Origin of the sequence: Sanguibacter suaedae (assembly GCF_016342785.1) — a bacterium.
GTDB classification, from domain to species: domain Bacteria; phylum Actinomycetota; class Actinomycetes; order Actinomycetales; family Cellulomonadaceae; genus Sanguibacter; species Sanguibacter suaedae.
The window spans coordinates 57,672-113,988 of record NZ_JAEINH010000006.1 but is presented as its reverse complement, the minus strand read 5'-3'; the positions used below and the strand labels follow the sequence as shown (position 1 = coordinate 113,988).

Genomic DNA, 56,317 nt, shown 5'->3' with positions numbered 1-56,317 from the left:
CCGGTGGCGGCGAGGTGCCGCTCGGGAAGACCGGTGTCACCTTCATGTGGCCGGACACCGAGCCGGGCGAGGCCGACCACTGGATCCCGAACGGCCAGGTCGTGGACCTGGGCGACGAGGCCGCGTCGGGCATCTCCTTCCTGGGTCTCGCCACGAACGGCCCCTCGCGCGGGACGGCCGTGGTGAGCTACACGGACGGGTCCACGCAGGACGTCGACGTCCGCTTCAGCGACTGGGTGCCGGGGAGCCTCGAGCCCGGCAACGTCCGTCTCGTCGAGCTGACCAAGCGGAACACCGCGTCAGGTGGCTCGGACGCCGCGAAGCCCGTCGTGTTCGCGACGGCCGTCGTGCCGCTCGACCCCGACAAGCAGGTCACGTCCGTCCGCCTGCCCCGGGCGACGACCAAGGGGATCATGCACATCTTCGACGTCGCCCTGCGACCGGTCGTGGACGCCGAGCCCGGCGACCCCGACCAGCCCGCCCTCCCGACCCGGCCGGCACCGCAGGAGCCGACCGCTCCCGAGGTCCCGGCGAGCAACCCCGTGGACGGTGCGGTCCTCCTCGACGGGACCTCCACGTGGAGCTACCTCGACGACGGCACCGACCCGGCGGAGGGTCTCGCCGAGAGGACGGCGTGGACGCTCCCGGGCGTCGACGTCTCCGCGTGGAAGACGGGCACCGGCGGCTTCGGTGCCAAGAACGGGGTCCTCGGCGACCTCGGTGGTGGGTTCACTCCCACGACGCTCCTCCAGCAGAAGAAGGACGGCGGAACCTCCGGCGACAACATCGAGACGTACTTCTTCCGCACCACGTTCACCGTGGCCGAGGGCGACCTCGCGCAGATCTCCCAGCTGACGGGGTCCATCGCCTACGACGACGCGGCGCGCGTCTACGTCAACGGGATCCTCGTGGGCGGCTTCGCCGACGAGCGCATCGACGAGATCCCCTCGGGGAACCTCGGGTACGCGGGCGGCAACGGCTCCGCACCGATCACGGGCGGGTTCACCGTGCCTGCGGACGTGCTCGTCGCCGGGGAGAACGTCGTCGCCGTCCAGGTGCACAACACCAACGCGGGCAGCTCGGACGTCTACCTCGAGGTGCCGTCGCTGACGGTCGTGGCGGCGGCGAGCGCCGCGACGTACTCGGACGTCTCGCTCCACGTCGGTGCGGACGAGACGCAGCGGAACCTCGCGTTCTACACGGACCGCGAGATCACCGGGCAGGTTCAGGTGGCACCGGTGTCCGCACGGACCGGGGACGCGTTCCCCGTCGAGGCGGCCACCGTGGTCGACGCCACGTCGGAGCCCACCCAGGACGGGCGGTACTCGAACAAGGCCGTCATGGCGGGGCTCGCCGAGAACACGTCCTACCTGTACCGGGTGGGCAGCGACGCGTCGGGCTGGTCGCGGTCCTACGAGCTGTGGACGGGGACGTTCGACGAGACGCACAGCTTCGTCTTCACCGGCGACCCCCAGATCGGGGCGTCGGGGAACCAGCAGCGCGACCGTGAGTCGTGGGCGGCCGTCACCGAGCAGGTGGCGGCGCTGGAGCCGGACGCGTCGATGTGGCTCAACGCCGGCGACCAGGTGGAGCGGCACCGCGACGAGTTCGAGTACGAGTCGTTGTTCGCTCCCGCGATCATGCAGCAGCTGCCGTTCGTCTCGACCATCGGCAACCACGACAACCAGGGCCAGGCCTACATGACGCACTTCAACCGGCCCAACGTGTCGGAGGTCCACGGGTACGAGTCGACCCCGGACCGTGCGGGCGGCGACTACTGGTTCGAGTACAACGGGGTCCTGTACCTCAACATCAACTCCAACGCCCACGAGCTCGGCGACGAGGACCACATCGAGTTCATGCGCGAGGTCATCGAGGAGCACGGGGGCGACGCGTCGTGGGTCGTGGCGGTGTGGCACCACTCGATCTACTCGGCGGCCTTCCACTCCCTCGAGCAGGACGTCGTGGAGCGGCGTGCCGCGCTGGCGCCCGCGATGAGCGAGCTCGGGGTGGACCTGGTCCTGTCGGGTCACGACCACATCTACACGCGCAGCTACCTCATGGACGGCACCACGGCCGTCGGGGACAAGGCGGCGCAGGAGGAGTCGGGTGCCGTGCTCACCGCGGAGGAGGGGCAGGTGCTGTACGTCACCGGCAACTCGTCGAGCGGCAGCAAGTACTACGCCCTGGACGACCGGTCGCCCGACGCGGCGATCAAGATCCAGGCGAGGCAGCCGCAGTACACGGACGTGGACGTCTCGCCGACGGCCATCACGCTGACCACCACGCAGGTGTTCGACGGGACGGTCATCGACCAGGTGACGCTCACGCGGGCCGGCGGCGGTGACGGTGGTGCGGACACGACGGCCCCTGAGATCGGGGTGCCGGACGAGGACGAGGTCCCGCAGGGGCAGCCGTTCGACCCGCTCGCGGGCGTCACGGCCACGGACGACGTGGACGGTGACCTCACCGCCTCGGTGACCGTCGAGGGCACCGTCGACACGACGACGCCCGGGGACACGGTCCTCACCTATGCGGTGTCCGACGCCGCGGGCAACCGCACGACGGTGGAACGGACCGTGACGGTGGTCGCGGTCGCCCCGACCTTCGGTGGTGTGCAGCCGTCGCGGAACGTGGTGGTGGGCACGGTCGTCGACCCGCTCGTGGGTGTCACGGCGCTGGACGCGAACGGTGTGGACCTCACCGACCGCATCACCGTGAGCCTCGACGGTGCGAACCTCGCCGACGGCGCGGTGGACACCGGGACGCCGGGTGTCCGGACCCTCACGTACGAGGTGACGGACGACCACGGGACCGTCGGGACCGCGGAGACCGTCCTCACCGTGCGGGCCGAGGACGACCCCGAGCCCGTGCCGAGCGAGTCGCAGGACCCGGGTGACGGCTCCGGCCAGGGCACCGGCGGCGGTGCCGGCGGTACGGCTGGTCCGGACGGTGCGGGGGCAGCGGACGGTGCTCCTGGCAGGGGCGGCTTCCTCGCGGTGACCGGTGCCACGATCTGGGGCACGGTCCTGCTGAGCCTCCTGCTCGTCGGTGCGGGCACGGTGCTCGTGATCCGCAGGAGGTCGACCGACGGCTGACTTCTTCACGACGACGGGCCGGGCAGGAGCGATCGCTCCTGCCCGGCCCGTCGTCGTGCGGGGTGTTGCGTCAGGTGGTCCAGCGCTGGGCGCCGGTGCCGTTGCAGTCCCAGATCTGGACGCGCTGCCCGTCGTATGCGGGCAGGCCGCCGGACGCGTCGAGGCAGCGCCCGGACTGCGGGTTGCGGAGCGTCCCGGTGGAGGCGTTGTGCGTCCAGCGCTGCGCGCCGCTGCCGTTGCAGCTCCACAGCTGGACGGACGTGCCGCTGGCGGTGGCGCCACCGGCGACGTCGAGGCACTTGCCGAGGGCGCGCACCGTGCCGTCGTCGCCTCGCGTCCACGACTGTGCGGCGTTGCCGTTGCAGGTGGCGACCTGGACGGCGGTGCCGTCCTGGGTCTGCGCCCAGGGCACGTCGAGGCAGAAGCTGCCGCCGTCCACGCGGAGCGTGCTCGTCCCGGTGGAGCCGCCCGACCCCGGGGGAGTCCCGGGGATCACGTTCGCCCCGTTGTCGAGGACACGGACCCAGTCGACCTTCATCTCCTGCGGGAAGGTGGTGGTCCCGTCGGGGTAGCCGGGCCACTGGCCGCCCACCGCGAGGTTGAGGATGAGGAAGTACGGCTTGTCGAAGACCCACTGGTTGACACCGACGCTGGCGCGCGTGATCCGGTGGTACTGGCGGCCGTCCACGTACCAGGTGATCTCGCCCGGCTTCCAGTCGACGGCGAAGGTGTGGAAGTCGTCGGCGTACGACCATCCCTGCGGGTGCATGGCGCTGCCGCCGATGCCGGCACCGCCCGAGTACCCGGGCCCGTGGACGGTGCCGTGGACGATGTGTGGTTCCTTGCCGACGTTCTCCATGATGTCGATCTCGCCGGAGTTCGGCCACGAGTTGCCGGGGAAGTCGCCGCCGAGCATCCAGAACGCGGGCCAGATGCCCTGCCCGCGGGGGATCTGGATGCGGGCCTCGACGCGCCCGTACTGGACCTCGACCTTGTCGTTGGTGTGCAGGCGGGCCGACGTGTACCCGTTGCCCTCCTGGCGGGCGGTGAGGACGAGGTTGCCCTGCCCGTCGAGCGCGGAGTTGTTGCGGGACGTCGTGTAGTTCTGGAGCTCGGCGTTGCCCCAGCCGTGGGCCCCGACGTCGTAGTTCCACACGGACGCGTCGGGCGCGGTGCCGGCAGGACCGTTGAAGTCCTGGGACCACACGACGTCGCCGATGGCCGCGGGCATCGGGGCGGCCTGCACGTCTCCCTGGGCTGCGGCGGCCGTCGTGGCTCCGGCGGCGAGGACGAGGGTCGCCAGGGCGGCGGCGAGAGGGCGGGTGCCGGGTCGGTGGACGGATCTGGACATCAATCGCATATCAGTCTCCTTTGACGTAGACCGCCGACGGTAGCGGAGGGTGCTGACGTCGACAAGGGCGGCCGTCGGGGAGCGCGCGAGCGACCGTGGCGGCTCGAGGGGGCCGCCCGGATGATCCCGAGCGGGCCGGAGGTCTATTTCACCGACTTCGGGTATGTCATTGACGCATGGTCGGCGGAAGTTCCTGGAGGTGGTCCTGGTCTGTGGGGTTTGACCTGCGTGTATGATCGCCAAGCGCATTCTTCAGAGGGTTTCCCAGCCCTTTCTGTGAAGACATCGTGTGCACGCAATGGGGTGTGCGAATCCACCCCGGTAGTTCAGGTCACGGCTCGCTCACAAGGAATTGATGATGACGCGTCTCCAGTTCTTCTCATCGCCTCGACGACGGGTCACATCGACATTGACGGTCGCTGTGATCCTCTGCGCCGCCGGGTGCGCCGATGCGGTGCCGGACGGCGACCAGGTGTCCTCGGAGGAGCTCGCTGGGGCTGAGGCTCGTGGCGTCGTGCTCGACGCAGAGCTCGACGCGTCCAGCGGGGCTGTGGTCTATCCCGCCGAGCGCTTCTTCCCCACCGCCGAGGAGGAGAGCGTCATCACCGTGGCCGGGACGGTGCGACTCGCGGAGTGCGCAGCGAAGGAAGGGGTTGAGTTCACTGTCGTTGGCTCGCGGTTCGACCCCGTATACACCTCGGAGACCGAGTTCGGCCCCTGGACGGGCGCCCAGGCGGAGACTTTCGGCTTCGTCGGTCCCATGACGGACAGGGACATGCAGGCGAACGGTGTCGTCCGCGAAGATGCCGAGACATCGGCCGCGCCCCCTCGTGAGCCAGTCAACGAACACCTCACTGACGAGGACTGGGCCGTGATCGACGAGTGCGCCGAGTCGGCTGAGGTCAAGGCCGTCGACGCGCTCTACGGGTCCGGGGGGCCGTGGGAGGAACAGCTCGCGGCGGTCGAGACGACCTTCCTTGAGCATCCTGACGTCCAGTCAGCGGTCGACGAGCTCGGCACGTGCTTCGAGTCCGAAGGACTCACCCCGGACCCCGAGCTCATCGGCTTTCCCGAAGGCGCGGACACGGCCCTCATCTCGGAGGAGCAGGTCCGTATGGCACTGACGACGGTCGCGTGCAAGGACAAGACAGGCTTCACGGAGAAGGTCGCGCAGGTCAAGGCTGACCTGCAGGCCCCCGTGATCGTCACGTACCTCGACGAGCTCCTCGCGCAGCGGAAGGCGATCGACGACGGCCTCGCCGAGGCGCGGTCCCTCGCCGCCGAGGTCGGGCGCGACGACTCGTGACCCGCAGGTCCTCGACCACGGTCGAGGAGGGAGGAGAGGAGCTCGTCGGGCAGGCGGATGAAAAGACCCGCACCCGCTGGCTGTGGTGGTGGGCGCTCGCCTGCGTCGCGGCCGTCGTCGTCGCGTTCCTCGTCGGCACCCAGGTGCGCTCGCCCTGGGAGGCGGCGATCGCCAACTCGCGCGCTGTCGAGCAGGTGACGGCACCGGTCGCCCAGAGGACGCTTGCCGTCGACGGCGGCGAGGTCCAGGGGACCGTCGCCCTGGGCAGCTCCGTCGAGGTGGTGCCCCGAGGTGACGGGCCGTGGGTGGTCACTGCCACACCGCGGGCTCCCGGCGAAGCCGTGACAGGCGGGCAGGTGCTCGTCGAGATCTCCGGACGGCCCGTCCTCGGCCTCGACCTCCCGTTCGCCCTCTACCGAGACCTCGCCCCGGGAGACCAGGGGACCGACGTGAAAGCGCTCCAGACGGCGCTCGCCGCAGCGGGCCACTACTCGGGAACGGCCGACGGGGAGTACGGACCCGCGACGGCCGCCGCGGTCACCCGCCTCTACCAGCAGGCCGGTGCGACGCCCCCCGCCCCGTCCGACGACACGGTCGAGGCCGTCACCGAGGCGGAGGACGCCCTCACCGAAGCGCAGGACACCCTGGCCGGAATCGGGGCACCTGAAGGTGAGCCGGGCCAGGCGGGGAGTGGGGACGCTGCCACCGCGCCCGACGGGTCGGCCGCGACGCGCGGACGAGCGCAGGCCGACGTCGACGCCGCAGCCGCGGAGCTGCAGGCCGCCCGCACCGCAGCGCTCCAACCTCTACCCATGGCAGAGATCGTGCGTCTGCCGGGCGGGACCGCCCAGCTGGTCTCCGTGTCCCCGGTCGGGACCGAGGTCGCCGCCGACGGCGGACCGGTCCTGACCCTCCGCTCCGGCGCCCCGACCGTCACCGCCCGCGTGAGCATGTCCAACGCACCGGCCTTCGTCGCGGGAGCGTCCGTCACCGTCACCTCCGTGACCGACACGACGTCCACCACGACCGGGACCGTGACCGCCGTGGGGGAGTTCGTCGGCAGCGCCACCGACTCCGGCGCGCCACCCGGCTACGACGTGACGATCGCCCTCGCCGATCCCGCCGGGCTCGCCGAAGGAGCCGCCGTCACGGTCACCCCGGAGGACGCCCTCCCGGGGATCACCGGCACGTCCGTCCCCGTCCTCGCGCTGCGCGAGGACGCCACAGGTACCTACGTCCGGACGGTCGCCGAGGACGGACGCCTCGAACGGGTGGACGTCGAGCTCCTCGGGACGGCGGACGGCTACGCCGTCGTCCATGGCGAGCTCTCCGACGGCGACGACGTCGTCGTCACGGAGGGAGAGTGAACGAGAGCTTCATCGAGGTGCGGGACCTTCGCAAGACCTACGGCTCGACACCCCCCGTGACCGCACTCCGTGGCATCGACATGAGCGTCGCCCGCGGGGAACGGGTCGTCATCGTCGGCCGTTCCGGGGCCGGCAAGTCGACGCTCCTGAACATCCTCGGACTCCTCGACGCGCCCTCCACGGGGCAGTACCTCCTCCACGGCGTGGACACCGCCACGATGAGCATGCGCGAGCGGAACGCGCTGCGGTCGCGATCCCTCGGCTTCGTCTTCCAGGAGCACCACGTCCTCGGCCACCGCACCGTCGCCGAGAACGTCCAGATCAAGCTCGCGATCGCCGGGGCCCCGCGTGCTGCCCGCCCCCGTCAGATCTCGCGCGCACTCGACCAGGTGGGGTTGACGCACCGTCGCGGCTCCCTCGCCCGGCTCCTGTCAGGTGGGGAGAAGCAGCGCCTCGCCGTCGCACGCGCCATCGTCGACGAACCCCGCGTGCTCCTCGCGGACGAACCCACGGGAAACCTCGACGAGGACAACGCGGACAACGTCCTCGCGCTCTTCGACGAGCAGGCCGCATCCGGCGTCGCCGTCGTCGTCATCACGCACGACGCGCGCGTCTCCGCCTGGTCGGACCGCACCCTGCGGCTCGTCGACGGGCGCATCCAGGACGACGCAGGATGAGCGCCCGGACCGCGGCACTGATCCTCTCGGTCCGTGACGTCGTCGAGGACGTCGTGGTGGAGATCCACGCACGTCGCGCACGGACCGTCCTCCTGCTCGCCGCCGTCGCCCTGAGCACCGGCGCACTCATCTCCTCCCTCGGAATCTCGGCCGTCGCCGCGAGGCAGGTCGACGCAGGGCTCGCCGCCTCCACCATCGACCTCGTGACCGTGCAGTCCGCAGCGCGCACCGCGACACCAGCGGACGACACCGGCAGCACCGATGCCGAGGAACCCGCAGCGCGTCTCCTGCCCGACGACGCCCAGGAACGGGCCACGGCCCTCGACCTCGTCGCCGCCGCAGGGACACGACTGGACCTCACGGAGCTGAGGACCATGCCCGTCTCCCGCCACCAGCCAGGAACGCCAGGGGGTGAGACTGTCACCGGAGTGACCGTCTCCGGCATCTCCTCCGGATACCTGGACACGATCCGGACGGACTCGACCCCGCCCGCATCGTTCCTCCTGGACGAGCCGGAACGGATCGTGCTCCTGGGAGAGACAGCGGCGAAGACGCTCGGCATCCCTGTCTCGGCTACGCCGCTCGGTCTCACCCTGTGGCTCGACGGCTACCGCTACACCGTCGTCGGCTTCATCTCCTCCAGCACGGTCGACCTCTCGTCCACCATCGCGATCCCGTACCCGACCGCCGTCGCACTGGCCGGGAGCGACCGGACCGCACGCGTCCTCGTGCGGACCGCGCCGGGTGCCGGCGCCCCCGTGGTCGACGCCATCCGCACAGCCCTCAGGCCCGACGCCCCCGAACGACTCACCTCCTCACAGGTCTCAGGCGTCGCCGACCTGCGCGCAGGCGTGTCCACCCAGCTCGACAGGTACGCCGCCGGCATCGGCGCGTTCCTGCTCCTCATCACCACGCTGCTCATCGCCAACTCGATGATCGTCTCCGTCACCTCCAGGACCGCGGAGATCGGCGTCCGTCGAGCGATGGGCGCCGGCGCCGGCAACGTCGCCGCACTCGTCCTCACCGAAGGTGGCCTCGTCGGACTCCTCGGAGGACTCGCCGGGAGTGCCCTCGCCGCCGTGGCGATCGTCGTCGTCGGCCTCGTGAACGACTGGACCGTCCTCATCTCCGCGTCCAGCCTCGTCGCGGGGCCCGCACTCGGAGCGCTCGCCGGTGTGGTGTCCTCGCTCTACCCGGCCGTCCGCGCGGCACGGATCCAACCGGCGCTCGCGGTGCGGTCCGACTGAGCAGAAGGGGACCTCTCCCCATCGCTCGCGCTCGTGGTCTCTCCTACCCTCTGCCAGGGGCCGAGCGCCTCCCGGCCTGCCGTGCACCACAGGTTGTCCACAGGGCCCAGCGGGAGACGTCGGCCGTCACCTAGGGTCGGTCCGGCCCGCAGGGGCGGCTCCTCGAGCCTCCCGTGACAGGGCGGCCCGGTGAGCACCGACAGCAGCGAAGGAGGCGTGGATGGACGGCGTGGCGATCCTCGAGTCGGAGGTCCGCGAGCTCGTGCGCCGTCGTGGCCTCGACCCCGCCCGCGACCACGCCGGGGTGCACGCCCTCGTCGCGGAGGTCGTCGCCGACTACGACGCCCGCTCCATGGCGGGGGCCGTGCCCGCGCTCGCCGACCCGCGCCTCGCCGCGAAGAGCGTCCTCGACGCCGTCGCCGGGCTCGGGCCCCTCCAGCAGTACCTCGACGACCCGACGGTCGAGGAGATCTGGATCAACGGGCCCGCCCAGGTGTTCGTCGCCCGGCACGGCGTCCCGGAGCTCACCACGACCATCCTCACCGAGACCCAGGTCCATCACCTCGTCGAGCAGATGCTCACCACGTCCGGCCGTCGCCTCGACCTGTCGAGCCCGTTCGTCGACGCCGCGCTCCCGGGTGGGGAGCGCCTCCACGTGGTGATCCCGGACGTCACCCGGCGCCACATGGCCGTGAACATCCGCAAGTTCGTCATGCGGGCCTCCAGCCTCGGTGACCTCGTCGCCGCCGGGACCATCACCTCCCAGGCCGCTGGGCTGCTCGACGCGTGCGTCCGCGCAGGTCTGAACATCCTCGTCTCCGGTGCCACCCAGGCCGGCAAGACCACGACCCTCAACGCGCTGTCCGGATCGATCCCGCCGCAGCAGCGCATCATCACCGCCGAGGAGGTCTTCGAGCTCAACCTCGCCAACCGGGACGTCGTCGCCCTCCAGTGCCGCGAGGCCAGCCTCGAGGGCACCGGCGAGATCCCGCTGCGGCGCCTCGTCAAGGAAGCCCTCCGGATGCGCCCCGACCGCATCGTCGTCGGCGAGGTCCGGGCCGCGGAGAGCCTCGATCTCCTCATCGCCCTGAACTCCGGCGTCCCCGGCATGGCGAGCATCCACGCGAACTCTGCGCGCGACGCCGTCTCCAAGATCTGCACGCTCCCGCTCCTCGCGGGCGAGAACGTGAGCAGCAGGTTCGTCACGCCCACCGTCGCGTCGGCCATCGACATCGTCGTGCACCTCGCCATGGACGCCAAGGGCGTCCGCCGGGTGCGGGAGATCGTCGCCGTCACCGGACGCGTCGAGGAAGGCGTCGTCGAGACCGCCGGGCTCTACGCGTGGGGTGAGCACGGGCTCACCCGAGGCGAAGGATTCCCGCCGCACCCCGAACGCTTCGAGCGCGCCGGGATCGACCTGCCCGCCATGCTCCGGCCGTCACGGTGAGGGGGCAGACATGGGTGTGATCGCCGGGCTCCTCCTCGGCGCGGGCCTGCTGTCCGTGTGGTCGTCCTTCTGGGTCACCGCACCCCGCGAGCGCGCCACCGGACGGTGGGCGCTCGCCGTGCAGGACGTCCTCGTCCACGCCGGCGCGGGGTCCGTCACGCCGCGCGGGCTCGTCGGCGCCAGCTGCGCGCTCGGTGTCGTCGTCCTCCTCGTCGGGGTCGCGGTCCTGCGGTCCGTGCCCATCGCGGCGGCGTTCGCCGTCATGGCGACGGCCGCGCCGTGGGCCCTCGTGAGGTCGCGTGCCCGGCGACGCCGAGGGCAGCTGCGCGAGGTGTGGCCCGAGGTCGTCGACCACCTCGCGTCCGGTGTCCGCGCCGGGCTGTCCCTCCCGGAGGCCGTCGCGCAGATCGGTGAGCGCGGTCCCGTGGACCTGCGGCCTCCGTTCCGGGCGTTCGCCCGCGACTACCGGTCGACGGGCCGCTTCGAGGAGAGCCTCGTGACGCTCAAGGCGCGCCTGGCGGACCCGGTGGCCGACCGCGTCATCGAGGCGTTGCGCATCACCCGGGACGTGGGTGGCACCGACCTCGGCCGGCTCCTGCGCACGCTCTCCACCTTCCTGCGGGAGGACCTGCGGACCCGCGGGGAGCTCGAGGCCCGCCAGAGCTGGACCGTGTCCGGGGCGCGACTCGCCGCCGCAGGCCCGTGGCTCGTCCTCGCGCTCCTCGCCACCCGCACCGAGGCGTCCGACGCCTACAACACGCCCCTCGGCGCGGCCGTCATCGCCGGGGGAGCCGCGTGCTCCCTCGTCGCGTACCAGCTCATGCTTCGCATCGGCCGGTTGCCGCAGGACGTCCGGGTGCTCCGGTGACGGGCGCGCTCATCGGGGCGATGCTCGGCGTCGGCATCCTCGTCGTCGTCCGGGCGCTGCGTGCGCGGCCTGTCCGGCTCGACGAGCGTCTCGCCCCGTACCTCACGGTGCCCGACGCGAGCTCCGGCCTCCTCGCCGAGGCGCCCGTCTCGTCGCCGTTCGGTGCGCTCGAACGCATCGTCGCCCCGTGGCTCGCCGACGCGTCGCGGCTCGTGGAGCGCATCGGGTCGCCCGCGGCGGAGCTGCGCCGGAAGCTCGCCCGCGCCGGACGCACCGAGACACCCGAGCAGTTCCGCATCACCCAGGTCGCCTGGGGGTCCGTGGGGCTGGCTCTCGGCCTCGCTCTCGCGATCCTCCTCGCTGCCACGCGCGGGACCCCGCTGCCCGTCCTCCTCCTGCTCGTCGTCATCTGCGCCGTCACCGGGGTGATCGCCTGCGACTACCGCCTCGGTGAGCAGGTGAAGCGCCGAGAGGAGCGCATGCTGCTCGAGTTCCCGACCGTCGCCGAGCTCCTCGCCCTGTCCGTCGGGGCGGGGGAGGGGCCCGTGGGTGCGCTCGAGCGGGTCGCGCGCTCGGCGCGCGGGGAGCTCACGGAGGAGCTCGCACGCACGCTCGCCGACGTCCGCTCGGGCACCCCGCTCACCCAGGCGCTCGAACGTCTCGCGGACCGCACGGGCATCGCGAGCCTGACCCGCTTCGCCGAGGGTGTCAGCGTCGCCGTGGAACGCGGCACCCCGCTGGCCGACGTGCTCCGCGCCCAGGCGCAGGACGTCCGCGACTCCGGGCGTCGCGCCCTCATGGAGCTCGGCGGGAAGAAGGAGGTCCTCATGCTCGTCCCCGTCGTGTTCCTCATCCTCCCTGTCACCGTGGCGTTCGCGGTCTTCCCCAGCCTCATCACCCTCCAGATCGGCCTGTGACCCAGCGCCGTGACCACCCACAGTCCCCACCGGAAGGACCACCATGACCACCCGCACGCGCACGACCCTCGCAGCACGCCTCCGCACCCGCACGGCGCAGATCGCCCTGACGGACGACCGCGGCGACGTCCCCGGCTGGGTCCTCGTGACCCTTATGACGGCGGGCCTGGTCGTCGCGATCTGGGCCGTCGCGGGCCCCGCCCTGACGAACATGTTCACCACCGCCCTGGCTGGCGTCACCGGACCCTGACCGGACCCGCGGAGGTTCGCGCGGACGACGCGGGCTCGGCCGTCGTCGGCTTCGTCCTCGTCGCCGTCCTCGTCACCGCGATGTTCCTGGGCGTCGTCCAGGTGGCCGTCGCCCTCCACGTCCGCTCCACGCTCGTCGACTGCGCCGCCGAGGGTGCGCGCCTCGCAGCGCGCTCGGACCGGAGCCTCGGCGACGGCGAGCAACGCGCACGCGACCTCATCACCCAGTCCTTGTCGAGTGGCTACGCCGGGCAGGTCAGTGCCCGCTACACCCAGGCTGCCGACGCCCGGCTCGTCGAGGTCACCGTGACCGCCCCCGTCCCGGTCATCGGGTTGTGGGGGCCGTCGAGCCTCCTCACCGTCGAAGGGCATGCCCTGGTGGAGGAGATCCTGTGAGCCGGCTGCGGCAGGCTGGTCGGGCGGTTCTCGTCGCGGTCCGCGCGCGCAGCCGGGCCACGGGGGACGACGGGAACGCGCTCGTGGAGTTCCTCGGCGCCGCGCTCATCCTCCTCATCCCCACTCTCTACCTCGTCCTCGTGCTCGGCAGGGTCCAGGCGGCGACGTTCGCGTCCGAGGGCGCCGCCCGCGAGGCAGGGCGGGTCCTGTCCGTCTCGTCGTCCCTGGCCGCCGGGATGCCGCGCGCGGAGGCGGCGGCGGGTGTCGCGCTCGGAGACCAGGGCTTCGTCCTCGCCCCGGGCGCGCTCACGGTGGGGTGTGGCTCTGCGGTGTGCCTGGCTCCGGGGTCGGACGTCACGACGAGCGTGCGCATCGACGTGACGTTCCCCGGCCTGGGCAGCAGCGCCGGGTCGTGGCTCCCCATGTCCATCCCGGTGACCGCGCACGCGGTGACCCCGGTGGACACCTACAAGGAGGCTGCCCCGTGATGACGTACCTGGCGGACCTGCGCCGCGCGCTGCGGGGGGAACGGAGGGAGGACGGCCAGATCCTCGTCCTGGCCCTCGGGTACACGGTGGTCCTGCTGCTCCTCGTGAGCGTCGTCGTGTCCGTGACGGGTATCCAGCTGGAGCGCAAACGCCTCGCGAACCTCGCCGACACGCTGGCCCTCGCCTCGGCCGACGCTGTGGACGAGACGGGCTTCTACGACGGCCGTCAGGCCGCCGCGGCTGACGGGGGACTGGTCCTCACCGACACCGACGTGGCGACCGCGGTCGGCGAGTACCTCTCCACGCACCCTGGCCTGCTCCAGGGCCTCGGGCCCGTGAGCGTCGTCGAGGCCCGCTCGCCCGACGGCCGCTCTTCACGCGTGGTGCTCACCGCCGTCGCGCGACCCACCCTCATCAGCCCCGTCACGAACCTCTTCTCCGGTGGCGTGACCATCCGCGCCGAGGCGAGCGCACGGGCCGAGTGAGCCCGGCAGCTGCGGGTCAAGGAGAGCGCTACCGGCTGCCGTGATCAAGCTCGCTCGACACCCTGTCAGAAACGTACTTAAAGCGGTACCGCTTTGGCTGCTGGTTGGACGGAGGTGAATTCACCGAATATCGCCGTGACCTGTGGGGGATTGCCGCTGAAGACCTATAGGCTGTCGGAAGCTCGATCTTTTAGGTCACCAATCGCTCCAGGAGGGCAAGTGTTCAGTTTGATGGGTACCGCGCGCAGATCTACTTTCGAGGAGTTCCTGGAGGTGTACCAGCCTGGGTCGGTCGAGTCCTGGTCGAGTGACAAAGGTGAGACCCTACTGCATTTTGCACTGCAGAATGGCCAGCCAGAGAGCAGGGTGGCGATCGCCATGCACCTGCTTGACGACGGCGCATACCCCACTGCTTTGATCTTGCCGGAACGCTATACAACGCTGCATCTCCTTTTTGGACATAACTCTCACGACTTCGAGGCCGAGGTGCCTCTGCTGGAAACACTGATCAGTGGCGGTGCCGATGTGAACATGGTCGCTGGGCGAGGGTGGGGCACGCCTCTGCAGACGTTGGCTTCACGGTTGAAGTTCAGCGACGAAGAGCTAGAGCCCTTTTACAACGTCCTCTTCGCGCAGCCGGACCTCGACCTCTTGCGCGAGGGCAAAGCGGGACGAACTACACTTGAGAGCGCGAAACTGCTGGCACCCGGCCGTGACAAGCTCGTGGAGCGGATGGAAGAGTACCTGCATGCGCACGGCCAGAGTGCCGCCGACAGCTGAGGAGAACGCGCGATGACGAGCTACCCGGAGTTCATCCCGAAAGCGGGGGCGTGCCTGGTGTCCAAGAACGTTCTCTCGAGGGCTGGGCGTGTGCGGTGGATGGTACGTGTGCCGTCGCAGGCACCGGTCGACAACGGGTGGCGGATCTTCAGTCACATCGACTCCCAGGAGTACCTCGCAGACACGAGCAACCTCCAGGTGACCGACTTCAACGCCGTGTGCGCGCTCGAGCCGGCCCTGATCGGCATCTACGACTTCCCGGTGGGGTCCGACCTGCAGATCGTCGACGAGGGTCAAGGGATCCGTATCGTCGAAACAGCGACCGGGCGCGAGATCCCGCCGGAGAACTTCTACGTGCCCCCGAAGATGCGCGCCGGCGAGTAGTCGGCAGATCCGGTCAATGCGCCTCTAGATGTTCTGTGTCATGACGTTAGTGACACCTGCTCGGGGGCGTGCGGCTGGGGGGTGGTCGCCGGCTGCAGTGTGGGGCCGGGTGCGTTGGAGCTTTTCTGCACTCAAGGGTGACCCGCTCAGCGTCGCTCGAGTCCTGATAGAGGTAGAAGACCCCGGCACTTCTAAGCGGCCCGACTGTTTTTCAGTCACGCTGATTACCGACGGAATGCTCCAACTCGTGAGGAGCTTTGAGCAATGACCGATTCTGATCTGGTTGAGGTTTCGCAGAAGATCGGTGCAGCTTTCGTGAGCGCGGCGCCCGATGGGTGGAGAACGGGCGAGATGCTGTTTGTTCAAGTGGGGAAGACCTCAGAATTTCAGGCGTCCGCACGAGTGGGCGATGGCCTATCGGTCCCATTCAGGGTCGCTCCGACAACCGTCCGAGCGTTTCATAAGCTACGGACCTCCATGGCCGAGCCGGGCAGGGGAGCATGGTTCACCGCCAGGTGTCAGCTGGAAGCACCAGGCAAGATGAAACTTGACTTCGACTATGACAACGAGCCGGAGTGGAGCACACCCACGAGCGTCGGCCACTACCTGGAGGAGTGGGAGAGGCATCCCCGCGATCCCGAGCACACACCGGAGTGGCTCGCCGAGCGCCTACGCCAGGCCCACGAGTGGGATGCGCAAGGCTCTCGGTAGACGCCCGAGCGTGTCGTCTTCCGGCTAGTGGGAGAAGACGCAACGGAATTGGGGGCCTGCTCGTGTGACGGCCGCACACTGCCAGTGTGGCTGTCACCACGCCCGGCCCTCTCACCGCGCGCCATCGGGCAAGTCGTCCTAGGTTTCCAACCATGACGGACACCGACCTCGGGTCGACCAAGCTGCGGCGCGGCATCACGGGACCCCTCCTCTTCCTGTTCATCCTCGGCGACGTCCTGGGCGCCGGGATCTATGCCCTCATGGGCGTCCTTGCCGCGGAGGTCGGGGGAGCGCTGTGGGTGCCGCTCCTCGTCGCCCTCCTCCTCGCGCTCCTCACTGCCGGGTCCTACGCGGAGCTCGTGACCAAGTACCCCCGCGCCGGTGGCGCCGCGGTCTTCGCAGAGCGCGCCTACAAGAAGCCCCTCGTGTCGTTCCTCGTCGGGTTCAGCATGCTCGCAGCCGGCGTCACCAGCGCGGCAGGCCTGTCCCTCGCGTTCGCCGGCGACTACCTCGGCACCTTCCTCGACGTGCCGGCCGTCCCCGCGGCCCTCGTGTTCCTCGCGCTCGTCGCCTGCCTCAACGCCCGCGGCATCCGTGAGTCCCTCGGCAGCAACGTCGTCATGACCGTCATCGAGGTCAGCGGCCTCGTCCTCGTCGTCGCCGTCGTCGGCCTCATGCTCGCGGGCGGTGACGGTGACGTCTCCCGCGTCGGGCAGTTCCCCGACGGTGCCAACCCCGCCGTCGCCACCCTGAGTGCGGCGATCATCGCCTACTACTCGTTCGTCGGGTTCGAGACCTCCGCCAACGTCGCCGAGGAGATCACCGACCCCAGCCGCGTCTACCCCAAGGCGCTCTTCGGGTCCCTCATCACCGCAGGCATCGTCTACGTCCTCGTCGCCGTCGCGAGCGCCGTCGCCCTCCCGCCCGAGGACCTCGCCGACTCCAGCGGCCCCCTCCTCGAGGTCGTCGACGCCACCGGGGTAGGGGTCCCCAGCTGGCTCTTCAGCCTCATCGCGCTCATCGCCGTCGCCAACGGGGCGCTCCTCACCATGATCATGGCCAGCCGCCTCGCCTACGGCATGGCAGAGGAAGGCCTCCTCCCACGGACCCTCGGCCGGGTCCTGCCGAAGCGCCGCACCCCGTGGGTCGCCATCGTCGCGACCACCGCCGTCGCCATGGTCCTCACGCTCGTCGGGGACCTGTCCACCCTCGCCGAGACCGTCGTCCTGCTCCTGCTCTTCGTGTTCATCAGCACCAACGTCGCCGTCCTCGTCCTGCGCAAGGACACCGTCGAGCACAAGCACTTCCGGGTGTGGACGCCCGTCCCCGTCCTCGGTGTCCTGTCCTGCGTGCTGCTCCTCACCCGGCAGTCCGCCCAGGTGTGGCTCTACGGCGCGATCCTCCTCGCCGTCGGCGTCGTCCTGTACCTCGTCGCCGGCCGCGGTGCACGGAAGACCGACGGCGCCGCACGCACCAGCTGAGCCGTCCGGCAGGCGCCGTTGCCGCTTAGGGTGGGCCGCATGACCACCGCACCCCACCCGGCGGCACCGCGCCTCGTCGGCTCCCTGCTGCTCCGCGGCGCGCGCGTCCCCGGCTCCGGTGCCCCGCTCGACGTCCGCGTCCGCGACGGGATCATCGTCGCGGCAGCCCCCCGCCTGGAGCGCGAGGAGAACGAGCCGTTCCTCGACGCCGAGGGCCGGTGGGCCGTCCCGGGCCTGTGGGACCAGCATGTCCACCTGGGACAGGTCGCCAAGTCCTTCAACCGCCTCGACCTCACCACGGCCACGAGCGCCGCCCACGCCCTGACGATGCTCCGCGAGCGCATCGAGTCGCGCCCCCGCGACCCCGCCGTCGAGGGCTTCGGGTTCCGGGCGCCACTCTGGCCGGACCGCCCCACCCTCACCGGGCTCGACGCCCTCGCCCCCGACGTCCCCGTCGTGCTCGCCTCCAACGACGTCCACGCCGGCTGGGTGAACACCGTCGCCCGGCGCCTGCTCGACCTCCCGCTCGACCCGCCCGACGACGACGGCCTCGTCCGCGAGACCGTGTGGTTCGACGCCCTCACCCGCTACAACCGCATCGTCGACGGCCTCGCCGCACCCGGCCAGGAGATGACCGGCTACCGGGAGGTCCTCGCCACGTGCGCCGCCCGCGGTGTCGTGGGCGTCACCGACATGGAGTTCCACGACAGCACCCGCTACTGGCCCGACCGCTTCACCGCCGGGCTCACCACGCTGCGCGTCCGCGCCGCCGTCTACGCACCAGGGCTCGATGACGTCCTCGCCCTCGGGTACACGACGGGGCAGGAGATTCCCGGCGGAGGCGGGCTCCTCACCCAGGGCCCGTTGAAGATCATCACCGACGGCTCCCTCGGGACCCGCACCGCCCACTGCCGCGACCCCTACCCGAACCCCGGCGAGCCCGACCAGCCGCACGGCGTCCAGGCCGTCCCGCCCGAGGAGCTCACCGAGCTCCTCGCCCGAGCCCGTGCAGGAGGCCTCCGCGCCGCCGTCCACGCGCTCGGCGACGCGGCCGTCGACATCGCCCTCGACGCCTTCGAGACCACCGGCACCACCGGGTCCGTCGAGCACGCGCAGCTCGTCGCCCCCGGCCAGGGGGAACGCATGGCACGCCTCGGCGTCGTCGCGTCCGTGCAGCCCGCCCACCTGCTCGACGACCGCGACGTCACCGAGGCGATCTGGCCCGGACGGTCCGCCCGCAGCTTCCCGCTGCGCGACCTCCACGACGCCGGCGTCACCCTCACCCTCGGATCCGACGCGCCCGTCGCGCCCCTCGACCCGTGGCTCGCCATGGCGGCCGCCGTGCACCGCAGCGCCGACGACCGCGACCCCTGGCACCCCGAGCAGCACCTCACCGTCAGCGAGGCCCTCGCCGCCTCCACCGACGGGCGCACCGGACTGCACCCGGGGGGCCCTGCTGACATCGTCCTCCTCGACAGCGACCCGCTCCAGCCGTTCCCCACGACCGCGGAGACAGCCGCCCACCTGCGCGGGACCACGGTCGCTGTGACCCTCGTCGCAGGCCGCGTCGTGCACGACGGACGGTAGGGCGCCGCCCGTCGGTCACCTGCTGACAGGTGACCTGCGTCGGCCCAGCTGGCGCAGGTTGCGGGGCGTGACGCCGCGCATCGCCGTGCTGCGGGTGCGGCCGCCGCCCTTGGTGCCCAGGCGCAGCGGCGCTCCGAGGAACTCCCCGAGGGTCACGCCGCCGGCGATGCCCAGGCCGATCATCATCGCGCCGAACAGCTCGGAGAACCCGGGGAGGATCCCGGACGACGTGTTGGAGACGATGTCGAACAGGCCTCGGTAGATCGCCAGCCCCGGCAGGAGCGGCACGATCCCGCACACCGACGTGACGATCGCCTGCACCTTGAGGCGCGGCGAGATCCACTCCGACAGGACACCGACGACGAGTGCGGCCACCGCGGACCCGACGGCCGGCCCCGCACCGAGGCCCACGACCACGGTGAGCACGCTCCAGGAGAGCGCCCCGATGCCGGCGGCGAGGAACGCCGCCCGGGGCCGCGCATAGGACGCGACGGCCCAGCCGAGCGCCACGACACCCGCCGCGGCGGCACGCAGCACCACGTGCGAGGTCGCGACGGGCGGGTCGAAGAGCACGAGCGGGACCCCGAACCGGCGCGCCAGGTCGAGGACCCCCGTGATGCCCACGACGATCCCGAGGGTGAGCACCACCACCTCGAACGACCGGGCCGCAGCAGTGATGGGGAACCCCGAGATGGCGTCCTCCGCGGCGCCCACCAGGGAGAGCCCTGCGAGGAGCACCACGATCCCCGACGCCACGACGAGCGACGGCGGCAGCAGCGTGGGGTCGATCGGCAGGTGGGGCACCGCGAGGTAGAGGCCGACGGCGACGAGCGCCGCGACCGCGGCCCCGGCCGCCTGGAGGAAGAACGGTGGCAGACCCCGCTTCCCCAGCGCCCACACGACCCGGTCGATGGCCGCCGTCGTCGCCGCGGCGACGAGCGTCACCGCGAGGGACCCGCCGAGCAGCACCGCGACGGCGCCGGCCATCGCGGACAGGGCGACCGTGATGACCCAGCGCTGGTACGTCTGAGGGGCCGTGACCACGGCGTCGAGGCGCGTGTGCGCGTCCTCGAGGACAGCGGCCGCGTCCTCCGGGGCGACGGGGTTCTGCGCCACCTCCTGCGCGAGCTCGACGACGCTCTGCAGCCGCCCGTAGTCGGGGATGCGGTCGCGGACGATGCGCATCATCGTCACGGGCAGCTCCTCGCCACCCCGGTCGTACGACACGGTGATCGAGGTGAACGTCAGGTCCACCTGGCTGCCGTGCAGCCCGAACGCCCTGATCACCGTTCGGATCGCCTGGGTGACGTCGACCGCGGACGCGCCGAGAGCGATCATCGACTCCCCGATGCGCAGACCGAGCTCGAGGACTCCGCGGACCGCCGCCGAGTCCAGCCCCTCGGGTCTCGAGCGCAGTCCCGCCTGGAGGTTCGGAGCGCCCCCACCGACCCGTCGGACAAGGTCCCGTACGTCCAGCCTCCGTCCCATCCGGCGAGTCTAGGGGTGCGATGCCGGGCGCGCGGCCTCTGCTACGGTCTCGCCGTGAATCCGCAGAGCACAGACCCAGGCACCGACCGGTTCGTCGCAGGGAAGGCGGCGCCCCTCGTCGCCGCGCTCGCGCTCGCGGGCGTCCTCCTGCTCGTCACGTGGTGGCTCGTCACCTCTGGCCGAAACGGCTCGTTCGAGGCGGCACCCGAGGACGTGGCGACGATGCGGACCATCGTCTACGCGATCGCCGGCGTCGCGGCGCTGGGGGCCCTGTGGATGCTGCTCCGCATCCCGACGATCCTCCGTCACCGCCTCGAGATCGGGCCCGACGGTATCCACCACGGTGGGGGAGCGCACGCACTGCACCTCGAGTGGTCGCAGATCCGGTCCGCCCGTGTCCTCGTCCTCACGACCACCAAGCCCGTCGCGACCAGCCCGATGCCCCGGCAGGCCCGGACGAGCGCGCGCATCGAGCTCCAGCTGGAGCTCCACGACCCTGCGGCGCTCGAGGAGCGGCACCCGTCGCTGCGCAGGCGCCGGGTGCCGACGCTCGAGACCGACGGGTACACGCAGTACACGCACCGCATCGACCTGGGGCCCGGGGCGCTCTTCCCGTCGTCGGACCCCGCGGACTTCGCCCGCCCGGTCCAGGAGGTCCTCTCCAGGGTCGCAGGCCCCGTGTACCGGGGCGCGTCCATCCGCAGGACGGCGACCACCTGGTCGCGCGGCTGACCGCGTCACTGCTCACACGGCCACCCGCCCGGGCGTACCCCGGCGCGGAGGTGGCCGGGGGAGGGACGGGCGCCTCGCAGGTCGCGTAACCTTGACGACCGTGGCTACCACCGACTTCGCATCCGAGATCATCGCCCTGCGCGGCACCCTCGCGACCATCAGCGCCGTGAGCGACCCCGAGGCACTCAGGGTGCGGATCTCCGAGCTCTCCGAGCAGGCATCCGCACCGGACCTGTGGGACGACACCGACGCCGCCCAGAAGGTCACCACGGCCCTCTCGCAGGCGCAGACCGAGCTCGACCGGCTCAACGCCATGGGTTCGCGCATCGACGACCTCGAGGTCCTCGTGGAGATGGCCACCGAGGGCGACGGCGCCGACGACGCGGACACCCTCGCCGAGGCCGAGTCCGAGCTCGCGGGCATCCGCAAGGACCTGGGCGAGCTCGAGGTCAAGACGCTCCTCTCCGGCGAGTGGGACTCCCGCGAGGCCGTCGTCACCATCCGCGCCGGGGCCGGCGGTGTCGACGCCGCGGACTTCGCCGAGATGCTCATGCGCATGTACCTGCGCTGGGCGGAGCGTCACGGCTACCCGACCGCCGTCCTCGACACCTCCTACGCCGAGGAGGCCGGGCTGAAGTCCGCGACGTTCGAGATCAAGGCCCCCTACGCCTTCGGGAACCTCTCCGTCGAGGCCGGGACCCACCGCCTCGTGCGGATCTCGCCCTTCGACAACCAGGGCCGCCGCCAGACGTCGTTCGCCGCCGTGGAGGTCATCCCGCTCATCGAGCAGACCGACCACGTCGACATCCCCGACAACGAGATCCGCGTCGACGTGTTCCGGTCCTCCGGGCCGGGCGGGCAGTCCGTGAACACGACGGACTCCGCGGTGCGCCTCACGCACATCCCCACCGGGATCGTCGTGTCCATGCAGAACGAGAAGTCGCAGATCCAGAACCGGGCCGCCGCGATGCGCGTCCTCCAGTCCCGCCTGCTCCTCGAGCGCCAGGCGCAGGAGAAGGCGATGAAGAAGGAGATGGCCGGGGACGTCAAGGCCAGCTGGGGCGACCAGATGCGCTCCTACGTCCTCCAGCCGTACCAGATGGTCAAGGACCTGCGCACCGAGCACGAGGTCGGCAACACCGGTGCCGTGTTCGACGGGGAGATCGACGACTTCATCGAGGCGGGCATCCGCTGGCGCCGGTCCAAGCCCACCGACTGACGAGGGCAGCCCTGCCGGGGGTGAGACTCCCTGCGGGTCCCCTGGGAGGCGGCGTGTCTGCAGCCGGAACGCGGCGGCGCGTGCCTACCCTGCGTACGACCAGCGGCACTGCCGCTCCCCCCACCGCAGAAACTGGTCGCCAGCTGTGATTCGACTCGAGAACGTCACCAAGGTCTACGCCCGAGGGGCGAGGCCTGCCCTCGACGACGTCTCCCTTGAGGTGGAGCGCGGCGAGTTCGTGTTCCTCGTCGGGGCGTCCGGTTCCGGGAAGTCCACCTTCCTGCGGCTCGTCCTCCGTGAGGAGCGGGCCACCTCCGGCAACGTCTTCGTCGCCGGACGGGACCTCCAGTCGCTGTCCAACTGGAAGGTCCCCACGCTCCGGCGCCAGATCGGCGCCGTGTTCCAGGACTTCCGTCTCCTGCCCAACAAGACGGTCTTCGAGAACGTCGCCTTCGCGCTGCAGGTCATCGGCAAGCCCCGGCACCACATCATGACGACCGTCCCCGAGACGCTCGAGATGGTGGGCCTCGCGGGCAAGGAGAAGCGACGCCCTCACGAGCTCTCCGGCGGGGAGCAGCAGCGTGTCGCGATCGCGCGCGCCTTCGTCAACCGGCCGTCCATCCTCCTGTGCGACGAGCCCACCGGGAACCTCGACCCGACCACGTCGCTCGGCATCATGCGCCTGCTCGACCGCATCAACCGCACAGGTACCACCGTCGTCATGGCCACCCATGACGACGAGATCGTCGACCAGATGCGCAAGCGCGTCATCGAACTGTCCACCGGTGAGCTGGTCCGTGACCAGTCCCGTGGCGTCTACGGCTCGGCCCGCTGAGGGGATATCGGTGCGTTTCCAGTTCATCCTTTCCGAGATCGGCATCGGTCTTCGACGCAACCTGTCGATGACCGTGTCCGTCATCCTCGTGACCTTCGTGTCCCTGACCTTCGTCGGTGCGGCAGCGCTCACCCAGACGCAGATCAGCAAGTTCAAGGGGGAGTGGTACGACAAGGTCGAGATCAGCGTCTACCTGTGCCCCCAGGGGTCGACGATCCCCACCTGCGCCGACGGCGAGGCCACGGACGAGCAGATCGCCGAGATCGAGCAGCTCCTCGACTCGCCGGAGGTGGCCCCCGAGATCCAGGAGGTCATGTTCGAGAGCAAGGCCGAGGCGTGGGTCACCTTCTCCGAGCAGTTCTCCGACCGGTGGTGGTTCAACTCGGTCACCGAGGACGACATGAACGCGTCGTTCAGGATCAAGCTCACCGACCCCGAGCAGTACCAGGTCATCAACGACGTCCTCAGCGGGCGCCCCGGGGTGGAGGAGGTCCGTGACCAGCGGCAGATCTTCGAGCCGCTCTTCCTCGTCCTCAACCGCGCGACGCTCCTGTCCGCGGGGCTCGCCGGGGTGATGCTCCTCGCGGCGGTCCTGCTCATCACGACGACCATCCGGCTCTCCGCGCTGAGCCGCAAGCGCGAGACGGGGATCATGCGCCTCGTCGGCGCATCGACGTTCTTCATCCAGCTGCCCTTCATGCTCGAGGGTGCCATCGCTGCCACCGTGGGTGCCCTCATGGCCGTGGGCGGGCTGTGGGTGGGCGTGAAGTACCTCATCGAGGACTGGCTCGGCCAGTCCGTCCAGTGGATCCCGTACGTGACGACCGCGGACGTGTGGGCCATCGCCCCTGTCCTCATCGGGGTCGCGTTCCTCCTGGCGGCGATCTCATCGATCGTCACCCTGAGCAGATACACGAAGGTGTGACATGACCCGACTCCGCTCAGCGATCGCCGCGGCCGTCGCCCTCGTCCTCCTCGGAGGTCTGGGACTGCCCGCAGTCGCGGACGACCTCGACGACCGTCTCACGGACGCCCAGAACCAGCAGGACGCCGCGAAGAACCAGCTCGACGCCGTCACCGCGGACCTCGCCGAGACGGACAGCGAGCTCGCGCAGGCGTACATCGACCTGCAGAACATCGAGGCACAGCTGCCCGTCGCCGAGGCGACGCTCGCCCAGGCCGAGGCGACCCTCGAGGCCGCCGAGCGCGAGGCGGACTCCCTCGCGCAGCGCCTCAGCGACGCCGAGGCCGAGGAGGTGACGCTCACCGCGGAGATCGCGACCAACGAGGAGGCAGCCACCGACGCCCGCAACGGGGTCGCCGAGATGGCGCGGCAGGCCGCGCGGGGCGACATGGGCATCTCCGGCCTCGAGCTCGTGGTGGGTGCGCAGTCGACCGACCAGTTCGTCAGCGACTACAACATGGCCCAGACGGCGATGCGCACCCAGAGCTCGTCTCTCGACGACCTCCGCCAGACCGAGGCCGTCACACGGAACTCCGAGGTGCGGCTGGACGCCGTGAAGGTCGCCATCGCCGATCTCAAGACCCAGGCCGACGCGAAGGTCGTCGAGGCCGACACCGCGCGTACAGAGGCCCAGGACGCCCGCGACGACGTCGAGGACCTCATCGACGAGCAGCAGGAGAAGAAGGACACGATCGCGTCGCGGCGTGCGGCCGAGGAGAAGCGGCAGAAGGAGCTCGCGAGCCAGAACGAGACGCTGCGCGACGAGATCCAGGACATCATCGGCCTCAAGGAGGCCGAAAGGGCACGGATCGCCGCGGAGCAGGAGGCCGCCCGCAAGGCGGCAGCGGCGAAGCCCGCCCCGGCGGCCCCGCCCGCACCGGCACCGGCCCCCGCCCCGGCACCCCCTGCGAGCGGTGGCGGGGCGCCGGCCACCGGCAGGGTCCTCGGCTACCCGACCGCCGTGCCGTACATCACCTCCCGCTACGGGTGGCGGCTCCACCCGGTCCTCGGCTACAGCCGTCTTCACGCAGGAACCGACTTCCGGGCCTACTGCGGGACGCCGATCTACGCGTCCGCCGCCGGGACCGTGCAGTGGACCAAGTACCGCAACGGGTTCGGGAACCAGGTGCTCGTGGACCACGGGTGGGTCAACGGGTCGAGCCTCATGACGAGCTACAACCACCTCACGAGCTTCGCGGTGAGCGGGGGACAGTCTGTGGCGAAGGGGCAGCTCGTGGGCTACTCGGGCAACACGGGACTGGGGACCGCCTGCCACCTGCACCTCGAGGTGTACGTCAACGGCGGCACGGTCGACCCCATGTCGATGATCTGACCCCTGCCGCGCCGGGGGAGGTTTCGCCCGCCGCAAAAAGTGCTGCTCCCGGCGGGCGGGTGATCTACGCTTGACCAGCCAGGGCACGAGCCCGGCGACGGTCCGGCGACAGGAGGTGTGAGCGATGGCGAAGATGTACATGGTGCCCGACGGCTCCAAGCAGGCCTCCAAGAAGCCGCAGCCGTCCGCACCCGTTCGGCAGCTCGTCGCGAGCAACAAGAAGGCCCGGCACGACTACGCCATCGAGGACGTCCTCGAAGCAGGTCTCGTGCTGTCCGGCACCGAGGTCAAGGCGCTGCGTGCCGGTCGCGCGTCGCTCGTCGACGGCTTCTGCTCGATCGACGGAGGAGAGGCGTGGCTCGAGGGCGCGCACATCTCCGAGTACGCGCTCGGGACGTGGACCAACCACGCGCCGCGCCGCAAGCGCAAGCTCCTCCTGCACCGCGACGAGATCACACGCCTCGAGCAGAAGACCCGTGAGAAGGGCTTCACGATCGTGCCGCTGCAGATCTACTTCCTGGACGGCCGGGCGAAGGTCGAGATCGCCGTCGCGCGAGGCAAGCGCGAGTTCGACAAGCGGCAGACGCTGCGCGAGCAGCAGGACAACCGCGAGGCGCACCGCGCCATCCGTCAGCGCGAGCTCCGCTGACCCAGACCTCCCCTCGCCTCGGCGGGCGGAAATAGAGTCGGCCCCCGGGGCGTTGATCCCGTAGGCTGGACCTGCTCGACCCGGGGCCTTGGAACCTCGGGACGGGTGCTTGACAACTGCACAGGGGGTGATCGGTTTCGACGGTGGTCGTGTTTCGAGGAGAAGCGGGCCGAGGATGCAGACTTATCTCGTAAACGACGTCTGCAAACCAATAGGTGCCGATTCCAAGCGCACCGACTTCGCACTCGCCGCCTGAGCGAGTCCTGAAGTCCGTCAGCCTGAGGTAGCTTCCGCCTCAGTCCCTGGCGTCATCTAGGGAGCCACTGCTTGCAGCGTTCGTCGTCGGCGCTGCAGGGACTCTTAGACGACTGGGCCTGTCAGCAGCTTGTCTGCGTGAGTGCTGGGGCCGAGAAAATCCGTAGCAGACTGCGCCCGGAGAAGTCCTGGATTTGCGTCACCGGACCGGGGTTCGATTCCCCGCACCTCCACCCGAGTCCTCGGACTCGTCCCGGCTGTGGTCGGACGTCCGCGTCCGCCCCCCGCCGGTACCCCTGGCAGTGAAGAGCCCGCTCCTCGGAGCGGGCTCTTCGTCGTTCCCGGGCGCCGGGGCCGCGCGGGTTCGACGCTCAGTCGCGTGCCTTGCGGGTCCGCGCGTCGTTCTCGTGCTTGATGGCGTCGACGAGCTCGTCCTTGGTCATGGACGACCTGCCGTGGACGTCGAGCCGCTTCGCCACCTCGTAGAGGTGCTCCTTCGACGCGTTGGCGTCCACCCCGCCGGCCGTGGGGGCGTCGGAGTCGCGGGAACCGGCCGCCCTGGTGTCGGACGGGCCGTTCTCGTCCTTGGGCTCCCAGTGATCACCCACCTTCTCGTGGGTGTGCTTGAGCGCCGCATAGGCGACGCGGTGCGCCCGCTCACCCTCGCCGTACTCGTCGGCCGCCGAGTCGTGCGCCTTGGCGAACGTCCGCTGCGCCTTGTCGTCCGACCGGCGTAGCGTGCTCGGCAGCTCGTCCTCGCGGGCCTCGCCCTTCTTGGTGGTCTTCGGCACGGTCTCCTCCTGTCCACGACCGGATGCTGTTCGTCCATCGTGGACGGCCCGCGCCGCGAACGCATCCGGTCCCACGGCCGCACGAATCGTTTCAACGATGAAGAACTCTGTCCGATCCGCGCAAGATGCATGGCTTTCCGCCGGTCGGTCCTGTTAACGTTCACGTCCTCCGCCGGTCCCCCTCCGGCGGCCCTTCCTTGCCGAGTCGATGGAGATCCCGTGCATCCCACCCTGCTCACCACCCGCCGACCACGCCTGTCGGCGTGGTCGGCCAGAACCCACCGTGCCCTCGCGGCGCTCGTGGCCCTCGCCGTCGTCGCACTCGGGTCGTTGACCCTGGGCGTGCCGACGGCCGCGGCCGCACCGCCGGCCAACGGCACCTTTACCCTGTCCAACGTCCGCAGCAGCCTCTGCCTGGACGTCACCGGCGGCTCCACCGCTGACGGCGCCAAGATCCAGCAGTGGGGTTGCACACCCGGCGCTGCGTGGCAGCAGTTCACCCTCACCAAGGTCGCGTCCGACACGTACACCCTCCGCAACGTCGCGTCGGGCAAGTGCGTCGACGTGCCCGGCTGGTCCACCGAGAGCGGCACCCAGCTGGAGCAGTGGCCCTGCGTCGACGGGTTCGCCAACCAGCAGTGGCAGACGTCCGCCTCCGGTGCCGGCTACCAGCTGAAGAGCGTCCACACCGGCCTGTGCCTGTCCGTGCGGAGCGCGTCGTCCTCGTCCGGTGCCGCCATCATCCAGGAAGGCTGCACGGCGAACACGAACAAGCAGTTCGTGCTCACCGCTGCCGCCACCGACCCTGCTCCCGACCCGGGCACCCCCACCACCCCGGGCAACGGCGCGTGGCAGGCCGAGGACCTCGATCGTGGTGTCATCAGCGTCCGCTCCGGCAACGGCAACCTCGTCCAGTGGCGCCTGCTCGGCACCGAGGCCGTCAGCACCGGGTTCAACGTGTACCGGGGCGGGACGCGCATCACCTCCTCGCCCGTCACCGGCTCCACGAACGTCTACGACGCCGGGGCGCCCGCGAACGCCAGCTACACCGTGCGCGCGGTCGTCGGCGGCTCCGAGCAGCCCGCATCGGGCCCGTCCCTCACCTTCGCCAACGGCTACCTGGACGTCCCCATCCAGAAGCCGGCCAACGGCACGACGCCCTCGGGCGAGGGCTACTCGTACTCCGCGAACGACGCGAGCGTCGGCGACCTCGACGGTGACGGTCAGCTGGAGATCGTCCTCAAGTGGGACCCGTCCAACGCGAAGGACAACTCGCAGTCCGGGTACACCGGCAACGTGTTCCTCGACGCGTACGAGCTCGACGGGACGCGCCTGTGGCGCATCGACCTCGGCCGCAACATTCGCGCCGGGGCCCACTACACCCAGTTCCAGGTGTACGACTACGACGGCGACGGTCGGGCGGAGGTCGCCATGAAGACCGCCGACGGTACGCGTTCCGGGACGGGCCAGACCATCGGCAGCGGGAGCGCCGACCACCGCAGCTCGGCAGGATATGTCCTCAGCGGGCCGGAGTTCCTCACCGTCTTCGACGGCCGGAACGGGGCCGTCAGGGACACGGTCGACTACGTGCCGGCGCGCGGGACCGTCTCCTCGTGGGGCGACAGCTACGGCAACCGCGTCGACCGGTTCCTCGCCGGGACCGCGTACCTCGACGGCACGCGTCCGTCGCTCGTCATGGCCCGCGGGTACTACACGCGCAGCGTCGTCGTCGCCTGGGACTTCCGTGACGGGAAGCTCACCCGTCGGTGGACCTTCGACTCCAACGTCACCGGATCGGGCACGGCCGCCCAGGGCAACCACTCGCTCTCCGTGGCCGACGTCGACGCGGACGGGCGCCAGGAGATCCTCTACGGCTCGCTCGCCCTCGACCACGACGGGTCCGTGCTGTGGAACGCCCGGACCGGGCACGGGGACGCCGGCCACGTGGGCGACCTCATCCCGAGCCGCCCAGGCCTGGAGTACTTCAAGGTGAACGAGTCGAGCTCGCAGCCGAGGTCGTGGATGGCCGACGCACGGACCGGCCAGATCCTCTGGAAGACGGCCACCGGCACCGACAACGGTCGAGGCGTGTCCGCCGACATCTACGCGGGCAGCCCCGGGGCCGAGGCCTGGTCCTCCGGCGACGCCAACCTCATGAACGGTGCCACCGGAGCCAGCGTGGGGCGCAAGCCGAGCAGCGCGAACTTCCTCGTGTGGTGGGACGCCGACCCGGTCCGTGAGCTGCTGGACCGCAACCAGATCAGCAAGTACGGGCCCTCGGGCGACACCCGGCTCCTCACGGCCTCGGGCGTCACGGCCGCCAACGGCACCAAGGCCACCCCGGCGCTCTCGGGTGACCTCTGGGGCGACTGGCGCGAGGAGGTCGTCTGGGCCAAGAGCGACAGCAGCGGCCTGCGGATCTACGCGACCCCCGTCGAGACGACGACGAGGATCACCACCCTGCTGCACGACGCCCAGTACCGGACGGCGATCGCCTGGCAGAACACGGCCTACAACCAGCCACCGCACCCGAGCTTCTTCCTCGGGGACGGGTTCACGCGCCCTGCGAAGCCGAACATCTACACGCCCTGACGGGTGACGCGGGGCCGGGACCCGTCAGTCCCGGCCCCGCAGCCGGTCGATCTCGCGCCTCTCGCGCTTGGTCGGCCGGCCCGCCCCGCGGTCCCGCTGGGCGACCAGCGCAGGAGCCGCCACCCGTGGTGGCGGCGCGGGGGAGCGGTCCGTGTAGCACCCGACGGCGACCGGGGCCCCGACCCGCTTGGTGATGACCGTCGTGACGTCGACGACGCGCTCCGCGCCGGTACCCCGGACGTGGACCTCGTCCCCGGGGGAGACGGGCGTCGACGGCTTGGCCCGCTCGCCGTTGACCCGCACGTGTCCGGCGCGGCACGCGGCCGCCGCTGCCGATCGTGTCCGGAAGAGCCGCACTGCCCAGGTCCAGCTGTCCACGCGAGCCCTCGAGGGCCCCTGCTGCTGTGCGGACGGTGACATGTGCCGACCCTACGTCGGGTCGGTCAGCTGTGGACCAGCGGCCGCGGCGTGCCGTGCTCGTCCGACGGCGCACCGCCCTCGTCGGGCACGTGTCCTCCGGGTGGAGGGGACGCAGGTCCGTGCGATCCGTCCTCACCGTGGCCGCCCTGCCCGTCCCCGGGGCGGCCGCCCTGGCTCCCGGGCGACGATGCGGTGGGCTTCCTGCGACGCCGGACGACGCGCACCAGCCACCGGACCACGAGGACGACGGCAGCACCGACCGCCAACCACGGGAGCAGCGTGCCGAGGACGACGACGACGACGCCGACCGTCGCCACGAGCGCGTCCCACCCGGTGGCCAGGCCGTCACGGAATCCCTCGTCCTCGATCTTCGCGGGGGTCGGGGACGTGGTGAGGGAGACCTCGAGCGTGGAGAGGTCCACCTGGTCCGCGAGGCGGTCGCGCTGCGACACGAGGCTCTCGAGCTCGGCCTGGCGGGTGGTGAGGGTCGACTCGGCCTCGAGGAGGTCGGCGGTGGACGACGCGTCGCCCATGAGCTCCTCGAGCCGTTCCACGGACACCCGCAGGGAGTCGATGCGCGCGTCGAGGTCGGTGGCGGTGGCGGACACGTCGGTCGAGACGATCTGCGTCCTCTCGACCGTGCCGACGTCCTCGAGGGCGTCGAGGGTGGCGGTCATCCGGTCCGAGGGGACACGGACGGTGAGGTTCGCGCTCGGTTCCGACCCGTCTCCCGGTGCGGTCTCGTACCGCTCGTCCACGCGCCCGCCCGCCTGCTCGACGAGCCTGCTGATCTCGAGAGCGGCGACGACCGGGTCGCTCACCACGACGTCGACCGACGCGGTGGTCACCAGCTGCTGGGCCTCCACGGGTGAGACACCCGTCACCTCGGCGACGGCCGGGACTGCCTCGACGGACCCGGCCGAGTCGCTCTCGCTCTCGGCCGCGCACCCGGTGAGGAGGGCGACGGCGAGGAGGCCGGTGCCGAGAGCGCGCACGCCCGGGCGGGGGCGTGCGGGTCGGCACGGTCGGGCGTCGTTCGAGGTCATGCTCCAACCCTAAGGAGCGAGGGTGATGATTCGGGCACGCCGGACCGTTTCGTGATCGCTTCGTGAGCGAGCTGTAACTCGGCGGACGCGCGGTGTGATCCTTGACACCGCGCGCGGCGGGAGGTGCACTGACGAACATGACCCGCGGGACGTACGGAGCTCAGGGATGGGGCCGTCCTGCCTCCGTCGTGCGGTCCCACGAGAAGGTCCTCCCCGAGCACGCCCGGGCGCACAACCGGGCGATCGTGCTGCAGCGTCTCTTCCACGGGGGACCCACGTCGCGCGCTGATCTCGCCCGAGCCACCGGCCTCACCCCGGTCACCGTGTCGGACCTCGTCGGGGTGCTCCTCGCGGAGGGCCTCGTCGAGGAGGTCGGCCACCGCCACGAACGGCGTGCAGGCAAGCCCGCCATGCTCGTCGCGCTGCGCAGCGAGCACTTCCGGGTGGTGGCGGTCGACGTCGGGTCCGGGTGGGTCCTGCGGGGCGGCGTGAGCGATCTCACCGGTCGCTTCCTCAGCCGGCGCACCCTCGATCTCGGTGACCGCGACGGCAGGGTCGTCCTCGAGGTCCTCGTGCGGTTCGTCCGGCTCCTCGTGGCCGACGCCGCCGGACCCGTGCTGGGTGTGGGGGCCGCGGTGCCCGGCATCGTCGAGAGCGACGGGAGCGTCCACCACGCGCCGGCGCGCGACTGGGACGGTGTGCCGGTCGAGGCGCGTCTGCGTGCAGCGACCGGCCTGCCCGTCCACGTCGTCAACGACGCCGGTGCGACCGCGATGTGCGAGTACACCTTCGGGAGCGCCTCGGGGACGGGCACCCTGGTCGTCATGGTGAGCGACGGGGTGGGGTCCGGGCTGGTCCTCGACGGCTCCCGGGTGCGCGGTGACTCGGGCTCGGCAGGAGAGATCGGTCACGTGCGCGCCGTCGTGGACGGCGACCGGTGCGTGTGCGGCGGGACGGGCTGCCTCGAGACCGTCCTCCGTCTCGGGGTCCTCGAGCGTCGTACCGCGGGGCTGGACGGACCGGCGCGGGAGGCTCTCCTCGGGGAGGTCGGGAAGGTCCTCGGTGCGGTCCTCGCCCCCGTGGTCGCGACCCTCGACCTCCAGGAGGTCGTCCTCAGCGGGCCGGTGGGCCTGCTCGGGGGAGCCCTGCGCGAGGCCGCGCAGCAGGAGGTGCTCGACCGGACGATGCCGGCCGTCGGGCGGGGTTTTCGCGTCCGGACGGCGAGCGTCGAGGTGGACGACGTCCTCGCCGGTGCGGTGGTGGAGGTGCTCCGTGGACAGTTGGGGGTCATCTGAGTCGGACGTAGACTCAGGGGTATGAGCGAACCCTTGATGAGCCCCTCGATGAGCACCGGGCCGTCGGACCCGGCCGGCACCCCGGGGGATCCGGGTTCGGGCACGTCGACGAGCGTCCTGGAGCGCAGCGAGACCCGCGAGGAGGTCGAGCCGGGGGACCGCGAGAGGTTCGCACACTACGTGCGCAAGGAGAAGATCCTCGACTCCGCGCTGAGCGGCAAGGCCGTCATCGCGCTCTGCGGGAAGGTGTGGGTCCCGGGCCGCGACCCGGGCAAGTTCCCGGTGTGCCCGGTGTGCAAGGAGATCTACGAGGGTCTTCGTGATCCTCAGGACGGCGAGCCCGGCGGCTCGGGACCGGGTGACGGCGGCAGGTGACTCCGGAGCAGGATCAGCAGGACCTCTCGACCACCGACCACCGCTCCGCGGACCACCACGGCACGCCCGCCGGTGCGCCCCTGCGTCCTCCGGCGACGCCCGTCCCGCAGGCGGCGTCGTCGTCCGCGGCGTCCCACCTGTCTCCGTCGTTCCCGACGCGAGCGCCGTGGGGCACCGCCTCGAAGCTCCGTGCCTGGCAGGCCGAGGCCCTCGAGGTCTACCGCGCGCGCAGCCCCCGGGACTTCCTCGCGGTCGCGACCCCGGGTGCCGGGAAGACGACGTTCGCGCTGCGCATCGCGACCGAGCTCCTCGAGCAGGGGTCCGTACGACGGATCACGGTGGTCGCACCCACGGAGCACCTCAAGCACCAGTGGGCGGACGCGGCGGCGCGGGTGGGCGTGCGCATCGACCCGAACTTCAAGAACAGCCAGGGGCGCCACGGCGCGCAGTACGACGGCGTGGCGCTCACGTATGCGCAGGTCGCTGCGAACCCGGCGCTCCACGCCGCCCGGACCGCGGCGGCGCGGAGCCTCGTGATCCTCGACGAGGTGCACCACGGCGGTGACGCCCTCTCCTGGGGCGAGGCGGTCCGCGAGGCCTTCGAGGGCGCCACCCGCCGCCTCGCGCTCACCGGCACCCCGTTCCGGTCCGACACCGCGCCCATCCCGTTCGTCACCTACGAGCGCGGCCCGGACGGTGTGCGCCGCTCCTCGGCCGACTACACCTACGGCTACGGCGACGCGCTGCGCGACGGTGTCGTCCGGCCCGTGATCTTCCTCTCCTACTCCGGCCAGATGCGCTGGCGGACGCGTGCGGGCGACGAGATCAGCGCACGCCTCGACGAGGGCATGACCAAGGACATGACCGCGCAGGCGTGGCGGTCCGCGCTCGACCCGCAGGGGCAGTGGATCCCGTCGGTGCTCGAGGCGGCCGACAAGCGGCTCACCGAGGTGCGGCGCGCGGTCCCCGACGCCGGCGGTCTCGTCATCGCCACGGACCAGACGGACGCCCGCGCGTACGCGGGGCACCTCGCCCGCATCACGGGGACCTCCCCGACGGTCGTGCTGTCCGACGACGACGGCGCGAGCAAGCGCATCGAGGAGTTCTCCGACGGTGACCAGCGATGGATGGTCGCGGTCCGCATGGTGTCCGAGGGGGTCGACGTGCCGCGCCTCGCCGTGGGCGTCTACGCCACGTCCACCGCGACGGCCCTGTTCTTCGCCCAGGCCGTGGGCCGGTTCGTCCGCGCCCGCAGGCGTGGGGAGACGGCGTCGGTGTTCCTGCCGAGCGTCCCGAATCTCCTGGGCCTCGCCAACAGCCTCGAGCTCGAGCGGGACCACGCCCTCGACAAGCCGCTCAGCGCGGCCGAGTCGGGCGACCTCTTCAACCCCGAGGACGCCCTCATGGCGGCCGCCAACCGCGAGGAGAAGGCGTCCGACGGTGTCGGTGAGCAGGGGTCCTTCCAGATGCTCGAGGCGCAGGCCTCCTTCGACCGTGTCCTCTTCGACGGTGGGGAGTTCGGCACCGGCGCGGACGTCGGGTCCGAGGAGGAGCTCGACTTCCTCGGCCTGCCCGGCCTGCTCGATGCCGACCAGGTGACCACGCTCCTCAAGCAGCGTCAGGCCGACCACATCAAGGGGCGGGGAGCCGCGGCGCAGAAGGCCGCGGAGCGCAGCGAGCTCGAGCATCGTCGGGCTGCTGATCTGCGCAAGGAGCTCTCGCAGCTCGTGTCGGCGTGGGCCCGGCGGACGGGCCAGCCGCACGGCTCCGTCCACAACGAGCTGCGGCGCCGCAGCGGCGGGCCCGAGGTCCCGCTCGCGAGCATCGACCAGCTCACCGCCCGCGTCGAGCTCGTCCGCGGGTGGTTCGTCGGGAAGAAGTAGCGGTAATCAGTCGAGGGTGAGGGTCGTCGTGGGCAGGGCGACCTCACCGGTCGACAGGCGGCGCGCCCCGCGGGGCAGCTCCTCGCGGGATGCCGTGTGGCGCTCGGCGGCGGCTCCGACGCCCGCGGCGCCCGTCCACCTGTCGTCCACGACCCCGTCGGTGACGAGCGGGACGTGGAGCGGGCGCAGGTCGTCCGTCGTGGGCCTCCACGACGCGACGAGCGCGTCCGGCCCGCCGACGACGACCTCGGCGACCGCACGGCCGTTCTCGTCGAGCTGGCGGGCCGCGGTCTTGCGGCCGCCGACGCTCGTCTTCGAGGTCGCGGCCTTCGCGACCGGCTCGAGCTCGCCGGACGTGCCCTCGCGGGCGACGAGCTTGTAGACCATGCCGCACGTCGGGGCGCCCGAGCCCGTGACGAGCTTGGTCCCCACACCGTAGGAGTCGACCGGGAAGGCCGCGAGCGACGCGATCGCGTACTCGTCGAGGTCGGACGTCACCGTGATGCGCGTGCCCGTGGCGCCGAGCGAGTCGAGCTGCTTGCGCACCTCCACGGCCTGCACGCCGAGGTCGCCCGAGTCGAGCCGCACCGCACCGAGGCCCGTGCCGGCGATCCGCACGGCACGCTCCACCCCGCGCGCCACGTCGTACGTGTCGACGAGCAGGGTCGTCCGAGGCCCCGCGACCGCCACCTGCGCAGCGAAGGCCGACTCCTCGTCGTCGTGGAGCAGGGTGAACGCGTGGGCCGCGGTCCCGATGGTCCGCAACCCGTAGCGTCGCCCCGCCTCGAGGTTCGACGTCCCCACGAAGCCCGCGACGGCGGCGGCGCGCGCCGCCGCGACCGCAGCCTCCTCGTGCGCACGCCGGGAACCCATCTCGAGGCACGGTCGGTCGACGGCCGCGCTCGTCATCCGCGAGGCGGCGGACGCGACGGCCGAGTCGTGGTTGAGGACGGACAGGACGAGTGTCTCGAGGAGCACCGCCTCCGCGAACGTCCCCTCGACCACCATGACCGGGCTCGACGGGAAGAAGGTCTCACCCTCGGCGTAGCCGGTGACCTGGCCGGTGAAGCGGTATCCCGCGAGGAACTCGAGCGTGCGGTCGTCGACGACTCGCTCGCGGCCGAGCCACTCGAGCTCCTCGGGCTCGAACCGGAACGACCGGAGGGCCTCGAGGACCCGCCCCGTGCCGGCGAGCACCCCGTACCGGCGCCACGACGGCAGGCGTCGCGTGAAGACCTCGAACACGCAACGGCGGTCCGCCGTGCCGTCCGTGAGGGCCGCCTGGACCATCGTGAGCTCGTACCGGTCCGTGAGGAGCGCTGTTCCCATGGCATCCACCGTAGGGCACCTCGCCCCGTCCCATCCCGCCGAGGACCTACAGTTGACCCGTGACTGTCAGAACCTCGCCCGACTCGGACTCCGTGGCGGTCGTCGGCCCGCAGGCCGCCGAACCCTGGGTGACCATCGTCTGGAACGATCCGGTCAACCTCATGAACTACGTCGCGTACGTCTTCGAGAGCTACTTCGGCTTCTCGGAGCGCAAGGCGCACCGCCTCATGCTCCAGGTCCACGAGGAGGGCAGGGCCGTCGTGTCCACCGGCGGGCGCGAGAAGGTCGAGATGGACGTCCGGGCCATGCACTCCTACGGGCTGTGGGCCACGATGCAACGGAGTGGAGAGTAGTGGTCCGGCCCTTCGAACCGAGCAGCGAGGACCCCGCGACGTACGTGGCGGGGCTCTCCACCCCCGAGCGTCTGGTGCTCGCCCAGGTGACCGGCGACGTCGTCGAGCTCCTCGGCGGCGAGGAGAGCCTCTACGAGTACGTGGAGGACGACGAGCAGGACGCGCCCGGCGCCGAGAGCGACGCGGCCGGCTCGGACGCGGCCGACGCACCGGCCCCGGGCGTCGGCGACGAGGCGGCGGACGCAGCCATCCGCGAGCTCTTCGACGGGATGGACGACGAGCCCGTCCGCGCCCCGACGGACCCCGCCGTCCGCCGTCTCATCCCCGATGCGTCCTCCGACCCGGAGATCGCCCGGGAGTTCCGTCGCTTCACGGACGACGACCTCCGCGCGCACAAGGTCGAGCGGTTGCTCCTCTTCGCCCAGATGCTCCTCGAGGCGGCACCCTCGCGCGACGAGAGCCGCCAGCTCGAGTTCCGCGTGCAGCGCGACGAGGCCCAGGCCGTCGCAGGCGCGCTCGCGGACATCCGGCTCGTCATCGGTGAGCGGCTCGACCTGCGCACCGACGAGGACTCCCAGGAGCTCTACGACTCGGTGACGGCGTCGTGGGGTGCCGAGGGCGACGTCGAGAGCGGCGAGGAGAACCTCGACGAGCTCCTCGACGACGTGGCGGAGGACGGGCGAGGTCCGCGGGTGTTCCTCGGGTCGGTCTTCCTGCTCGCCGGGTACATGCAGGAGTCGCTCACGGACTGCCTGCTCAGGGACTTCCGGCGGGAGAAGCGCCTGCGACGGACGTGACGGTCCGCGCTGCGTGTATCGGGCCGACGGCGAAGTCGCAACATCTTCGTTCAGGATGCGCGATTGTCAATACCCTGCCAGGATGAATTTCATCGTCCCCACCGCGGACAGTCCGCACCGGGTTGTGAAAGAGAAAGAGGCCCCACATGCCTACCTGGCTCCTCGTCCTGCTCGTCGGCGTCGTCCTCCTCGTTCTCGGCGTGGCCGTCGAGGCCGCGAAGATCCTCATCTGGATCGGGATCATCGTCCTGGTCGTCAGCCTCATCCTCGGCTTCGTGGGGCGCGGCAAGTCCAAGCTCTGACAACCGCAGGCCGGGCCCGGTCCGCCGCCGCCCAGCCTGCGCGCCACGATCACGTGGCACCGCCGACCCGCACGGTACTCCGTGCGGGTCGGCGTTTTTCGTGGGTCCGGCGCAGCGCTACCCTCAGGGGGTGAACGACGCCCCCATCGGTATCTTCGACTCCGGCGTGGGTGGCCTCACGGTCGCCCGCTCGATCCTCGACCAGCTGCCCAACGAGTCGGTCCACTACATCGGGGACACCGTGAACTCCCCGTACGGCCCCAAGCCGCTCGCGACGGTCCGGTCCCTCGCGCTCGACATCATGGACCGCCTGGTCGACGAGGGCGTGAAGATGCTCGTCATCGCGTGCAACTCGGCCTCCGCCGCGGTCCTCCGTGACGCCCGGGAGCGGTACTCCGTGCAGCACGGCATCCCGGTCGTCGAGGTGATCCTGCCCGCCGCACGGCGCGCGGTCGCCGCGACCCGGACCGGGCGCGTCGGGGTGATCGGGACTCGGGCGACGATCGAGTCGCGAGCCTACGAGGACGCGCTGGCCGTGGCGTCCGGGGTCACGGTCGTGCCCCAGGCCTGCCCCGAGTTCGTCGAGCTCGTCGAGGCGGGCATCACCGCCGGACCTGAGGTCCTCGCGGCTGCGCACCGCTACCTCGACCCCGTCCGCGACGCCGGCGTGGACACCCTCATCCTCGGGTGCACGCACTACCCGCTGCTCACCGGGGCGATCGCCTACGTCATGGGGGAGGAGGTGTCCCTCGTGTCGAGCGCCGAGGAGACCGCCAAGGACGTGTACCGCACCCTCCTCGCCCACGGTATCGAGCGGGGGGTCGCCTCGGGTCCGCCCGAGCACCGCTTCTCGTCCACCGGCGACGCAGCGGTCTTCTCCGCCCTCGCGCGCCGATTCCTCGGACCTGAGGTCCCCGTGGTGGAATCGGTCGCATGAAGCTGACGATCGTCGGGATGTCCGGGTCGGGCCCCTCCGCGGGCTCGCCCGCCTCGAGCTACCTGCTCCAGGCCGAGGACCCCGACGGGCGCCTGTGGTCCGTGGTGCTCGATCTCGGCAACGGATCGCTGGGTGCGCTCCAACGGTCGATCGACCCCTTCGACGTCGACCTCTACGCGCTGTCCCACATGCACCCGGACCACTGCGCGGACGTCTCGGGCCTCTACGTCCTCCTCAGGTACCACCCGGTGCGCGGGGCCGAGCGCAACCCCGGGCTCGAGCCGAGCACGGTCTACGGCCCGCCGGGTGCCGACCGGCGGATCGCCGAGATGTACGGGCTCGAGGACGACGAGAGCATGTCCGACCGGCTCGACGTGCGCTGCTGGGAGACAGGGCACGTCGTGAGCGTGGGGCCCTTCGAGATCGAGCCCTTCCCCGTAGAGCACCCGGTCCCTGCCTTCGGGTTCCGGATCACCGGCCCGAGCACGCTCGTGCCCGGGACGCGCACCGTCCTCGCGTACACCGGCGACACGGACACGTGCGACGCCCTCGAGGACCTCGCGCGCGACGCCGACCTCCTGCTCGCGGAGGCCGCCTTCGTGGAGGGCCGCGACACGGCGCGGGGGATCCACCTCACGGGGCTGCGGGCCGGTGCCGCGGCGACGAACGCGGGCGCGCGGCGCCTCCTGCTCACGCATGTCCCGGGCTGGAACGACCCGGCTCTCACGCGTGCCGAGGCGGAGTCGTCCTTCGCCGGTCCCATCGACGTCGCCGAGCCCGGGGCCGTCCACCTCGTCTGACCCGTCCCACCACCCTGGAGGTCCCGTGCCCCGTCTCGTCCTCGCGACCCACAACGTCCACAAGGTCGGTGAGCTGCACGCGATCCTCGTCGGCAGCGGTGCCCTCGCCGACCTCGGAGCCGGGGACGTCGTCGGCGCCGACGGTCTCGGCGTCGAGGCGCCCGTGGAGGACGGGCTGACGTTCGCGGACAACGCGCTGATCAAGGCGCGTGCGCTCTGCGCGGTGAGCGGGCTCCCGACGGTCGCGGACGACTCGGGCCTGACGGTGGACGTGCTCGGCGGTGCTCCCGGGATCTTCTCCGCGCGCTGGGCCGGCCGGCACGGCGACGACCGCGCCAACCTCCATCTGCTCCTCGACCAGCTCAGGGACGTCCGCCCCGAGCACCGTGGTGCTCGGTTCGTGTGCGCGGCGGCACTCGTGACCCCCTGGGGGACGGAGCACGTGGAGACAGGCACCCTCGAGGGGAGCCTCCTCACCGAGCCGAGGGGCGACGGTGGGTTCGGGTACGACCCGATCCTCCGCCCCGAGGGCCACGACCGGACGTGCGCCGAGCTCTCCGCCGTAGAGAAGAACTCGATCAGCCACCGGGGGCAGGCGTTCCGTGCCCTCGCCCCGCGGATCGCGGACGCGCTGCGCCGCTGACGAGGACGGCGACGCACCGCCAGCCGACGAGCAGCGCCGCGAGCACGCCCAGGGCGACCGCCGGGAACGCCCCCGACAGGCCCTGGTCCGTCGTGGCGCGCAGCACCATCGCGACGGACCAGGTGATCACGACGAGCGGGACGCCGATCGCGACGGGTCGCGCCCACGTGGTCGGTCCCTGCCCGCCCGCGTCACGGCGACGGGCGACGACCGCCAGCACCGCCCACCCGACCGCGAGCCCGACGAGGAACGGCCAGGCCGTCCCCACCAGCGCGCCGGGGGTGTTCTCCTCGGCATGGGACGAGCGGCCTGCGGCGGCGAACGCCAGGACGCACACGACGTCGATACCGAGGGTCGACCACCAGGGGATCCGCATCCTCCGACGGTAACCGCGTATCGTGGCGGGGTGCACCTCTCGTCCGTCGACCTGTCCTTCGGTTATCCCGGCAGGCCGGTGGTCTCGTCCGTGTCCCTCACCGTGTCCGCCGGCCAGCGTCTCGCGGTCGTGGGGGAGAACGGCACGGGCAAGACCACGCTCCTGCGGCTGCTGGCGGGCGACCTGACTCCCACGTCCGGGGAGGTCCGGCGGGTCGGGACGGTCGCCGTGGTCGACCAGGAGCTCGTGGTCACTCCTCAGGAGACCGTCGGTGACCTCGTCGAGACGGCCCTGGCCGGGGTGCGACGCACCGCGGACGACCTGGACGCCGCGGCGGCCGGGTTCGACCACTCGTCCGGGTCCCTCCAGGAGTTCGCCGACATCCTCGCGCGCGCCGAGCACCTCTCGGCGTGGGACGCCGACCGTCGCGTCGAGGTGGCGCTCTCCCGGCTCGGGGCATGCCGCGACCGGTCCAGGACCCTCGCGACGCTCTCCGTGGGTGAGCGCTTCCGGGTGCGGCTCGCGTGCCGGCTCGCGGAGCGCGCCGACCTGCTCCTCCTCGACGAGCCCACCAACCACCTGGACCGCGCAGGGATCGACTTCCTCACCGCCGAGCTCTGCCGGTGGGGCGGCGCCGTGGTCATCGTCACGCACGACCGGCAGCTCCTCGACGACGTGGCGACCGCGATCCTCGACCTCGACCCGTCGATCGACGGTCGGCCCGTCCTCTACGGCCAGCCCGGGTACGTGTCCTACCGGTTCGCCAAGAACCAGGCGATGCACCGGTGGCGGCAGCGGTACCGGGCCGAGCGTGCGCGCGCCCAGAAGCTCGCCGAGCGCCTGGACGCGTCGTACGAGGGTCTCTCCGACGAGTGGCGCCCGGCGAAGGGCAGCCAGAAGCACCGGCGTGCCACGCGCGCGCGCATCCACGTGAAGGCGGCGGACCGCCTGGTGGAGAAGCTCGAGGCGGAGGCCGTGGAGGTGCCGCCCCCGCCACCGCACCTCGTGTTCCCGGACCTCCCCGCGATGCGACCCGGGTGGGACGCGGGAGCGCCGGTCGTGGACGTGCGCAACCCCCGGGTCGACGGGGAGGGCCCGCCAAGGCTCGACCTGCCGGGCGTGCGCGTCACGGTGCCGCCGGCCGGCCGGCTCCTCGTCACCGGTGCCAACGGCGCCGGGAAGTCGACGCTCCTCGGGGTGCTGGCGGGGACGGTGGCCCTGGACCGCGGGTACCGGACAGCCCTCGACGGTGCACGTCTCGGTGTGGTGGCGCAGGAAGGCGCACAGGTGCTGGGCGACGACGCGGCGGCAAGCGGCTTCGACCGCTACGCGACGCTCGCACTGCGCCTCCTCGACGCCGGTGAGCTCGACCCCGAGCACGTGGTCCCGGTGGCGCTCCTCGGGGTGCTCTCCGAGGAGGACCTCGAGCGGCCGCTCGCCGAGCTGTCCGTGGGTCAGCGCAGGCGCTTCGACCTGGCCTGCGCGCTGCTCGCCGCCCCGCACGTCCTGCTGCTCGACGAGCCGACGAACCACCTGTCCATCGATCTCGTCGACGACCTCACGCAGGCGTTGCGGTCCTCACCCGCGGCGGTGGTCGTGGCCACCCACGACCGTCGCATGCAGGAAGACCTCCACGACTGGCCGAGGCTCGACCTCACCGCGACCGACGGCTAGGTCGGGCGAGCAGGTCAGGCGAGGCGCCCGACGTGGGCCATCGCCTGCCGCAGGAGGACGCCCTGGCCGCCGTACATCTCGGCCTGGACGCTCTCGCTGCACGCCTGCTCCGGGGAGATCCAGGCGAGGTCGAGCGCGTCCTGCTGCGGTCGGCAGTCGCCACCGACGGGGACGACGTACGCGAGGGACACGGCGTGCTGGCGGGAGTCGTGGTACGGGGTGATCCCGGGGGTGGGGAAGTACTCGGCGACCGTGAACGGCTGGGGCGACGCCGGGATCTGTGGCAGCGCGACGGGTCCTAGGTCCTTCTCGATGTGTCGCAGGAGGGCGTCGCGGATCCGCTCGTGGTACAGGACGCGGCCGGAGACGAGGGCGCGGTTCATCACTCCGTCGCGGTTCACCCGCAGGAGGAGTCCGACGGCGACCACGTCGCCGGACTCGTCGACCCGGACGGGGACGGCGTCGACGTACACGAGGGGCAGCTGGCGTCGGGCGGCGGCGATCTCGTCGGCACCGAGCCATCCCGCGGGCTGGACGTCCTCGGGGTCGAAGTCGGGGGAGGGGAAGTCGGCGGTGTTCGTCACCGTGCAGTTCTACCCGACCAGGGCAGATGCCGCCATGCGGCGCGCGGCACGTGCACGCGCGTGCACGTTCACATCGGCCGTGACCCCACGGGCCGATGTGCATATGTGAGAAACGCGGCGTAACGTCCCCGTCTGGGAACGCTCTCACAGGGGTAGGGCGTCATGGGGACAGTGCTGTCCCCACCCGTTCGGCCACTGGTCAAAGGAGACCGGTAATGCGTATATCCGCACGTCAACACCCACGCGGCACAGGCCGCGCCGGCGGCCTGCAGGGGGTCCTGTCCGTAGCCACGGCAGCAGCCGTCGGCCTCACCCTCGCCGCCCCGGCCACCGCAGCAGAGGTGGTCCCGGTCGGGGAGGGGAGCTACACCACCGCACCCGTCGGTCCCGCACCCGAAGGGTGCGGCGACCTGTCCACGAACCCGCGGCAGTACATGACGGAGGACGCGCCCCCGGGGCCCGTCCCCACCAACGACTGGTGGTCCTCCCTCGTCTTCAAGAAGTGGGACTGCCAGTACAGCCAGCCGCTGCACGCCCACCCGGCGTCCTACCAGCCGAACGCCGCAGGGCTCGGCATCTCCTACACGACGACCCCCACCATCTCCGGCAGCGCCGGCGGGGTCGGCGAGTACCACTTCATGTACGCCGAGAACCTCGTCGCTGGAGTGGCAGGTCTCGACGCCGACGTCGTCCGCGTCGCCGACTGGAGCGACTGGACGGTCACCCCGTCCTGGTCCGACGGGACGCGAACCCTCGAGGCGACCATCGGGCACGGTCTGCCGTTCTCCTACTACCGGGCCACGGGCGGTGACGCCCTCCTCACGGCGAGCAGCACACCGACGGTGTGGCTCGACGAGGGAACCCAGGTCGGCTTCTCCGTCGACGGCCGCGACTATGTCGCGTTCGCCCCGCCGGGCGGCGACTGGTCCCTCTCCGGCCAGGAGCTGCGCAGCCCTCTCGGTGAGACCGGCTACTTCTCCGTCGCGGTCCTGCCGACCACGCCCGGTGACACCGACGCGGACCGGACGGCGCTCGCCGCCACGTACGCGGAGCACGCGTACTCGGAGGTCGTCGGGACCACCGTCGACTACGCGTACGACGAGTCGAGCGCGGACGTCACGGTGACGTACGGCTACGAGACCGAGTCCGTCCTCGGCGACCAGGAGGGGACGGTCATCGCCCTCTACCCGCACCAGGCGGACCACCTGGTCGGCGCCGACCTCGTCGAGGAGACCTACGTGTCACCCCGTGGGCCGATGCCGGTGATCGCGGGCGCGGACGCGTTCACGACAGTGACGCAGTTCACCGGGGTGCTCCCCGAGATCCCGGCGGTCGCGACCGGCGACGGCGCGGAGCGGGCCAAGCTCGAGGGGTACCTCGACGAGGTGGCCGAGGAGCCCGTCCTCATCCTCAACGACGACACCTACTGGACCGGCAAGGGGCTCGGGCGGGCCGCGCGGATCGCCGAGATCGCCGACCAGCTCGGTGAGACCGAGATCCGCGACACCGCGCTCGACCAGATGCGCGAGGTGCTCACCGACTGGTTCACCGCGACCGAGGGCAAGACCGAGAAGGTCTTCGCCTACAACGAGGCGTGGGGGACCCTCGTCGGGTTCCCGGGGTCCTACGGCTCCGACAAGGAGCTCAACGACCACCACTTCCACTATGGCTACTACGTCGCCGCGGCGGCCACGCTCGCCAAGTTCGACCCCGAGTGGGCGTCCGACGAGCGGTACGGCGGCATGGTCGACCTCCTCATCCGCGACGCCAACAGCTACGACCGTGACGAGGACAGGTTCCCCTACCTCCGGGACTTCGACATCTACGCCGGTCACGACTGGGCGGCCGGCCACGCCGCGTTCGCCGCGGGCAACAACCAGGAGTCGAGCTCCGAGGGGCAGAACTTCGCCGGTGCCCTCATCCAGTGGGGAGAGGCGACGGGCGACACCGCCGTGCGCGACGCGGGCGTCTACCTGTGGACCACGCAGGCGTCGGCCATCCAGAACTACTGGTTCAACTCCTCCGGGGAGGCGTTCCCCGAGAACTTCCCGCACACGACGGTCGGGATGGTCTGGGGTGACGGCGGGTCCTACTCCACGTGGTTCAGCGCCGCGCCGGAGATGATCCAGGGCATCAACATGCTGCCCATCACCGGCAACCACCTGTACCTGGGCTACCGCCCGGACTACGTCCTGGAGAACTACGCGGAGGTCGTCGCGAACAAGGGCGGGGAGCCCGACGTGTGGCAGGACATCCTCTGGAGCTTCCTCGCGCTCGGTGACGGCGAGGCGGCGCTCGAGGGCCTGCTCGCCGACCCCGGCTACACCGTCGAGGAGGGCGAGTCGAGGGCGCACACCTACCACTGGGTCGCGAACCTCGCGGCGCTGGGGACGGTCGACACGTCCGTGACCGCCGACCACGTGCTGTCGTCCGTGTTCGTCAAGAACGGGCAGAAGACGTACGTCGCGTCGAACACCGGGAGCTCGCCGCTCACGGTGACCTTCTCCGACGGCACGGAGCTCGTGGTGGCGGCGGGAACGACCGCCACGACCGGGGCGCACACCTGGAGCGGCGGTGGCGGGGTCGGCGTCGACCCGGGGGAGCCGACCGAGGAGCCCACGGACGAGCCGACGGACGAGCCCACGGAGGAACCGACGGACGAGCCCACGGACGAGCCGACCGACCCGACTCCCGGCGACTTCGACGGTGAGCTCCTGCTCACCGCGGACGGCGGCCTCGTCGCAGACGTCGACGCCCCGGGCACCGTGACGGTCGCCGCGGCGACGGGCAACCACGACGGGGAGCCGGCCTCCCCGTCGACCTTCGTCGCCGAGGACGTCACGGCGACCCTCGCGCCGGGGGGCACACGGTTCGCGCTCGACCTCGACGCGGGCACGACGGTGGGCAACGGGACCCAGGTCCGGGTCTCGTACGACCTCACGGGCGACGGCAGCTTCGACCGTGTGGAGACGTACGCGTACTTCGCGACGGATCCCGTCGTGGGGTACGAGACATACACGGAGGCCCGCGGTCTGCGGTCGTCGTCCGGGACGCTCGGCGACCTCGACGGGGGCACCGTCCAGGTCGAGGTGTGGAGCGCTATCGGCCGCGGTCCGACGACGCTCGCCGTGGGTGGTGCGTCCAGCGTGACCATCCCGTTCACGCGCTGACCGCTCGAGGGGCCCCGTCGGCGACAGCCGGCGGGGCCCCCTCGCGCGTGCGGGAATACCTCGACGCCGTGACGTGTCCTACAGGGTGACCAGCAGTCGACGAGAGGACATCGCATGCCCACGCAGGAGCTCACCGGAGCCACCTTCGAGCAGACCGTCAAGGACAACGACATCGTGCTCGTGGACTTCTGGGCGTCGTGGTGCGGTCCGTGCCGCCAGTTCGCCCCCGTCTTCGAGTCGTCGTCCGACAAGCACCCGGACGTCGTCCACGGCAAGATCGACACCGAGGCCGAGCAGGAGCTCGCGGCGGCCGCGAGCATCACCTCGATCCCCACGCTCATGGCCTTCCGTGAGGGCGTGCTCGTCTACTCCCAGCCCGGTGCGCTCCCCGCGCCCGCGCTCGAGCAGGTCGTGGAGGCCGTCAAGGGCCTCGACATGGACGAGGTGCGCCAGCAGATCGCGGAGCAGGCCCAGAACCCGGCGTCGGGCGAGTAGGCGTCAGGCGGGACCGGCGGCCTCGGCCGTCCGCCGGTCCCCGCGCGGGCTGCGGACGGCGGTGACGTCGTGGATGACCCGCCCTCGTTCCAGCCCCTTGCGCTCGAAGCTGGTGAGCGTCCGGCCGGCGAACCGTGAGGTGTCCGGTGTCACGACGAGGTCGGGGCTCGCCTCCAGGACCCGCCGGATCTGGGTGGCGTACTCCTCCCAGTCGGTGGCGAGGCGCCATGCCGCGTCGTCGGCGAGGACTCGCGCGACCGTCTCCGCGAAACCCTGGGTCACGAGCCGACGCTTGGTGTGGCGCGACTTGTGCCACGGGTCGGGGAAGAACGTCCAGAGCTCGTCGACCGTCCCTGCGGGGAGCAGGGTGCGGAGCGCGGAGGCGGCATCGACCTGAACCAGGCGGACGTTCTCCAGGCCCAGGCGGCGCATGCGCTGGAGCGTCTGGGCCATCCCTGGGCGGTAGACCTCCAGGCCCAGGTAGTTGCGTCCCTCGTCCGCGGCGGCCGCCTCGGTGATGGCCTCGCCCTGGCCCGTGCCGACCTCGACGACGAGAGGCGCGTCACGCCCGAAGACCTCGGCGGCGTCGAGGACGAAGCCGGGGTCGACCGACGTCCGCGAGACCTGCCGCGGGACGTCGATGACGAACCGTGGCGCGAGGGAGTCCCAGGCACGCTGCTGGCGGTCCTTGAGGCGCCCGCTGCGCTGTGCGAACGAGACGGTGACGCTGCGGTACGGGCCGGTGGCCAGGTCGTCGGTCATGAGGGCTCCGGTCGCAAGGAAGACGTGTGCGCGAGGGGGGACTCGAACCCCCACGTCCGAGGACACCAGGACCTAAACCTGGCGCGGCTGCCGATTACGCCACTCGCGCTCGGCCACGAGTCTAGGTGCTGCGGGCCTCAGGCGTCGTCGACACCCAGGGCGCGCCGCAGCCGAGCCACGTGGCCCGTCGCCTTGACGTTGTACTGGGCGAACTCGACGCGACCGTCGGTGCCGACCACGACGGTGGATCGGATGATGCCGGTGACGGTCTTCCCGTAGAGGGACTTCTCGCCGTACGCGCCGTAGGAGGTGGCCACCGCGCTGCCCGGGTCGGACGCCAGGGGGAACGTGAGGTGCTCCTCCTCGGCGAACCGGTCGAGCGCGGTCAGGCCGTCGGGGGAGATCCCCACGACGTGGAAGCCCGCGGCGCCCAGGGCGGCGAGGGAGTCGCGGAAGTCGCACGCCTGGGTGGTGCAGCCCGGCGTGCTCGCCGCCGGGTAGAAGTAGAGGATCGTGCGGCGGTCGCGCAGGTCCGCGAGGGAGACGCTCGCGCCGCCCGCGGCCTCGAGGGTGAAGTCGGGGGCCGGGTCTCCGGGGGACAGTCGCGTGGTCATCGCTCTCCAGGGTCGGGCGTGGGGTGCTCTCTTGGCGGCGAGCCTACGGCAGGGGGTGTCCGTGGAGGGTGAAATGGGCGCGAGGAGCGCCGATATGAGGCATTTACACGCGGGTTCCCAGGATTTCCCCCGGTCCAGCACGTGCGGCTCCCAGGCGCGCGGACGAGCATGAGGAGGAACGGCAGGGCGGCCGATGGGGACTTCTCTCCATTGCCGTCCGCGGTCAGCGGTGCTGACATTGGCGGAACGACCGGGGTGTGGAGGAACACGATGTCGACTGTCAGGACGAAGACGGGTACGCACGTGCGGGACGTCGCGTGGGCGGACGTGCTCGAGTGGGCGAACCTGCACGACGACCAGCCCTCCGAAAGGCAGGGGCGGTCTGCCACGGACGCCGGGGAGCTCCCGGACGTGAGCCGCCTGCTGGCGCGCCTCGCCGACGAGCGGATCCCGCTCGCGCTCATGGCCGACCTCGTGGACCCGTACGGGCCCGACTCCGCGGCGATCCTCGCCGAGGAGCGCGCGCAGAGCCGGAGGTAGCCTGTCCCACCGTCCCCGTGGGTCGTCGCCGATTGGCGATCGGACTCCTGCGGCTGGTATGTTTCCCAACGCGCGCCATTAGCTCAGTTGGTTAGAGCAGCTGACTCTTAATCAGCGGGTCCGGGGTTCGAGTCCCTGATGGCGCACAGACAGGAAGGCTCCTGCTGACATCGTTTAGCAGGAGCCTTCTGCTGTTTCCGCCCTCTGGTGTGTCGCGGCGCGGTGCAGCTCGCCCCTGCCGTGTGACCAGCGCGACATCAGGAGTGGTCACGGTGTGCCGCGCTGTACTGGTAATGTTCTTCATCGCGCGCCATTAGCTCAGTTGGTTAGAGCAGCTGACTCTTAATCAGCGGGTCCGGGGTTCGAGTCCCTGATGGCGCACACGAGAGAGGCCCAGGTCACCAGACCTGGGCCTCTTCTGCATCGCCCGCGGGCCGTGCGTCGCCCCCCGGTCGGGCCACGCGGGGAACGCGCGTCGGTCGTCAGCTGCTCCCGAAGCCCGCCCGCGTCATGGTGCCCCACACGGCCTTCTTCCGGGTCAGGCTCGCCCACCACCCCTGCAGGCGCCAGACGGCCGTGAGCTGTCGGTAGCCGACGTTCTCGGCCACCGAGGCGAGCACGATGGACCCGAGATCGCGCCATCGGGCGTACCGGTGGAACGAGACCTCCTCGACGAGCAGCGCTGCGCACGTGACGAAGAACGCATAGACGTAGGCCACGAGCAGGAAGGCGATCGCGAAGGGGACGTTGATGACCCCGAGGAGGAGTCCCAGCGGGACGACGATCACCCCGATCACCTCGAGGAGCGGCGCGCAGAGCTCGAAGAGCCAGTAGTAGGGCAGGGCGACCATCCCGATCCGCCCGTAGCGGGGGTTGAACGTCATGCGCCGGTACCCCCAGAGGACCTCCCACAGGCCCCGGTGCCACCTGCGGCGCTGGCGTCCCAGGACGGCGAGGGTGTCCGGGACCTCCGTCCAGCTCACCGGTTCCGCGACGAACACGACCCGGTAGTCGCGCCCGCCGTCCTTCATCATCTTGTGGATCCGCATGACGAGCTCGAAGTCCTCGCCGATGGAGTCCGGGTCGAGCCCGCCCGCCTCCACGAGGACGTCCCTGCGGAACATCCCGAAGGCGCCGGAGATGAGGATGAGGGCGTTCGCCTGCGACCAGCCCGCCCGCCCGAGGAGGAACGACCGCAGGTACTCCACGACCTGGATCCGGGCGACGGCCGACCGTGGCATGCGCACGTCGACCACGCGTCCGCCGATGACGCGGCACCCGTTCGCGGCCCGGATCACTCCACCGGTGGCGACGACGTTCTGAGGATCGTCCGCGAACGGCTTCGACACGACGAGCAGGGCGTCCGGGTCGAGGATGGAGTCCGCGTCGACCATGACGACGAGGTCCCTGGAGGCGACGTTCACGCCCATGTTCAGGCTGTCCGAGCGCCCGGAGTTCTCCTTGTCGACGACCACGAGCGGGATGCTGTCGTCCGTGGGCACCCAGACGCCGCGGAGATCCCCCCGGACGGGGATCTTCCCCTCGACGCCGCGCGTGCTGCGCACGAGCCCGTACGTCTCCACGAGCCGCTCCAGGGTCGCGTCGCTGCTCCCGTCGTTGACCACGACGACCTCGTGGTCCGGGTACCTGAGGTCGAGGACCGACCGGACCGAGTCGAGGATGACGTTCGCCTCGTTGTACGCCGGCAGGAGGACGGAGACGCCCGGCGTCAGCGGCGAGCGTGCCGCGGCCGTCGTCCCGGCGAAGGGGGAGCGGCGCAGGTGGCGCCCGAAGTTCACGCTCGCGAGCACGATGAGCAGCAGGTACGACGAGTTGATGAGGAAGAAGTAGAGCAGGAGCCACGAGCCCGTGACGTCGAAGAACGTGACGAGCGCGTCGCGCACCGGGTCGAGGGTCATGGTCCAGCCCCTTCCGTGGTCAGGGTGGGGCCGGCCTCGAGAGCGAGCCGGCGCAGGTCCGGGTCCAGGTCGTCGCGGAGCGGCGCCAGGTGGTCGAGAGCCGTCGGGGTCCCCATGTCGAGGAGCGTGCGAGCGGCTGCCAGCCGCACCCCGGGGTCCTCCGTCGGGGCTGTCGCCGAGGCGAGCGTCGGCACGGCCCACGCGCCACCCAGCCGAGCGAGGGCGCGGGCGGCCTGGACCCGCACGGCGGGCGACGGGTCGTGCAGCACCCTCTCGCCGACGTACCGCGCGGTGGGCAGGACGAGGAGCTCGGCGGCGACGGCGACCGCCGTCAGCCGCACGATCTCGTCGCGGTCGGCGAGCGCCCCCTCGAGCGCGGGTTCCAGCGCGGTCGTGTCCGCCTCGCCGATACCGATGAGCGCGGTGCCGACGATGCTCGCGGGGACGTCCGATCCCGGTCGCAGGGCCCCGAGGAGGAGCGCGGCGACGTGCGGGTCGCCCAGCTGCCCCAGCGCGCGAGCGGCGACGGTGCGCACCTCGACGCTCGGGTCCGACAGGAGGCGGACGATGCTCCGGCGTCCGTCGACGTGCCCGACGAGCCCGACGACCTCCGCGGCGCGCGCGCGGCGGACGGCGCTGCGCGCGGTCGTCGCCGCCACGGCGCGCGCGAGGGTCCCGCGGTCCAGGAGCACCTGGACGAGGGCGTCACGGACCTCGCCGCGGACCGAGTCGAACGCGGCCAGGACGTACCGCTCGGCCGTCGGCCACAGGGGCTCGGGCACCGCGGCGACCTTCTCGCAGGCCGGGGCCACCTCGTCGTCCTCCGCGGTGAGCACCTCGAGGACGAGCGGGCGGACCTGCGCCACGAGAGCCTCACGACGGCGCGCCAGCACCCCGCGACCCACGCGCACGGCCACGGTCGCGAGGAGGAGGGCGACGCAGAGCGCGCAGAGGACCGTGAGGGTCCACACGAGCACGGTCCAGGAGAGGACGAGCATGTCAGGGCTGACGGCGCGCGAGCATCGCCTTGACGCGCACGAGCAGCTCTCTCGGGCTGAACGGTTTGGTCATGTACTCGCCTGCACCGGCAGCGAACCCGGTCTCGACGTCCCGCTCCTGCGTCTTCGCGGTGAGGAGCAGGACGGGGGTGGTGGCGGTCTGCTCGGCGTCCCGCAGGCGACGCAGGACGTCGATGCCGGACATCCCGGGCATCATGACGTCGAGCACCACCAGGTCGAAGTCCCCGCTGAGCCCGAGCTCGAGCCCCGACAGCCCGTCGTTCGCCTGCGTCACCTCGAAACCCGCGTTGCTGAGCTTCAGCGCCACGAGGTCGCAGATGTCCTGGTTGTCGTCGACGACGAGCACCTTGCCCTGCGTCATGCGTCAGCAGCCTCTCGGGAGTCCATGCACGTCAGCGTAGGTCGGGCAGCCCGCGGGCGGGCGGTGCAGAGGGGCCCCGTGCCAGGTTTCACCCGGTGCCGGCGCCCCGGGCCGCGGAAAGGGACCGACTCGCTATCCTTGGACGGTGCCGACACCTCGCGTAGCCCTAGCCACCTGTTCCGTGCTCCCCGACCTCGACCCGGACGACGCCCCCCTCGTCGAGGCGCTCGCGGAGCGCGGCGTCGAGGCCACGGCGGCGGTGTGGGACGACCCGGACGTCGACTGGACGTCGTTCAACCTCGTGGTCGTCCGCTCCACCTGGGACTACTCGGCCCGCCAGGACGAGTTCATCTCCTGGGCCCGCAGCGTCCCTCGCCTCGCGAACGACGCCGAGGTCATCGCGTGGAACACCGACAAGTACTACCTGAAGACCATGGGGGAGATGGGCGTCCCGATCGTCCGGACGCTGTGGCTCGACCCCGACCGGCACCTCACGTCGCAGGCGATCCACACGCGCCTGCCTGCGCACGGCGACTACGTCATCAAGCCCACCGTGAGCGCCGGGGCTCGGGACACGGCCCGGTACCAGGAGAACACCGCGCAGGCGCGCGGCGAGGCGATCCTCCACGCCCGCGAGCTCCTGCGCTCCGGACGGCACGTCATGGTGCAGCCCTACCTCAACCAGGTGGACGTCGCGGGCGAGACCGCCCTGATCTTCGTCGACGGCGAGTTCTCCCACGCCGTCCGCAAGAGCGCCATGCTCTCCCGCGGGCACCGACCCACCCAGGGCCTCTACCAGGAGGAGGTCATGCGGACCGTCGAGGCGACGGAGGCCGAGCTGGCGCTCGCCGACCGTGCGCTCGAGGCCGCACGGACCGTCCTCGGTGGAGCCGCCGACCAGATGCTCTTCGCCCGCGTCGACATGCTGCCCGGCGACGACGGCGAGCCCATCCTCCTCGAGCTCGAGCTCACCGAGCCGTCCCTGTTCTTCGCGAAGTCGCCGGGGGCGCTCGACCGCTTCGCGGACGCTCTCGTGGCGAGGGTCTCCGCCCAGGGGTGACGCCGAGTACGACGAAGGCGCCTCACGTGATCACGTGAGGCGCCTTCGTCGTACCGCATGGGGTGAGTAACGGGACTTGAACCCGCGACCCCCTGGACCACAACCAGGTGCTCTACCAGCTGAGCTATACCCACCATGCGCATCGCACCCGCCCAGGGGCAGAAGTGCGTTGCTGGACCGGAAGACCGGGCCGTCGAAAAGTGTACCTGCTCCGGGCGGGCCTCCGTGACACGGTCCGGCGTGACTCCCGACACGCCCCGACGCAGGCCGACGGTGCGGGCCGGCGAGGCGCTGTGGGCCGAGCCGGGTCAGCGCAGGAAGGCGTCCGGGACGGACAGGGTCCCGGACACGGAGGTCCGGGCGACCTGTGCCGCGACGGCCCTGGCGGACTTCGTGTCCGGGCCCGGCTGGGGCACGAAGAGCGCCGACCGGTAGTACCGGAGCTCGTCGATGCTCTCGAGGATGTCTGCGAGGGCGCGGTGCCCCCCGTTCTTGGTGGGGGACGCGAAGTACACGCGGGGGTACCAGCGGCGGGCGAGCTCCTTGATGGAGGACACGTCGATGATCCGGTAGTGGAGGTGGTTCACCAGCTCCCGCATGTCGCGTTCGAGGAACATCTTGTCCGTCGCGACGGAGTTGCCGGCGAGCGGGGCCTTGCCCGGGTCGGGCACGAAGGCCCGCAGGTGCTCGAGGACCTGCGCCTCCGCGTCCGCGAGGGAGACGCCGTGCTCGAGCTCGTCGAGCAGGCCGGACGACGTGTGCATCTCCCGGACGAAGTCGTTCATCTGCTCGAGGGCCTCGTCCGGCGGACGGACGATCACGTCGATGCCCTCACCGAGGACCGTGAGCTCGGAGTCGGTCACCACGGCGGCGACCTCCACGAGGGCGTCCGCGCCGAGGTCCAGCCCCGTCATCTCGCAGTCGATCCAGATGATCCGGTCGGTGTTCCCAGTGCTCGCCACCCTCACAGCCTACGCGTGCACGACGAAGGCCCCACCGGTGGGGCACCGGCGGGGCCTTCGGGGAGGGTCATGCGCGCCTGCGCAGGAACCGGGGAGGACGGCGCCGGGCCACCCGGGGCGGGACGTCGGGCCGGCTCTGCTCCCTGCGCCTCTGCGCCGCGAGCACGCGCTCCTCGTGCTCGCGGGACGCGAGCTGGTAGCGGAGGTACGGGTCGATGGACCCGAAGGACTGGTCGTTCATGGTATGACTTCCGTGACTGTCGTGGGATGGGCTTGGGCGTCGACTCCGCTGCCCTGACGTCACCGCGGTGTGGGACAAAACAACCACGCTGACCCCGTCGGCCGCACGGCTTTTTCTCCGGGTGGTGGCGTCCGGGCGGCCCTCCCCGGCGGGCGGAGCCGCGGGTGCGTCGGTAGCATCGTCCGATGCTCCGAACCGACTGGTGGCGCCTGCTCGTCGTCCTCGGCCCGGCGACGGTCCTCGTCGTCCTCGGCGCCGCAGGCTTCGCCGGTGTGCTCGAGGCCGTCCGTGAGCGTGAGGATCTGTGGGTCGCCGACGACGCGGTCCTGGGATGGGTGGTGGACCACCGCACCCCTGCGGCGACGACGTTCTTCACCGTGGTGACGAACGGGTTCGGCCCGTACGTGCTGCCGGTGGTGGTCGCCGTCGGGTGCGTCGTGTGGTGGCGGGTGTCGGGCGCATGGCGCGACCCGCTCCTCCTCGTCGGTGCGATGCTCCTGTCCACGCTCGTCTCGACCGTGCTCAAGGCGGTCATCGCCCGTCCACGTCCCCCGGCGGAGTCGATGACGGTCGCCGGGGTGGAGACCTCGTTCTCGTTCCCGTCGGGGCACACGATCGGTGCCGCGACCCTGGTCCTCGTGAGCGGCTACCTCGTGTGGGCGCGCCACAGGACGGGCAGGCGTCTCGTGGTGTGGGCGGTGACGAGCCTCGCGGTCGTCGCCGTGGTCGGTGCCAGCCGCCTCTACCTGGGCTACCACTTCGTCACGGACGTCGTGGCGTCCGTGTGCCTGGCGGTCGCGGTCCTCGGCGTCGTGGTCGGGGTGCACACCTGGGTGAGCGGCGGGCCCGCCGAGACCGTCCACGAGGGGGAGCGGGTCGACGACTGACGCCCGGCGCCCGTCCGCCGGGGAGGGCGACCGTTCAGCGCACGACCTCGAGCAGCACCGCGATGCCCGACCCGCCCCCGATGGCGGCGGTCGCGAGCCCCAGCGTCCCGGCCGGCGCACCGCCCCGCACGAGGCGGGAGAAGAGGCGGGTGACGGCGATCGCCCCGCTCGCGCCCCACGGGTGGCCGAGGGCGAGCGCCCCGCCGTCGGGACAGACGCGCCCGGAGTCCCGTCCGGCGGTGTCGAGGCCGAGCGCGTCCGTGACGGCGAGGACCTGCGCGGCGAAGGCCTCGACGATCTCGACGACCGCGACCTCGTCGAGGGAACGCCCCGTCCGGGCCAGCAGGTGCTGGACTGCGGGGACCGGACCCCATCCCGGCAGCGCCGGGTCGCACCCGACGACCACCCCGTCGAGCACGCGCAGACCCGGGGCTCCGTGCCGCGAGCTCTCCGGCACGACGGCGACGGCGGCGGCCCCGTCGCTCACCGGGCTCGCGGTCGCGGCGGTCACGGTCCCCCCGAAGGCGGGGCGCAGGCGGGCGAGGAGAGCTGGGTCGAGGACCCGTGCCCGCTCGTCGCGGACCACCGTGCCCAGGGTGACGGTCTCGCGGTCGAACCGGCCGGCCGCGTGGGCGGCGAGAGCCTTGCGGTGGCTCGCCAGGGCGTAGGCGTCCTGGCGGTCGCGCGAGATCCCTCGGGCGGCGGCGAGGACGTCGGCGGCCGCCCCCATCTCCGGGTCCGGGGAGCCCTCCGGCGCGAAGGGCGCACGGGCGAAGGGCTGGGCGTCGGCGTTGGCGCGTCCGGGAGCCTGGCCGGGCCGGTGCCACCGCTCCGGGGCGGTGGAGGCGCTCTCGGCGCCACCGGCGAGGACGAGGTCCACCGCTCCGGAGCGCACGGCGTGGGACGCCGTGAGGATCGCCGCGAGGCCGCTGCCGCACTGGCGGTCGACGACCATGCCCGGCACGCGATCGCCGAGCCCGGCACGGAGCGCGGCGACCCGGGCGACGTTCCCGCCGGGGCCGGTGCAGTTGCCGAGGACCACGTCGTCGACCGGCGCCGTGGTCCCGGCGCGCCGGGCGTCGTCGAGGGCCGCGACGAGGACCGGCGCGGCGAGCTCGTCGACCAGGAGACCGCGGTGCCCCTTGCCGGCGGTGCCCACGAAGGTCCTCCGCGCGGCGACGACGACCGGGGTGCGGTAGTCGTCGGTCACGCTGTCGCTGCCGGGTGCACCGGCGTTGTCACAGGGCCGTGAGGATCTGCGGGCCGTCGGCGGTGATGACGATCGTGTGCTCCCAGTGGGCAGCGCGGGCCCCCTTGGTGGAGCGCAGGGTCCAGCCGTCGGCGTCGTGCGTGTAGCTGCCGCGCCCGTCGGCGATGAACATGGGCTCGATGGCGATGGTCAGGCCGGGGACGAGCTTCATGCCCTTGCCGCGGCGTCCCACGTTGGGGATGAACGGGTCCATGTGCATCTCGGAGCCGATCCCGTGACCGCCGTGGTCGTCGAGGATCCCGACGCGCGCGTCGCGCGCCACCTTGGCGACGGCGTACCCGATGTCCCCGATGGTGTTGCCCGGCCGGGCGGCGGCGATGCCCGCGTCGAGGGCGGCACGCGTGACGTCGACGAGCTCCTGGTCGCCGGGCCGCGGTGTCCCCACCACGTAGCTGCGGGCCGCGTCGCCGCACCACCCGTCGAGGACGGCACCGAAGTCGACGCTGAGGAGGTCCCCGTCCTGGAGGGCGTAGTCCGTGGGGATGCCGTGGACGATGGCGTCGTTC

56 protein-coding genes, 4 tRNA genes and 1 other RNA gene (2 of these 61 only partly in view) are annotated in these 56,317 nt (G+C 71.5%); 42 read left to right on the top strand and 19 right to left on the bottom strand.

Going from position 1 to position 56,317, the window contains the following annotated elements; all coding sequences use genetic code 11:
* Positions 1-3,098: the 3' portion of a GH92 family glycosyl hydrolase gene (locus JAV76_RS08935; RefSeq protein WP_198733689.1), read on the top strand. Its footprint begins 2,479 nt before the window's first position; only the last 3,098 of its 5,577 coding nucleotides appear in the window; the start codon falls outside the window, past its left edge; the stop codon is at positions 3,096-3,098.
* A 70-nt stretch (positions 3,099-3,168) separates the two neighbouring features.
* On the opposite strand, the gene JAV76_RS08930 is transcribed toward JAV76_RS08935, so the two are convergent.
* Complete coding sequence (locus JAV76_RS08930; protein ID WP_198733688.1) at positions 3,169-4,449, bottom strand: glycoside hydrolase family 16 protein; 1,281 nt, start codon at positions 4,447-4,449, stop codon at positions 3,169-3,171.
* Between the two features lie 607 nt (positions 4,450-5,056).
* Between JAV76_RS08930 and JAV76_RS08925 the strand changes: the two genes are divergently transcribed.
* From JAV76_RS08925 to JAV76_RS08850, 16 genes are all read left to right on the top strand, one after another.
* The gene (locus JAV76_RS08925) at positions 5,057-5,755 is read left to right on the top strand and encodes a hypothetical protein (RefSeq protein ID WP_198733687.1); all 699 of its coding nucleotides are present in this window, start codon (positions 5,057-5,059) and stop codon (positions 5,753-5,755) included.
* Complete coding sequence (locus JAV76_RS08920; protein ID WP_198733686.1) at positions 5,752-7,122, top strand: peptidoglycan-binding protein; 1,371 nt, start codon at positions 5,752-5,754, stop codon at positions 7,120-7,122. The genes JAV76_RS08925 and JAV76_RS08920 overlap by 4 nt, the downstream gene beginning before the upstream one ends.
* Complete coding sequence (locus JAV76_RS08915; RefSeq protein WP_307844107.1) at positions 7,119-7,799, top strand: ABC transporter ATP-binding protein; 681 nt, start codon at positions 7,119-7,121, stop codon at positions 7,797-7,799. Before JAV76_RS08920 ends, JAV76_RS08915 begins: the two co-directional genes overlap by 4 nt.
* Positions 7,796-9,046 (top strand): ABC transporter permease, encoded by a 1,251-nt coding sequence (locus tag JAV76_RS08910; RefSeq protein ID WP_198733685.1) that lies wholly within the window; start codon positions 7,796-7,798, stop codon positions 9,044-9,046. Before JAV76_RS08915 ends, JAV76_RS08910 begins: the two co-directional genes overlap by 4 nt.
* Positions 9,047-9,266: 220 nt before the next feature.
* A complete protein-coding gene (locus tag JAV76_RS08905; RefSeq protein WP_198733684.1) occupies positions 9,267-10,493 on the top strand; it encodes a TadA family conjugal transfer-associated ATPase in 1,227 nt (408 codons plus the stop codon).
* 10 nt (positions 10,494-10,503) lie between these two features.
* Positions 10,504-11,361 (top strand): type II secretion system F family protein, encoded by an 858-nt coding sequence (locus JAV76_RS08900; RefSeq protein WP_198733683.1) that lies wholly within the window; start codon positions 10,504-10,506, stop codon positions 11,359-11,361.
* A gap of 20 nt (positions 11,362-11,381) precedes the next feature.
* A complete protein-coding gene (locus JAV76_RS08895; protein WP_198733798.1) occupies positions 11,382-12,278 on the top strand; it encodes a type II secretion system F family protein in 897 nt (298 codons plus the stop codon).
* Between the two features lie 43 nt (positions 12,279-12,321).
* Positions 12,322-12,528: a hypothetical protein gene (locus JAV76_RS08890; RefSeq protein WP_198733682.1), complete on the top strand. Its 207-nt coding sequence runs from the start codon at positions 12,322-12,324 to the stop codon at positions 12,526-12,528.
* Positions 12,525-12,923 carry a TadE/TadG family type IV pilus assembly protein gene (locus JAV76_RS08885; protein WP_198733797.1) on the top strand — a complete coding sequence of 133 codons (399 nt, stop codon included), beginning with the start codon at positions 12,525-12,527 and terminating at the stop codon, positions 12,921-12,923. The genes JAV76_RS08890 and JAV76_RS08885 overlap by 4 nt, the downstream gene beginning before the upstream one ends.
* Entirely contained in the window at positions 12,920-13,411 is a 492-nt protein-coding gene (locus JAV76_RS08880) for a pilus assembly protein (protein ID WP_307844105.1), read from the top strand. The genes JAV76_RS08885 and JAV76_RS08880 overlap by 4 nt, the downstream gene beginning before the upstream one ends.
* Entirely contained in the window at positions 13,411-13,896 is a 486-nt protein-coding gene (locus JAV76_RS08875; protein ID WP_230402091.1) for a pilus assembly protein TadG-related protein, read from the top strand. Before JAV76_RS08880 ends, JAV76_RS08875 begins: the two co-directional genes overlap by 1 nt.
* 219 nt (positions 13,897-14,115) lie before the next feature.
* Entirely contained in the window at positions 14,116-14,676 is a 561-nt protein-coding gene (locus tag JAV76_RS08870) for an ankyrin repeat domain-containing protein (protein WP_198733680.1), read from the top strand.
* 12 nt (positions 14,677-14,688) lie between these two features.
* Positions 14,689-15,060, top strand: a complete 372-nt coding sequence (locus JAV76_RS08865) for a DUF2185 domain-containing protein (protein ID WP_198733679.1) — start codon at positions 14,689-14,691, stop codon at positions 15,058-15,060.
* A gap of 264 nt (positions 15,061-15,324) precedes the next feature.
* On the top strand, positions 15,325-15,771 hold the full coding sequence (locus JAV76_RS08860) for a hypothetical protein (protein ID WP_198733678.1): 447 nt from the start codon (positions 15,325-15,327) through the stop codon (positions 15,769-15,771).
* A gap of 152 nt (positions 15,772-15,923) precedes the next feature.
* On the top strand, positions 15,924-17,252 hold the full coding sequence (locus JAV76_RS08855; RefSeq protein ID WP_198733677.1) for an APC family permease: 1,329 nt from the start codon (positions 15,924-15,926) through the stop codon (positions 17,250-17,252).
* A 39-nt stretch (positions 17,253-17,291) separates the two neighbouring features.
* On the top strand, positions 17,292-18,839 hold the full coding sequence (locus JAV76_RS08850; RefSeq protein WP_198733676.1) for an amidohydrolase: 1,548 nt from the start codon (positions 17,292-17,294) through the stop codon (positions 18,837-18,839).
* A gap of 15 nt (positions 18,840-18,854) precedes the next feature.
* Here JAV76_RS08850 and JAV76_RS08845 read toward each other — a convergent pair whose 3' ends face one another.
* Complete coding sequence (locus tag JAV76_RS08845) at positions 18,855-20,327, bottom strand: threonine/serine exporter family protein (protein ID WP_198733675.1); 1,473 nt, start codon at positions 20,325-20,327, stop codon at positions 18,855-18,857.
* A 54-nt stretch (positions 20,328-20,381) separates the two neighbouring features.
* Here JAV76_RS08845 and JAV76_RS08840 point away from each other — a divergent pair, with 54 nt between their 5' ends.
* The 7 genes from JAV76_RS08840 (at position 20,382) to ssrA (ending at position 26,550) form a co-directional block, all read left to right on the top strand.
* Positions 20,382-21,059 (top strand): hypothetical protein, encoded by a 678-nt coding sequence (locus JAV76_RS08840; RefSeq protein ID WP_198733674.1) that lies wholly within the window; start codon positions 20,382-20,384, stop codon positions 21,057-21,059.
* A gap of 100 nt (positions 21,060-21,159) precedes the next feature.
* The gene (gene prfB, locus JAV76_RS08835; protein ID WP_198733673.1) at positions 21,160-22,278 is read left to right on the top strand and encodes a peptide chain release factor 2; all 1,119 of its coding nucleotides are present in this window, start codon (positions 21,160-21,162) and stop codon (positions 22,276-22,278) included.
* Between the two features lie 145 nt (positions 22,279-22,423).
* Complete coding sequence (gene ftsE, locus JAV76_RS08830; protein ID WP_198733672.1) at positions 22,424-23,113, top strand: cell division ATP-binding protein FtsE; 690 nt, start codon at positions 22,424-22,426, stop codon at positions 23,111-23,113.
* A gap of 10 nt (positions 23,114-23,123) precedes the next feature.
* Positions 23,124-24,038, top strand: coding sequence for a permease-like cell division protein FtsX (gene ftsX / locus JAV76_RS08825; RefSeq protein WP_198733671.1), 915 nt, complete (start codon positions 23,124-23,126; stop codon positions 24,036-24,038).
* Between the two features lies 1 nt (position 24,039).
* A complete protein-coding gene (locus JAV76_RS08820; RefSeq protein ID WP_198733670.1) occupies positions 24,040-25,410 on the top strand; it encodes a M23 family metallopeptidase in 1,371 nt (456 codons plus the stop codon).
* A gap of 139 nt (positions 25,411-25,549) precedes the next feature.
* Positions 25,550-26,059, top strand: coding sequence for an SsrA-binding protein SmpB (gene smpB / locus JAV76_RS08815; protein ID WP_198733795.1), 510 nt, complete (start codon positions 25,550-25,552; stop codon positions 26,057-26,059).
* Positions 26,060-26,182: 123 nt separating this feature from the next.
* Positions 26,183-26,550, top strand: a transfer-messenger RNA (tmRNA) gene (gene ssrA, locus JAV76_RS08810).
* A 135-nt stretch (positions 26,551-26,685) separates the two neighbouring features.
* Here the strand turns inward: ssrA and JAV76_RS08805 are convergent.
* Positions 26,686-27,105, bottom strand: a complete 420-nt coding sequence (locus JAV76_RS08805; protein ID WP_198733669.1) for a ChaB family protein — start codon at positions 27,103-27,105, stop codon at positions 26,686-26,688.
* 219 nt (positions 27,106-27,324) lie between these two features.
* Here JAV76_RS08805 and JAV76_RS08800 point away from each other — a divergent pair, with 219 nt between their 5' ends.
* Positions 27,325-29,697 carry a rhamnogalacturonan lyase family protein gene (locus tag JAV76_RS08800; RefSeq protein WP_307844104.1) on the top strand — a complete coding sequence of 791 codons (2,373 nt, stop codon included), beginning with the start codon at positions 27,325-27,327 and terminating at the stop codon, positions 29,695-29,697.
* Positions 29,698-29,721: 24 nt separating this feature from the next.
* Here the strand turns inward: JAV76_RS08800 and JAV76_RS08795 are convergent, their stop codons facing one another.
* Together JAV76_RS08795 and JAV76_RS08790 are read right to left on the bottom strand one after the other, a co-directional pair.
* On the bottom strand, positions 29,722-30,117 hold the full coding sequence (locus JAV76_RS08795) for an RNA-binding S4 domain-containing protein (RefSeq protein WP_198733668.1): 396 nt from the start codon (positions 30,115-30,117) through the stop codon (positions 29,722-29,724).
* 23 nt (positions 30,118-30,140) lie between these two features.
* The gene (locus tag JAV76_RS08790) at positions 30,141-31,163 is read right to left on the bottom strand and encodes a DUF4349 domain-containing protein (RefSeq protein WP_198733667.1); all 1,023 of its coding nucleotides are present in this window, start codon (positions 31,161-31,163) and stop codon (positions 30,141-30,143) included.
* Between the two features lie 137 nt (positions 31,164-31,300).
* Here JAV76_RS08790 and JAV76_RS08785 point away from each other — a divergent pair, with 137 nt between their 5' ends.
* The 3 genes from JAV76_RS08785 (at position 31,301) to JAV76_RS08775 (ending at position 34,716) form a co-directional block, all read left to right on the top strand.
* Entirely contained in the window at positions 31,301-32,458 is a 1,158-nt protein-coding gene (locus tag JAV76_RS08785; protein WP_198733666.1) for an ROK family transcriptional regulator, read from the top strand.
* Positions 32,459-32,479: 21 nt separating this feature from the next.
* Positions 32,480-32,833: a DUF3039 domain-containing protein gene (locus JAV76_RS08780; protein WP_198733665.1), complete on the top strand. Its 354-nt coding sequence runs from the start codon at positions 32,480-32,482 to the stop codon at positions 32,831-32,833.
* 80 nt (positions 32,834-32,913) lie between these two features.
* Positions 32,914-34,716: a DEAD/DEAH box helicase gene (locus JAV76_RS08775; RefSeq protein WP_198733793.1), complete on the top strand. Its 1,803-nt coding sequence runs from the start codon at positions 32,914-32,916 to the stop codon at positions 34,714-34,716.
* A gap of 6 nt (positions 34,717-34,722) precedes the next feature.
* On the opposite strand, the gene JAV76_RS08770 is transcribed toward JAV76_RS08775, so the two are convergent.
* Positions 34,723-36,045: a nicotinate phosphoribosyltransferase gene (locus JAV76_RS08770; protein ID WP_198733664.1), complete on the bottom strand. Its 1,323-nt coding sequence runs from the start codon at positions 36,043-36,045 to the stop codon at positions 34,723-34,725.
* 59 nt (positions 36,046-36,104) lie between these two features.
* On the opposite strand from JAV76_RS08770, the gene clpS reads away from it, so the two are divergent.
* From clpS to rdgB, 6 genes are all read left to right on the top strand, one after another.
* Positions 36,105-36,398, top strand: coding sequence for an ATP-dependent Clp protease adapter ClpS (gene clpS / locus JAV76_RS08765; RefSeq protein ID WP_198733663.1), 294 nt, complete (start codon positions 36,105-36,107; stop codon positions 36,396-36,398).
* Positions 36,398-37,195, top strand: coding sequence for a DUF2017 family protein (locus tag JAV76_RS08760; protein ID WP_198733662.1), 798 nt, complete (start codon positions 36,398-36,400; stop codon positions 37,193-37,195). Before clpS ends, JAV76_RS08760 begins: the two co-directional genes overlap by 1 nt.
* Positions 37,196-37,341: 146 nt before the next feature.
* On the top strand, positions 37,342-37,497 hold the full coding sequence (locus tag JAV76_RS08755) for a hypothetical protein (protein ID WP_198733661.1): 156 nt from the start codon (positions 37,342-37,344) through the stop codon (positions 37,495-37,497).
* A gap of 130 nt (positions 37,498-37,627) precedes the next feature.
* Positions 37,628-38,434: a glutamate racemase gene (gene murI, locus JAV76_RS08750; protein ID WP_198733660.1), complete on the top strand. Its 807-nt coding sequence runs from the start codon at positions 37,628-37,630 to the stop codon at positions 38,432-38,434.
* The gene (locus tag JAV76_RS08745; RefSeq protein WP_198733659.1) at positions 38,431-39,234 is read left to right on the top strand and encodes an MBL fold metallo-hydrolase; all 804 of its coding nucleotides are present in this window, start codon (positions 38,431-38,433) and stop codon (positions 39,232-39,234) included. Before murI ends, JAV76_RS08745 begins: the two co-directional genes overlap by 4 nt.
* A gap of 25 nt (positions 39,235-39,259) precedes the next feature.
* Positions 39,260-39,877, top strand: a complete 618-nt coding sequence (rdgB, locus tag JAV76_RS08740; protein ID WP_307844101.1) for an RdgB/HAM1 family non-canonical purine NTP pyrophosphatase — start codon at positions 39,260-39,262, stop codon at positions 39,875-39,877.
* On the opposite strand, the gene JAV76_RS08735 is transcribed toward rdgB, so the two are convergent.
* Positions 39,813-40,253, bottom strand: coding sequence for a DUF3054 domain-containing protein (locus JAV76_RS08735; protein WP_198733657.1), 441 nt, complete (start codon positions 40,251-40,253; stop codon positions 39,813-39,815). The two genes, rdgB and JAV76_RS08735, sit on opposite strands and share 65 nt — an antisense overlap.
* 30 nt (positions 40,254-40,283) lie before the next feature.
* On the opposite strand from JAV76_RS08735, the gene JAV76_RS08730 reads away from it, so the two are divergent.
* A complete protein-coding gene (locus JAV76_RS08730; protein WP_307844099.1) occupies positions 40,284-41,927 on the top strand; it encodes an ABC-F family ATP-binding cassette domain-containing protein in 1,644 nt (547 codons plus the stop codon).
* 14 nt (positions 41,928-41,941) lie between these two features.
* On the opposite strand, the gene JAV76_RS08725 is transcribed toward JAV76_RS08730, so the two are convergent.
* Positions 41,942-42,511, bottom strand: coding sequence for an NUDIX hydrolase family protein (locus JAV76_RS08725; RefSeq protein WP_198733655.1), 570 nt, complete (start codon positions 42,509-42,511; stop codon positions 41,942-41,944).
* 215 nt (positions 42,512-42,726) lie between these two features.
* Between JAV76_RS08725 and JAV76_RS08720 the strand changes: the two genes are divergently transcribed.
* Together JAV76_RS08720 and trxA are read left to right on the top strand one after the other, a co-directional pair.
* Positions 42,727-45,681, top strand: coding sequence for a glycosyl hydrolase (locus JAV76_RS08720; RefSeq protein WP_198733654.1), 2,955 nt, complete (start codon positions 42,727-42,729; stop codon positions 45,679-45,681).
* A 114-nt stretch (positions 45,682-45,795) separates the two neighbouring features.
* Positions 45,796-46,176, top strand: coding sequence for a thioredoxin (gene trxA / locus JAV76_RS08715; RefSeq protein ID WP_198733653.1), 381 nt, complete (start codon positions 45,796-45,798; stop codon positions 46,174-46,176).
* Positions 46,177-46,179: 3 nt separating this feature from the next.
* Here trxA and trmB read toward each other — a convergent pair whose 3' ends face one another.
* From trmB to JAV76_RS08700, 3 genes are all read right to left on the bottom strand, one after another.
* Complete coding sequence (gene trmB, locus JAV76_RS08710; RefSeq protein WP_198733652.1) at positions 46,180-46,938, bottom strand: tRNA (guanosine(46)-N7)-methyltransferase TrmB; 759 nt, start codon at positions 46,936-46,938, stop codon at positions 46,180-46,182.
* A 27-nt stretch (positions 46,939-46,965) separates the two neighbouring features.
* Positions 46,966-47,047: transfer RNA gene (locus JAV76_RS08705), tRNA-Leu, on the bottom strand.
* A 28-nt stretch (positions 47,048-47,075) separates the two neighbouring features.
* On the bottom strand, positions 47,076-47,552 hold the full coding sequence (locus JAV76_RS08700; protein ID WP_198733651.1) for a peroxiredoxin: 477 nt from the start codon (positions 47,550-47,552) through the stop codon (positions 47,076-47,078).
* 270 nt (positions 47,553-47,822) lie between these two features.
* On the opposite strand from JAV76_RS08700, the gene JAV76_RS08695 reads away from it, so the two are divergent.
* The 3 genes from JAV76_RS08695 (at position 47,823) to JAV76_RS08685 (ending at position 48,473) form a co-directional block, all read left to right on the top strand.
* On the top strand, positions 47,823-48,092 hold the full coding sequence (locus JAV76_RS08695; protein WP_198733650.1) for a hypothetical protein: 270 nt from the start codon (positions 47,823-47,825) through the stop codon (positions 48,090-48,092).
* A 72-nt stretch (positions 48,093-48,164) separates the two neighbouring features.
* Positions 48,165-48,238: transfer RNA gene (locus JAV76_RS08690), tRNA-Lys, on the top strand.
* Between the two features lie 161 nt (positions 48,239-48,399).
* A tRNA-Lys gene (locus JAV76_RS08685) sits at positions 48,400-48,473 on the top strand.
* Between the two features lie 101 nt (positions 48,474-48,574).
* Here the strand turns inward: JAV76_RS08685 and JAV76_RS08680 are convergent.
* Genes JAV76_RS08680 through JAV76_RS08670 form a run of 3 tightly spaced genes read right to left on the bottom strand, consistent with a single transcriptional unit; the run spans position 48,575 to position 51,391 of the window.
* Complete coding sequence (locus tag JAV76_RS08680; protein ID WP_198733649.1) at positions 48,575-50,011, bottom strand: glycosyltransferase family 2 protein; 1,437 nt, start codon at positions 50,009-50,011, stop codon at positions 48,575-48,577.
* Positions 50,008-51,009 carry a HEAT repeat domain-containing protein gene (locus JAV76_RS08675; protein ID WP_198733648.1) on the bottom strand — a complete coding sequence of 334 codons (1,002 nt, stop codon included), beginning with the start codon at positions 51,007-51,009 and terminating at the stop codon, positions 50,008-50,010. The genes JAV76_RS08680 and JAV76_RS08675 overlap by 4 nt, the downstream gene beginning before the upstream one ends.
* A gap of 1 nt (position 51,010) precedes the next feature.
* On the bottom strand, positions 51,011-51,391 hold the full coding sequence (locus JAV76_RS08670; RefSeq protein ID WP_198733647.1) for a response regulator transcription factor: 381 nt from the start codon (positions 51,389-51,391) through the stop codon (positions 51,011-51,013).
* Positions 51,392-51,536: 145 nt separating this feature from the next.
* Between JAV76_RS08670 and JAV76_RS08665 the strand changes: the two genes are divergently transcribed.
* A complete protein-coding gene (locus tag JAV76_RS08665; RefSeq protein WP_198733646.1) occupies positions 51,537-52,451 on the top strand; it encodes a DcsG N-terminal domain-containing protein in 915 nt (304 codons plus the stop codon).
* Positions 52,452-52,509: 58 nt separating this feature from the next.
* Here JAV76_RS08665 and JAV76_RS08660 read toward each other — a convergent pair.
* The 3 genes from JAV76_RS08660 to JAV76_RS08650 all read right to left on the bottom strand — a co-directional run bounded on the left by JAV76_RS08660 (position 52,510) and on the right by JAV76_RS08650 (position 53,654).
* A tRNA-His gene (locus JAV76_RS08660) sits at positions 52,510-52,585 on the bottom strand.
* Positions 52,586-52,759: 174 nt separating this feature from the next.
* Complete coding sequence (orn, locus tag JAV76_RS08655) at positions 52,760-53,413, bottom strand: oligoribonuclease (RefSeq protein ID WP_198733645.1); 654 nt, start codon at positions 53,411-53,413, stop codon at positions 52,760-52,762.
* A 67-nt stretch (positions 53,414-53,480) separates the two neighbouring features.
* Positions 53,481-53,654 (bottom strand): hypothetical protein, encoded by a 174-nt coding sequence (locus tag JAV76_RS08650; RefSeq protein WP_198733644.1) that lies wholly within the window; start codon positions 53,652-53,654, stop codon positions 53,481-53,483.
* A gap of 185 nt (positions 53,655-53,839) precedes the next feature.
* On the opposite strand from JAV76_RS08650, the gene JAV76_RS08645 reads away from it, so the two are divergent.
* Positions 53,840-54,541, top strand: a complete 702-nt coding sequence (locus tag JAV76_RS08645) for a phosphatase PAP2 family protein (protein ID WP_198733643.1) — start codon at positions 53,840-53,842, stop codon at positions 54,539-54,541.
* A 34-nt stretch (positions 54,542-54,575) separates the two neighbouring features.
* Here the strand turns inward: JAV76_RS08645 and JAV76_RS08640 are convergent, their stop codons facing one another.
* Positions 54,576-55,751, bottom strand: coding sequence for a thiolase family protein (locus tag JAV76_RS08640; RefSeq protein ID WP_198733642.1), 1,176 nt, complete (start codon positions 55,749-55,751; stop codon positions 54,576-54,578).
* A 28-nt stretch (positions 55,752-55,779) separates the two neighbouring features.
* A protein-coding gene (map, locus tag JAV76_RS08635; RefSeq protein ID WP_198733641.1) for a type I methionyl aminopeptidase crosses the window boundary here: on the bottom strand, positions 55,780-56,317 show its 3' portion. 230 nt of this gene lie beyond the right edge of the window; only the last 538 of its 768 coding nucleotides appear in the window; the start codon falls outside the window, past its right edge; the stop codon is at positions 55,780-55,782.

Excerpts from the sequence above, each read along its gene's own strand:
- JAV76_RS08780 (WP_198733665.1), top strand. The coding sequence starts at position 32,480 with ATGAGCGAACCCTTGATGAGCCCCTCGATGAGCACCGGGCCGTCGGAC.
- JAV76_RS08900 (WP_198733683.1), top strand. The coding sequence starts at position 10,504 with ATGGGTGTGATCGCCGGGCTCCTCCTCGGCGCGGGCCTGCTGTCCGTG.
- JAV76_RS08770 (WP_198733664.1), bottom strand. The coding sequence starts at position 36,045 with ATGGGAACAGCGCTCCTCACGGACCGGTACGAGCTCACGATGGTCCAG.
- JAV76_RS08895 (WP_198733798.1), top strand. The coding sequence starts at position 11,382 with ATGCTCGGCGTCGGCATCCTCGTCGTCGTCCGGGCGCTGCGTGCGCGG.
- JAV76_RS08680 (WP_198733649.1), bottom strand. The coding sequence starts at position 50,011 with ATGACCCTCGACCCGGTGCGCGACGCGCTCGTCACGTTCTTCGACGTC.
- JAV76_RS08700 (WP_198733651.1), bottom strand. The coding sequence starts at position 47,552 with ATGACCACGCGACTGTCCCCCGGAGACCCGGCCCCCGACTTCACCCTC.
- JAV76_RS08845 (WP_198733675.1), bottom strand. The coding sequence starts at position 20,327 with ATGGGACGGAGGCTGGACGTACGGGACCTTGTCCGACGGGTCGGTGGG.
- JAV76_RS08785 (WP_198733666.1), top strand. The coding sequence starts at position 31,301 with ATGACCCGCGGGACGTACGGAGCTCAGGGATGGGGCCGTCCTGCCTCC.
- JAV76_RS08855 (WP_198733677.1), top strand. The coding sequence starts at position 15,924 with ATGACGGACACCGACCTCGGGTCGACCAAGCTGCGGCGCGGCATCACG.
- trmB (WP_198733652.1), bottom strand. The coding sequence starts at position 46,938 with ATGACCGACGACCTGGCCACCGGCCCGTACCGCAGCGTCACCGTCTCG.
- JAV76_RS08850 (WP_198733676.1), top strand. The coding sequence starts at position 17,292 with ATGACCACCGCACCCCACCCGGCGGCACCGCGCCTCGTCGGCTCCCTG.
- JAV76_RS08650 (WP_198733644.1), bottom strand. The coding sequence starts at position 53,654 with ATGAACGACCAGTCCTTCGGGTCCATCGACCCGTACCTCCGCTACCAG.
- trxA (WP_198733653.1), top strand. The coding sequence starts at position 45,796 with ATGCCCACGCAGGAGCTCACCGGAGCCACCTTCGAGCAGACCGTCAAG.
- JAV76_RS08865 (WP_198733679.1), top strand. The coding sequence starts at position 14,689 with ATGACGAGCTACCCGGAGTTCATCCCGAAAGCGGGGGCGTGCCTGGTG.
- JAV76_RS08795 (WP_198733668.1), bottom strand. The coding sequence starts at position 30,117 with ATGTCACCGTCCGCACAGCAGCAGGGGCCCTCGAGGGCTCGCGTGGAC.
- smpB (WP_198733795.1), top strand. The coding sequence starts at position 25,550 with ATGGTGCCCGACGGCTCCAAGCAGGCCTCCAAGAAGCCGCAGCCGTCC.
- JAV76_RS08745 (WP_198733659.1), top strand. The coding sequence starts at position 38,431 with ATGAAGCTGACGATCGTCGGGATGTCCGGGTCGGGCCCCTCCGCGGGC.
- JAV76_RS08720 (WP_198733654.1), top strand. The coding sequence starts at position 42,727 with ATGCGTATATCCGCACGTCAACACCCACGCGGCACAGGCCGCGCCGGC.
- JAV76_RS08905 (WP_198733684.1), top strand. The coding sequence starts at position 9,267 with ATGGACGGCGTGGCGATCCTCGAGTCGGAGGTCCGCGAGCTCGTGCGC.
- JAV76_RS08670 (WP_198733647.1), bottom strand. The coding sequence starts at position 51,391 with ATGACGCAGGGCAAGGTGCTCGTCGTCGACGACAACCAGGACATCTGC.
- JAV76_RS08645 (WP_198733643.1), top strand. The coding sequence starts at position 53,840 with ATGCTCCGAACCGACTGGTGGCGCCTGCTCGTCGTCCTCGGCCCGGCG.
- JAV76_RS08910 (WP_198733685.1), top strand. The coding sequence starts at position 7,796 with ATGAGCGCCCGGACCGCGGCACTGATCCTCTCGGTCCGTGACGTCGTC.
- JAV76_RS08755 (WP_198733661.1), top strand. The coding sequence starts at position 37,342 with ATGCCTACCTGGCTCCTCGTCCTGCTCGTCGGCGTCGTCCTCCTCGTT.
- JAV76_RS08790 (WP_198733667.1), bottom strand. The coding sequence starts at position 31,163 with ATGACCTCGAACGACGCCCGACCGTGCCGACCCGCACGCCCCCGCCCG.
- JAV76_RS08930 (WP_198733688.1), bottom strand. The coding sequence starts at position 4,449 with ATGTCCAGATCCGTCCACCGACCCGGCACCCGCCCTCTCGCCGCCGCC.
- JAV76_RS08875 (WP_230402091.1), top strand. The coding sequence starts at position 13,411 with ATGACGTACCTGGCGGACCTGCGCCGCGCGCTGCGGGGGGAACGGAGG.
- JAV76_RS08735 (WP_198733657.1), bottom strand. The coding sequence starts at position 40,253 with ATGCGGATCCCCTGGTGGTCGACCCTCGGTATCGACGTCGTGTGCGTC.
- JAV76_RS08860 (WP_198733678.1), top strand. The coding sequence starts at position 15,325 with ATGACCGATTCTGATCTGGTTGAGGTTTCGCAGAAGATCGGTGCAGCT.
- JAV76_RS08675 (WP_198733648.1), bottom strand. The coding sequence starts at position 51,009 with ATGCTCGTCCTCTCCTGGACCGTGCTCGTGTGGACCCTCACGGTCCTC.
- JAV76_RS08820 (WP_198733670.1), top strand. The coding sequence starts at position 24,040 with ATGACCCGACTCCGCTCAGCGATCGCCGCGGCCGTCGCCCTCGTCCTC.
- JAV76_RS08695 (WP_198733650.1), top strand. The coding sequence starts at position 47,823 with ATGTCGACTGTCAGGACGAAGACGGGTACGCACGTGCGGGACGTCGCG.
- JAV76_RS08890 (WP_198733682.1), top strand. The coding sequence starts at position 12,322 with ATGACCACCCGCACGCGCACGACCCTCGCAGCACGCCTCCGCACCCGC.